We start from the raw sequence: 56,903 nt of genomic DNA on the forward strand, positions 1-56,903 counted from the left end.
AAGAACGATGTCGCGGTATCGATATCGGTCGTGAAGTAGAAGCGGTCCCGGTTGTCATGGCGAAAGAACCGCTTTGACGGGAGGAAGCCCGAGGGGTCCGGTTCTGGCACCTCCGACCATCCAGGTGACAGGCCACGTCCTAACCATTGCAGGTTGACCACCGGCATGTGTTCCCTTCTCAACCGTGACCGAGTTGGGCCTCCGACCACACGGCCGACAAAGTATTTGGCCGCATCGTCGAAGCGGCCGAACCAGAACCGTGGTGAATCTGGAGAGGCTTCTCCGCGGCGGCGACCTGCGGTGTGTACAGCGTATAGCCCATCTCCACGCAGGATCGAATAGTCGGTGTAGCCGTCGGAGTCCTCGGCGTTGCCGGGACCGCGCGGAATCATGACGCGGTCGCCGTCGAAGTAGGGCTGCTCGTACAGCGGGGCTTTGGTCTCGAAACGACCGGCCTGGGCCAGCGTGATCTGGACTTGGGACCAGTAATCCAGTGCTGCAGCGAAATCAGCGAACTCCGTACGCTCGTTCACAGATCTACGTCACCTCCTGATGTGAGTCTGTAGCTCGTTGCGGTGGCACTTCGACTGCCAAGGCGGGTCCGGCATATCCTGGACCCGCACACCGTGTCACACGATCACCACGAGATCGTCGAGGCCATTGCGGCCGGCGACGGTGTGCTCGCGGAGTCGCTCGCCGGGGAGCACGCGGAGCGGAACCGTAGGACGACGTTGGATGCGATGTTCGGGGCGGGTTGAGACGGCACGCTCATTGGTCCGAGAACTTGGGCATTTGTATGTTTTCGGCGCCAGGGATTCCCTCAGAGAACGTCGCGTTGAGCTCTCGCCATGTCAGGCTCACGAGGAGCGACGCTGCGGTGTCAGGTGAATCGGTGAAATAGAATCGGCCAGGATCCTTCGCCATAAAGTACCTCGTAGCCGGCTCAAACCCGCTGGGGTTTGGCTCGGATGACTGCAGCCACCCCGGCGCGAGACCGCGATTCAGCTATTGCAGGTTCACGACAGGGAGTGTCGATGGTTTGTGGAACATGCGTGTTATCTCGGCGACGTGTGCGCCCACGAAATACTTTGCAGCATCGTCGAAATGGCCAAACCACGACTTCGGTCGGTCTGGGCGGATGTCCTTCCGGGTCCTTCCGGAGATCCGCAGGCTGTATCTGTCGCTTTCGTCGAGAATCGAGTAGTCGGTGTACCCTTCGGAATTCTCGGCACTTCCAGGACCGCGAGGAATCATCAGCCGTCTACCGTCGAGGTGAGGGAGCTCGTACAGCGGGGCTTTGGTTGTGAATCGTCCGTCGCTGGCGAGCATGCGCTGTACCGCGTTCCAGTAAGTCATTGCGTCGAGGAAGTCGGTCAGTCCAGCGAACTCGCCCATTGTTGTCCTAAGGGCCGCATTTGCTCGATCACGCTCTGGTCGACGCCGAGATCGATTCAGTCATCGGAAAACGGTGGGATGAGTACACTCTCGGCGCCCGAAATCCCTTCTGTGTACAGTAGATTCAGCTCTCGCCACGACAGGTTGAGCCGGAAGGATGTCTCACTGTCTCCGGCATCAGTGAAGTAATATCGTGAGGGATCGTCGTTCCTGTGGTACTTGGTAGCCGGCTCGAAACCGTCCGGATCCGGTTCGCCTGATCCGCTCCAACCAGGAGCGGGTCCGATGTCCACCCACTGCAGGTTAACTATCGGCAACTTCAGATTCGTGGCCATGCGTGTTCGTTCGCCCACGTAAGACCCGGTGAAGTGCTTACCGATGTCGCTGAGGGAGCTGAACCATGCCTTCGTGACGTTGTTCCAGGTGGTGCCCCTGTCCCGACCCGATTCACGCAATGTAAACGCATTCCCTTCCCAGTTGAACGAGTATGCTCGGTACCCCTCAGAGTCCTCCGCACGGGCTGGTCCATTCGGGATTATGAGTCGATCACCGTCGAGGTACGGCGTACCAAATAGCAGGATCTTGTCGGCCTTTGCGTGGCCGGATTCGGCGCAGAACTGCTGGACATTGCGCCAATACGCCATCGCGCTGAAGAAGTCGGGTAGCGCTGCCCACTCATCCACATCGGCCCCCACGCTCACTAGTTGTCTGACGCTGATACATCACGAATCGCACCCCTCTCCTTCAACTCTTCGATCGATACCTGCTCCCCAGTTTTGGTATCGACCACTATCCACTGGTGGCCACCACCAGGTTGGCCGAATCCAGGTGCAATCGATCCGTTGCGTACTTCCCAATTCGGTCGGAGGGGCACGTCTGTGGCCACGTATTCGTGATAATCCGCCGCTTTTCCTGGCGACAGCGCTCGCGCTCCATAAGAGTCGCCCTCTCGCCCCAGGAACCCGCCACCTTCGCCGCCGATGCGGTCCAGGTGGGTCCCCGCCGGAATGCTGTCGGACACATGGTAGTCCCCGGCGAATCCCTGGTTCGGTGGAAAGGCCCACATGCCCTTTCCGTCGTCCCAGTACCGATCCAGAACCTGCTGTGGTGTGAGGTTCCGGTACGGGTTGTTGGCGACAGCATCGTCGATGATGGCCTTGGGGACACCCCCCTCCTCCAATGACTCGCGCAGAAAGGCCGGGTCCACCGCGCGTTTCAGCTCATCGTGAGCCCAGGAGGGGATCTTGTCGAGGGCCATGGCGAGCTCTTCGGCACGGACCGAACTGCGTGACAGGTCCATCGAGAACATCGCAGCGCGCGAGCCCATCAGGGCGCCGAGGTCGCCGGCCGCGGCGCCGACCGGATCGATCACGTAGATCAATGGCCGCACCACCTGGGCGGCGGTGGTGGCGAGGGTTCGGATGATGGTGGCGATCCGAGCGTCGGTCTGGGTGGCCTTGGCCACTCCGGCAGCCGTGGCAAGCACATCGCTGAGCCCTGCGGTCACCAGGGTCAGTGCGACGCCGAGGATTGCAGCACCGACCAGCTCGCAAGAGAGCTCCTCGACCTCGTCGGCGATCTGCTTCCTGGTATCGCGGACATGCGTGGCGTAGCCGTTGCACAGTTTGGCGACGGCATCGCACGAGTCGGCGATCCCCCCGAGATGTTGCTTGATCAGACCAGCCTGATCCTGCGCCGGCCCGACCTCGGCTGAGCGCTCACCTGCAATATGTGCGATCGCTGATTGCACAGTCGTCTGATGCTTGCGGAGATCGGAGGCAGCGCGGGTCCATGCGTCACCCGCCTCGTCGAGCTTTCCCGGATCGCCGTCAGGGAAGATCTCGCCCTGGATGAACTCCTCGAGCTTCTCCCAGTTGCTGGGTTCTCCAGGTCCGCCGTACGAACTGCCTGCCGATACCGTTGGCAACGACTCGAGGTTTTTGGGGTTTCCCGAGGGATTGGTCGGCGTGCACACGCCGATGGCGTTGTTGACGTTGTTGTGGTTCAGTGCCGATGCGTCGAGTAGCTCGGCCATCTTTCCGCATGCATTGCCCATGAGAGCAATACCGGCCAACAGGCTCTGGCCGCCGTTGACGGTCTTGTCGTAGCTCTGGGCAAACGTGCGGCCTGATCGATCGCTGCCGGCCATGTGGCCCGACGAGCCCAATGTGATGTACAGGCGGTCCAGGGTGTCACGGATATCGGCTCGAACGGTGTCAAACGCGTTGGCGGAGTCCGCAAAAGACGTTGGACGCACTTGGACGACAGGAGCCGTCACGGCCACATCCTTCGGTGCAACTCCTGTACCCCATGAAAGGCAGTATGGGAATGGGCGGTCGCCGTGCGGATGGCGGCGATCGCCTCCCGGATCTCCGATGCGCCCTCTCTCCACTGCTCGTGGGCTTCTCGGTGGGCCTTGGCGCCCTTACCGGTCCACGACACATGGAGGTCATCGATACGTTTGTCGAGCGCCCGTATACGATCCTCTACGTTCTTGACGAACTTGCCGAGATCCTCGGTGAACTTCTCGACCTCGTTCAGATCGATGCGGTACGAGTCCTCGGATGTCATGAGAGGTTCAGCAGGGGAGGGGACGCGGCATCCTCGATCACTCTAGTGTTCGAGGCCTCCTGCTCCGTGTATGTCTGCGCTGCCTCGACGAGCGCGCGGCCCATCGAATCCAGGCTCGTCAACACGTGTTCGAAACCATCGCAGCAGTGTGCCCACGGCTCGGCGTAAGAGTCTGCCGCAATGCCATGCCAACTCGAGCCGAACAGATCCTCTGCCTGTTTCGCGATCCGCGACCACCCGTTGGCGATGTCGCCATGGAGTTGCGCAACAGCATGAGAAGTGGCGCGTAGTCGCTCGAGATCCGCATTCAGGACCATCGCTCCCCCAATCGACGGAGCACGACGCTACCACGGTGCGATCTCGTCGAATTCTTTGTGGCCCACCGGTGTCCGATATGGGTTATGGGTCGCTCTTTATCGAATTGACGGGCGGATGCCTGCCCGCGCTTCACCCACCCTCGCCGAGCCGCGTCGCCAGCGACTGCGCCAGAAGGGTATTCGTCGTCTCGGTGAGAGTGACGCGCGTGGCCGCATCGGCGAGGGCTCGCAGTTGGACCAGCGTGAGCGTCACCTCGGTGAGTCGGTCGTCGTCCGTGCCACCCGCCGTCGGAACCGTGAGTGCCTCCGCGGCACCGATCATCGCCTGGGACAACTCCTCGAACGCGGGTGCGACCCGTTCGATGATGTCGATGACCGCCGATGCCGGCCTGGTGGCGGTGATCAGGGGCAGGATCGTGTCGAGAAGGGCCGGTTCCTCGGCGGTCACGTCATCCGCCGAGTGGATGGTGATGAGCTTGAGGCGCGCCAGACGGTCGGCGTCGGCGGCATCGACACCGGCCTCGGCGAGTTCGGTGAGCGATGTCGAACGTGACGTCGGTGGTTCCTGGATGTCGGTGAGTTCGGTTTCGAGTCCGAGGACGTCGGCGATCTGTCTTCCGTTTTGCCATGCGGTGATCAACTCGTCGATGTGGGCGATGGTGTATCCCCGTGACAGCATCGAACTGATCAGCGCCAGCCGCGACACGTGGCTGTCGGAATACAGCGTCACACGTCCGACGCGATGGGGCGGCGGCAGCAGGCCGCGCTCTCGATAGACCCGAATGTTTCGGGTCGTGACGCCGGAGATCCGGGCCAGGTCGTCGATGCGATACCTCGACACGGCTGGCTGGCCGAACGCCTGCCGCGTGGCGTTCGCCAGCAGCCTGGTGATGGTGGCCTCGAGTTCGCGCGACTGTTTGCCCACGTAGCGAGGGGTGGCCGACATGTGTTCGATCAGTGTCGCCAGATGGGCCATGCGCGCTGACGACGTTCGGGCCATTGCTCGTCACCTCCGCCTTCGTGCTGTGCTCCGGCGCCGCGACCGGCGAACAGCAATCACACTACGCAATGTGCCATTGACAGATGGCGGGATTGGTGATGCGATTCGACTGTGACGGAGACCTCATCTGCTTCACGATGGGCGGCCTGGCTGGCGCGACGAACCTTGCGCCCGTTCGCCGAGGTGCTGCCTACCGGATCCGTGCAAGTCCAGACGTCGCGTGCCATCGTGGCGGGCGCGATGCTGATCGGTTGTCCGCCACCGCACCGAGTTCGGGTCGACAGGCTCGCCACCGGAACCTTCCGGGGTGAGTGGGTGTACCCGCCCGGGACGGAGAAGTCACGACAGGTCGTCCTATACGTCCATGGCAGCGGGTATGCGATCTGCTCGGCGAGGACCCACCGCGGAATGGTCGCCCGGCTCGCCCACCTGACACGTATGCCGTTCTTCTCCGTCGACTACCGATTGGCGCCCGAGCATCCTTTTCCCGCGGCCGCCGACGACGTGGAGGCCGCATATCGCTGGCTTCAGGACATCGGGTACCGGGCAGAGAACATCACTCTTGCCGGCGACTCGGCGGGCGGACACCTGATCGTGGACCTGTTGGCAGAGAACGTACGTCATGGCCGCCCGCAACCTCGGTCGGTGCTGCTCATGTCCCCGCTCATCGATCTGACGCTGCAGCTCGCCCGCAGGCGTGAGCGTGAAGTCGGACCGGATCCGCTGATCTCGGCGCGCGCCGCTCGACGCCTGGTCCGCCATTACACGGATGGGCAGCCCGACGACCTGCCCCGCCTCCGGCTCACCCTCGACCACGCAGACGACCTACCGCCGACTCTCATCCAGGTCGGCGGCGCGGAGATGCTCGTCGCCGACGCGCAGGAGGCGCAGTGGATGCTCACCACGGCCGGAGGCGTCTGCGACCTGCAGATCTGGCCGGGACAATCCCATGTCTTCCAAGCACTTCCGTTGCTCATCCCGGAGGCGACACCTGCGTTGGCGGCCGCGGCGTCATTCATTACCGGACCTCGTGAGCCGAGCGAGGTGCCAGAGAAGACAAGCAGTGAGTCGAAAGGGCGTGTGACAGCATGACAACCAAGAGATCGTATGACGCACATGCCGTGGTCACGGGTGCGGGCAGTGGTATCGGACGTGCCTTCGCGATCGAGCTGGCGCGGCGGGGTGGGCACGTGCTCTGCGCCGACATCGATGGCGGCCGCGCCGAGGAGACCGTCCGACTCATCGAGGCCACCGGTCGCGGCCGGGCAGAGCCGATCGTCTGCGACGTCGCGGATCCCGACGACATGCGCACTCTCGCCGCCCACGCCCTGAGCTGTTTCGACGGTCCCACGACGCTGATGATCAACAATGCCGGTGTCGGGATCGGAGGTCGTCCGGTCGGTGCCATCGGCCTCGCCGACTGGGAGTGGGCACTCGGCATCAATCTGCGCGGCATGGTCTACGGGTCGGAACTCTTTCTGCCTCAACTCCGTGATGCCGGTCATGGCGGACTCATCAATGTCGCATCGGCCGCGGCCTTCTCCGCCGCCCCCGGAATGGCCGCCTACAACGTCGGCAAGGCGGGAGTGCTCGCACTCTCGGAGACGATCGCCGCGGAGCTGTCCGGCAGCGATCTGGCCGTCACCGTCCTGTGCCCCACGTTCGTGAAAACGAATGTCGCAGCGGATGGTCGGATCACAGCCGAGGCCATGAAACTCGCGGAGACGCTGATGCGGCTGTCAGGAAAATCGCCGGAGCAGGTGGCGCGCCAGACCCTCGACGCCAACGATCGGGGTCGTCTGTACGTGGTGCCACAGGTCGAGGCCAAGACGATCTGGCTGATGAAACGTCTGCTACCGCGGACCTACACCATCGGAGCCGGAATCCTGAATCGACTCAGCCCGCTGCTCACGGCGACCGACGCGGAAACCATCGCAGACCACGAGCCCATCCCGGAAGGAGTCTGAGATGCCCATCGTGCTCGAGGACATGTTGCAGACCATCAAGGACCGACAGTGGGCGCTCGGAGACGTCGACTGGGAGGCTCCCGGTGCCGATCTCATCACTGATGAGCAGAAGCCAAAGCTCAAGGCCTTCATGGCCGATCTGGTGTGGATCGAGAACGTCGGGGCCCGCGGATTCGCCGCTCTGGCGAAGAAGGCCCCCGACGACACCCTCGCCGAGATCTATCGCTACTTTCACGCCGAGGAACAAAAGCACGCCAACGCCGAGCTCGCACTGATGCGACGGTGGGGGATGCTCGAGGATGACGAGGTCCCCGAGCCGAACATCAACATCCGACTTGCGATCGAATGGCTCGACACCTTCGCCGATCACATGTCGCTGTCGGTGTTGGGCACCGTGATCCCGATGCTGGAGGTCGCTCTCGACGGAGCGTTGCTGAAGTTCCTCCTCGAGGAGGTCCAGGATCCGGTGTGTCACGAGGCATTCCGGAAGATCAACGCCGACGAGTCTCGGCACCTCGCGGTCGACTTCCATGCCCTCGACATGATCGGCAACTCCCGTCTGCGCAAACTGATCATCGAAGCGGTCGGCACCGTCGCATCACCCGGCGTCATCATCGGCACTCTCATGTACGTGCCGCTGCTGAACAAGATGCGCGACAACATCGTTGCGATGGGACTGCAGGAAGAGCGCCTGTACGAGGCGATGAAGCGGTTCAAGAAGAACGGCGAGCGCGGCAAGGGCACCCGCCTGCTCACCTACCAGGTACTCAAGTACCACGCCGGTTGGGTCATCAACCGCGACAGTCCGTATCACTATTTCGCGGATGCGATGGTCCGGGTGACCGATCACTATCCGCGTTTCCTGTTGCGGCCGCAGCCGACCTGGTCGAAGGAACTGACCTACGAGCCGGTCGCATGAGCGTGGGAGGCGCGACCGACGAGCGGGCCGTCGACACCACCACGCTGATCATCGGCGCCGGGTTCGCCGGCATCGGTACCGCGATCCGACTGCTCCAACAGGGGCACGACGACCTGGTGATCCTCGAACGCGACGTGCGGCCGGGCGGAACCTGGCGGGACAACGATTACCCGGGCGCCGCCTGCGACATCCCGTCGCGCCTCTACTCGTACTCGTTTGCTCCGAACCCAGAATGGACACAGACATATTCGGAGAGCAGCGAGATCCTGGCGTACATCGACGGCATGATCGCCGACCACGGACTCGACCGCCACATCCGGTACTCGCACCTGGCGATCGGGATGGAGTTCGACGAAGCGGTCGGTAGCTGGATCGTCGACATCGCCGATCGTGAACCGATCGTCGCGCGCACTGTGGTGGTGGCCTCGGGGCCGCTCTCGACGCCGGGCTATCCCGACATCACCGGCCTCGACGACTTCGCCGGGCATCGGATGCACTCGGCCGCCTGGGATCACGAGTACGACTTCGAGGGCAAGAAGGTCGGCGTGATCGGCACCGGCGCCAGCGGTGTCCAACTGATCCCGGAACTTGTTCGCGCCGGCGCCGATGTGACGGTCTTCCAGCGTACGCCGGGGTGGGTGCTGCCGCGTCTCGATCGCCGTGTCTCGGGGATGAGCCGACAGTTGTACCGTTCGATGCCGTTGACGCAGACAGTGGCTCGTCGTCTGTGGTTCGCCGGACATGAGTCGGTGGCACTCGGAGCGGTGTGGAACTCACCGTTCACACGCGTGATCGAAGCCGTGGCCAAACTGAATCTACGTGCACAGGTGGGTGATCCGTGGATGAGGCGGCAACTGACGCCGGACTTCCGGGCCGGTTGTAAGCGCCTGCTCATGACAAATGACTACTATCCTGCGCTGCAGGCAGACAACTGCGCACTCGTCACGTGGCCGATCGCGCGAATCTGTGAACACGGGGTGCGGACCGTCGAAGGGATCGAACGAAGATTTGACTGCCTCGTGTTCGCAACGGGTTTCGAGGTGTCGAAACAGGGTACGCCGATCCCGATCCGAGGCCGTGGTGGGCGGGTCCTGGCCGACGAATGGTCGGGCGGCGCGTATGCCTACAAGAGCTTCGCGGTCTCGGGCTTCCCCAACCTGTACTTCACCTTCGGCCCGAACTCCGGACCGGGCCACAACTCGGCGCTGGTCTACATGGAGGCGCAGATCGAGGCCATCGTCACCGCGATCTCGATCATCCGTGACCGCGGCCTGCGACTCCTCGACGTACACGAACCGGCGCAGGACGCCTACAACGCGACAATCCAGAAACGGCTCGAACACACGACCTGGAACTCCGGCTGTCGTAGCTGGTATCTGACCGCCGACGGATTCAATGCGACGATGTACCCCGGATTCGCCACGCAGTACATTGCGCAGATGCGGACGATCGATTTCACCCGGGACTTCCGTGCGGTCGCCGCAGAAGTGCCGTCGACGCGGGCTGGGCGGTCATCTGATCGGCTGAATCCAGGGCTGCGGCGTCGCTGACGCGGGTAGTGGTGAGTGGCGTGGGTACTGTCCGCGCCGGAATCCGGGTAGTCGCTTACCCGTTCCGCGAGCGGGCGCGAGGGTGACCATCGAGATGTGCGCGACCCCCGGCGCACATTCACCCACCAGGAGCAATCATGTCCACCACTTCATCTTCCACGACCCGACGCCGGGCCCGAACGACAGCGGGCATCGCAACCCTCGCTGCCGCTGCGGGCGCCGCGACCCTCGTTCTCGCGGCTCCGGCATCCGCTCAGGCGACCAGTGTCTCGGTGACCCCGGGGCCCGGCGGCCGCATCGGCACCACGTGTACCTACGATGTGACGGCACCCGTCACCGGACCGAACACGGTGCGTTTCAAGGACAATGGTGTACCCATCGGCGGCGGACCCATCGCGGTCTCCGGTGGTGTGGCCACCGTGAAATGGACCCCGACCACACCGGGGCAGCACACCATCACGGCCCAACAGGGCACCGGCAATGGCCCCATCCGATCGACAAGCGTTCAAGTCGGCCAGGGAATGAACTTCGGCAGCATCTGCCTGGTGTTCTGACCGGCAGTGCGAGGGTGGAGTCGGCTCCCGCGGGCCGGCTCCACCCGTCCACGTCCTAATCGTCGGTCTGATCGTCGCCGCCTGCGCAACGACGTGCCAGGCGAACGAGGGAGCGATCGGTGTGGGGGGCTCCGACGAGACAGATGCCGATCGGGAGGCGCGACCGCGACGATGGGAATGTGACCGCCGGCAGCCCTCCGATCGATGCGAGACACGTGAGTTGGAGCGTCGTCTCACGCGCGCAGCGCAGGGCGTCGGCGTCGGCGTCGGTCGGTGCCGGGATGGTCGTGGCGGTGGGCAGCAACAGAACCCGGGATTCGACGGCCGATCGCAGGCGTGCGGCGATCTCGTGGGCACGATGGCGTGCGGCCATGTAGTCGCGTGCGCTGATGGCCCGCCCGATCGCGAAGCGTGCGGCGATGTCGGCGGGCAGTGCGGTGGGATGCTCCGCCACCCAATTCCCGTGGGACTGCCACGCCTCATACGCCTGGACCGTGGTGAAGGTATCCCGGCAATCATCGAGGTCAAGGCCGAGGTCGATGTGATCGGCATCGAAACGGTCTGCGTAGCGCATGATCTCGTCGGCGACCTCATCGTCGGCTGCCGCGATGAGGGCCGGGTCGAGTACGACCGGCGCGGCCGGTGCCGACTCTTCGATGGCCGATCGCGCCACCAGCGCGGCATCGACCACACGTGCAAGGGTTGCACCGTCGCGCGTGATCCATCCGACGGTGTCGAAAGACGGTGCGAGTGGCACCATTCCGACGGTGTCCATGGCGCCGTGGGTGGTGCGCAGGCCCCACAGATTCTGGTAGGCGGCCGGTACCCGAATCGATCCGGCCGTGTCGGTACCGAGACCGATCGTCGCGTGGCCGTGCGCGACCGCAGCACTGGGACCGCTCGATGATCCGCCCGGAATACGCCCGGGTGCAGCCAGATTCATCGGTGTCCCGTAGTTGTTGCTCGTACCGGTGATGCTGTATGCGAAGGCGTCGGTCTGCGCAACGCCCGTGACCGACGCGCCGGCATCGAGCAACGTGTGTACCGCCGCCGCGTGGTCCGGCTCGGGCACTCTCTCGGCGAGAAAGTCCCGGAGCCCGGCGCCGATCGCTACACCGGCCACCCCGAACACGTCCTTGACCGCAACTGTCTCGCCGTGCAGTGGACCGACGGTGGTCGGCATGACCAGCGGTGCACCGACGATTCGCCAGATACGGGTGTCCCACGTTGTTTCGATTTGGACTGTTGGTCCGACCATCTTTGGGAGCCTACGATCGCCGTGCGGCCTGGGCGAGGTGAAACGGAGATGGTTACTGCGTCGTAACGCCGCGGGAACATGACACGGACTCCTGTCCTATCGTGAACGCATGACCTCCATCGACGAGCTCACCAGCCGCCTCGACGACCTCGACCGGGTCGAGGCGATCAAGCAGCTGAAGCATCGGTACTGGCGTGCATGCGATGGCAAGGACCCCAAGGGGTTCCGGGATTGCTTCATCCGCAGCGGCGCCCGCATCGACTACGGTCCGCTCGGCGCCTACGACGACGCCGAACCGATGGCGAAGATCTTCGGACAGGTTGCTCTGCACCGGGTCGATGGCGAGTACGTCATCTTCGACATGCACCACGGCATGCATCCCGACATCACGCTGACCTCCGACTCCACCGCGACCGGCCGCTGGACGCTGAAGTTCCGCCAGGTCAATCTGCTCGACCGCACCGAGACGATCATGACGGGGGAGTACGACGACGAGTACGTCGTCGAGGACGGCGAGTGGAAGATGTCGGCCAGCACGATGACCGAGCGATGGTCGATCCGCAGACCGCTCGGCGACGACGCACAGTTGCGACCGGGAACATTCGCCGGTTAGGCGTCAGAGTGTGTCGAGCCGAGCCAACGCTGCGGTCGGGTCGAGGCTGCTCGGTTCGAGTCCCTGGTTGGCGAGTCGGGTCGTCTCGGCCTGTACGAGCTCGTTGACCGGGGTCGGTACCCCGTGCAAGCGCCCGAGAAGAACGATCTCGCCTGACAGGTAATCGATTTCGATGTCACCGGCACCACGTGCGACGCTCTGCCAGGTGGAACTGACGAGGCTGTCCTCGCCGGTGTCGCGCCGGACGATGTGGTCGCCACGGCGCTCCTGGTCGTCGGCTCCGCTGATCACGTCGATGCCGGCAGCCGCGAGAACCGTCTCGCCCTCGGCGCGGGCGCGCCGCATGAGCTCGCCCAGTGCATCGCTGCCTCGCCGATAGGTGGCGTCCACGCCGTTCCCGAGGTTCAGGATCAGTTTCCGGTATTTCCACGCCATGATGTCGTGTCGCGTGTGGGACTCGAACGACGCCGCGCGCAGCTGGGTGGAGATCGCCTCGGCGACATCGTCGGCGCCGGTCGGGAAGCGGCCCACGTCGAGTATGCCTGGCCTGGCAGAGGACCCCTGCACCACCACACCCGGCTCCAGATGCGTGGCAGGCAACATGACACAGATCGAGTAGGTGTTGGGGAAGCGCCGCAGAATAGCAGCCTCGTTCGTGACGCCGTTCTGGGCGGACACGATCGGCGTGGTCCGTGATGCGTGGGCCTGGAGGTCGTCGAGCGCAGCAGCGGTCTGCTGTGACTTCACGCAGAGCAGTACGACCGAATCGTCGGTCCAGTCGACCTCCGACGCATTCGCCGCCGCGGTGATCCTCTGGCTCTTCCTGCCGTCCGCGGTGTCGAGGACGAGTCCCCGATCCCGGATCGCCTGCAGGTGGGCGCCGCGGGCGACCACCGTCGTCGGAGTCCCTGAGCGAAACAGGTGGGAACCGATCACACCGCCGACCGCGCCGGCACCGTAGATGACGAAATGCATCAGCTACCCCGTCGGCCCGGCGCGTCGGGCGTCACCGGCAAACAGGTGATCGCGAAGCAACCCGGATTGCCCTGCAACGGAAGGCGCAGGGGCTCCGGCCCGCAGGCCATCGCTGTACACCCCTTCGGCGCGTACGGGCCGAAGCCGAGAGCTCCCAACGCGACGTTGGGGTCGGCGAACTGAACCGGATCGAAGTTCAGGTTCATCGTCGGGCGGTACGGGCCGGGGTCGGGCAGCCGCGGAGTGTTGAAGGCCGCGACCAGTTTGCGGAAGAAGTCGTGATAGAGCTCGCTGTTGAGACTTGCGCTGAGAACGGTGCCGGGATCGGGTGAGACATCCCCGAGGAAACCGTTCCAGCTCACCATCAGTCCGAGGCTGGGCACGATGAAGTTGTTCTGCTGCAGAAACCCGACCATCGCGTAGGCATCGGACGGCAGTCCGGCGAGCGGCGCGACGTCGGATGTCTGACGGGACGGGAACGAGGGACCGGTGCACGGTTTGCTGTTCACCCAGAACAGGTATCCGTAGCAGCGGTTCGTCTGTGACGGTGTGCGCAGCTGTTTGATGTAGCCGGAGTCGATGATGCGCTGGCCGTGCCAGATGCCGTCGTTGCTCATCAGCAGCCCGAGTCGCGAGTAGTCGCGGGGCGGCATGTAGAGGAATGCATAGCCGTAGGTGTGGTCACTGCGGTCGCGTGCCCAGTAGTAGTCGTGCTGAGCAATTCCCAAGGGGCCGAACAGGTTCTGCTGCGCAAACTGTTGCAGGTCCTGACCGACGGCACGTTGCACGACGTAGGCGAGCAGGTCCGGGCCGTGCTGGGTGTACTCGAAGAAGGTGCCTGGACGATGCTGAACCGGTAGGGCGAGTGTCTCTTTCGCGATGTCGGGGTCGACGTCCAACCCGGCTGTCGCGGCCTCGCTGATGATGGACTGACGCAGACCGGACGATTGGGTGAGCAGGTCGCGAACGGTGATGGCGGCGTGCGCCTTGTCTACCTCGCCGGCCGGCAGATAGCGCGCAATGGAGGACCGCAGGTCGAGTTTGTTCTGCGTGTATGCGATCCCCGCCAGCATCGACACGACGCTCTTGGTGGAACTGAACAGATTCCACGGGGTGTTGCCGGTGACGGAGTTGAGTGGGCCGCTGCCGATCAGACAATTGTTCCGGAACACCTGCACATGGGTGCGCATCCGGGATGCGGCGAAGGCGATCGCATCGTCGAGCCGCGCCTTGTCCAGGCCTGCGGACGCGGGCGAGGCGGTGTTCGGAGCGGACGCACCTGCGGGCTCAGCGCACCGAACCGGCTGGACGGGCGCCGCGCGAGCTGCCGACACCGGTGCGACGACCAACACGGCCATCAGACATGCGACAACAGTCGCGAACGACGTCGCCGAACGTACGGACAACTGAGAACAACGACGCGGAACGGACATCTGCGACACGTCTACACCCCCTTGTGGTAGCCGACACGTTACCGCGCCGGCGTTCCGACCAGAAGAAGCCTTGACCTCAATCGCACTTGAGGTCCTAGCGTCGGTGCGATGAGACCTCAGATGCAGCCGCCGTTGAGGCAACCCATCGGTTTCTGGGCCATCCGTGCAGGTGAGGCGATCCGAGCGCGCACAAGGTCGCGGCTCGCGGAGGTAGGCGTCACCCAACACGAGTGGTGGGTACTGCAGCAGTTGTCGTCGCATCCCGCAGGTATCGACGAGCGGACGCTGGTCGCGACGATCGGACCGAACGACACCGATGAGGCGATTGTGGAGGCCATCGACGCCGCGGTCGACAAGGGGTGGGCCACGCGGCGTCAAGCGAGTGTGTCGGCAACCTCGGCGGGCAACGAACGATTCGTGGCGGCCGCCGACGCGCAGAACGAACTCGGGGTCGAACGCCGACAGGGCATCTCCGACGAAGAGTACGAGATCGCCATCACGGTTCTCCAGCGCACCATCGCGAACGTCGGGGGCGACGCCTGGCATTGGTGATCCGGGATGGCCCACACGTCAGCAGGTCATCGGTCACACTCGGAACCACGTACCGGCGACCACTGAAGAGGAGACCCCGGGATGTCAGACAGCGATAGGCCCACACCCCCGACACCCGCGGACTTCACCTTCGACACGCTGCGCCCGGTCGCGTTCCTCGAGCGCGCTGCCGCAGTTTTCGCCGACCGCACCGCGATCGTCGACGGAGACCTGGCCTTCACCTATGCCGAGCTCCATCGCCGAGTGGGCCGTTTGACGGCAGTGCTCGACGGCCTGGGCATTCGGCCGGGTGACCGGGTGGCCGCGTTGTGCAGCAACAGTCACGAGATGCTGGAGCTGCACAATGCGGTCCCTGGGATCGGTGCGGTGTTGGTGCCGTTGAACATCCGGCTCTCCGAAGCGGAACTGAGCTACATCGTCGAGCACAGCGGGGCGAGCCTGCTGGTGGCGACGGTCGAGTTCGCGGAGGCGGCGCGTGCGGTCGGCGCCACAGCGGGTATCCGGGTCCTGGTGTCGGGGGATGCCGATGATGAGTACCGAACGCTCCTCGACGGCGCGCCGGAACCGGTGTGGCGCAACGTGGACGAACGTGGGCTGCTGGCGATCAACTACACGTCGGGTACCACCGGGCGTCCCAAGGGCGTGATGTATCACCACCGCGGCGCCTATCTGCAGTCACTCGCGATGGCCTATCACACCGGCATCGGGCCCGCATCCAACTACCTGTGGACACTGCCGATGTTCCATTGTGACGGTTGGTGTTTCCCGTGGGCCGTCACCGCTGCCGGCGCCACCCACGTGTGCCTGCGCGGAATCGACACCGCGCAGATCTGGCGTCATCTCACCGACGACGGCATCACGCATTTCAGTGCCGCGCCGACGGTGTTGACCATGATCGCCGAGGACCCGGCCGCAGCCCCTCTCGATCACATCGTGGAGGCGACGACCGGTGGCGCCCCGCCCTCTCCGGCGCTCCTGGCGCGCATGTCCGACCTCGGTATCGAGGTCACTCATCTCTACGGACTGACCGAGACCTTCGGGCCGATCGCCGTGAACCAGTGGCAACCCGAATGGAACGCCGGTAGCCCTGAGGAGCGCGCAAACCTGAAGGCGCGACAAGGGATCGGCAACATCGCTGCCGGTGTGGTGCGGGTGGTGACACCTGAGGGAGACGACGTCCCGGCGGACGGCAGCACCGAGGGAGAACTCGTGGCGCGGGGCAACAACGTGATGCTCGGCTACTACCGCGATCCCGAGGCCACCGCAGCGGCCACAGTGAACGGCTGGCTGCGTACCGGCGACGTCGCGGTCGTGCACCCCGACGGGTACGCCGAGATCCGTGACCGCAGCAAGGACGTCATCATCTCCGGTGGAGAGAACATCGCGTCAGTCGAGGTCGAGCGGGTTCTCGACAGTCATCCTGACGTCGTCGAGTCGGCCGTGGTGGGGCGCCCCGACGAGCGCTGGGGTGAAGTGCCGATCGCTTACGTGACCATCCGCGACGGTGGTGACGTGGATGTGGACGAGCTCGTCGAGTTCGCTCGGGAACGGCTCGCGCGGTTCAAGGTTCCGAAGGAGATCGTGTTCGCGCAATTGCCCAAGACGTCGACGGGAAAGATCCAGAAAACGGTGTTGCGATCGCGGTATGAGGGCCACATAGGACAGACCGGCGACACATAAGTGGACATCTGTCAATTAATTGACCATTGCAATGGATGTGCCTCCCATCTACTGTCACTTCCATGCCGAGACAGGTCCCGATCGATGCCGGCGTCGATCGCCGTGTTCGTCGATCACGCGCCGCGCTGTTCGCCGCAGCGGTGAGGTTGGTGTCCGAACGTGGCACGACCTCGGTCTCGCTCACCGAGCTCGCCGAAGCCGCCGACCTCAGCCGTCAAGCCGTGTATTCGCATTTCTGCGACCGGGATTCGGTGATCGTGGCAGCCGGCATCGATCTGATCGAGCGCGAACTGTTTCCTGCGCTGGCCGAGTGTGACGACGGAGCGTGGGGCCAGATGACGCTCCTGGCCACGCGGCACTTGGCGCACCACCGCCCCTACTACCGCGCGTTGGGTACCGGCCCTTGCGCGTATCCGGCGAAGCAGGCCGTACTCGCGTCGGTCGCTTCGTTGCACAATCAGGTTGGTGGACAGGCAGTTCGGGGATTCGAGGGCGACGACGCGGTCACGTTCGTCGTCGGTGGATGCTTCGATCTCTTCACTCGATGGCTGGTCGACAGTGAGGATCCTCTCGACCCAGATGCAATGGCCGATCGTCTTCTCACACTGGCCGGGCAGCTGTTCAGCAGGGACCTCGCCGAATCGATCAGGCGCCCATGACGATCACAGGAGGATGACGTTGTCCGGATACACGCGGGTGAGAGCGACATGCGTACTCATCGCGACCGTGGTGGCGATGGTGACCACCTGTTCCACCGTTTCCGCCAGCCCTGCCGGCCGACCGGGCGACACGACGTCTCCGGTGCCGTCGGCCGGGTGTCGGACTGCTGCGGCTCCACCCGGGACGACGTTGCATGCGTTCTCCGCCGCCGGCCGATCCGGCGACTACCTGCAAGAAGTTCCCCGAGTGGCGCCCCGCACCCCGATGCCGGTGGTTTTCGACGTCCACGGCTACCTGCAACCCGGTGCCCTGCAGAGCGCGTGGAGCGGGATGGCGGCGTACGGCGCCCGGCGCGGGTTCGTGGTGATCACACCGGAAACCCATGTGCTGCCTCCAAAATGGGAGTACGGCAAGGGTGGCGTCGACATCCGGTTCCTGTCGAGCCTCCTCACGCACATCGAGAACACACTGTGTGTGGACAAGCGGCGTGTGTACATGACCGGATTGTCGATGGGCGCGTTCACCGCGTCATCGGTGGCGTGCCAGCTCGCCGATCGATTTGCCGCGGTGGCACCGGTCTCGGGCCTTCAGGACTTCGCGTGGTGCCGTCCGTCCAGGCACGTTCCGGTGGTGGCATTCCATGGGACCGGTGACGAGATCGTCTCCTACTCCGGCGGGGTCGGCTCTCGCGGCAAGCTCCTGCCATCGACCGACGGATCGGCGAGAACCATCGGGCAGCAAAGTCGTGACGCGCAACCGCGACTGATGCCCAGCACAGAAAGCATTCCCGCCCAGACCGCTGCCTGGGCCCGGCGGAACGGGTGTGCCGCGCGGCCGGCCGTTCGGAAAGTCGCTCAGGATGTTTCGCGAACGGTCTACCCGTGCGCACCCGACAGCTCTGTCGAGCTGTACACGATTCTCGGCGGCGGCCACAACTGGCCGGGTGGTGACCCTGCGCTTGCCGCCACCCCGATCACCGGCCGGATCACATCATCGATCAGCGCCACAGCGATCATCTGGGACTTCTTCCGAAGGCACCCCATGACCGGGCCGATGCGCACCTGAGCACGGTCACTCGGTCCGTAGTTCTGCGAGCGCGCGCAGGTGCACCGATGCCCATGTCCGAAACGGTCGCCACAGCTCGGATACCTCGTCGAGCGAACGGTCGGGGCCATACAGCCGCTCGACCTCGCCGGCCAGCCGCCGCTCGTGAGTAGGGGCAGCATCGGGTGCATTGGCGCCGCGCAGGACGATCAGCTCGGCAGCGAACGGTCCGATACCGGTGATCGATCGGATCGAATCCATCGCACCCTCCGGCGTCATCGAACGAAGGCGTCCGGTATCGAGCCGGCCATCGAGTGCCGCGTCCGCCACTGCGTGGAGGTACTCGGCCTTGCGGCCGGGTAGGTCGAGGTCGAGACCGGCCAGACGTTCGGGTGCGGGAAAGGCTCCGCCGTCCCCGTGATCGGCGATGACGCGTCGTCGGAGGTGCGCCGCCTGTTCGACGCGAATGCGTTGCGACAGCACCGCCCAGGCCGCGGCTTCGTAGGCCGAGTGGAATCCGCACGGCCGCAGACCGGGCAATGCCTGCTGCGCACGGCCGATCACCTCATCCCGCTCGCCGACGCCGGGCCATTGCCGAGCATCGACGTCGAGCGCGAGGAACCGTGCGGCCTGCTCGGCGGCTGCCTCGAGATCGCCGTCTCCATCGAGGGAAAGCTCTGCGACCTTGTCACGCTGTGTCACGGTGACACGGGCGGTCGACCAATCGGCATCGACACGGAACACGGTGGACAGCGTTCCGTGTCTCTGCTCTGCGGTGAGGGCGGCCGGCGTGAAGCCCTCCCAGAACTCACGGCTGGTATCCAGCGACCACGGTCCGAGAACCTCGCGTCGCACAGTGTGTGTGCCCATGGCGATCCGATCTGTCGAGTGCCGATGCTTCGACGGTACGTCGAATGTCGGTATGTGGGCGGTCAGTACGTCGGCTCCGGTCCGGCATTGTTGCGTCTGCGGTTCCGGGAGCGCTCGGCCCGTCGTCGGGCATGTTTGTTCGCAGCCCGGGTGCCGGTGCGCGCGGGGCGGTGTTCGTGTGGCGGCGATGGCGGTGGGGCCTTGGCCGGAGGGGATTCGTAGCGGATTCGGCGCAGGCCGGGGAACAGGTCTTCATTTGTTTCGGCCTCACCGGGGATGACCAGACCTTCCGGGGTGATGAATTCGGTGACCAGTCGCCCGTGCTGGTCGCGGTACTGATCATCGACCCAGTCTCCGAAGGTCTTGAGCAGATGCCCCGGCCGGCACTTGGCGTTCAGGTTCACCGATGTCGTCTGACCGCCGTCTGCGGGATCGGTGTGGTTGTACTCGGCGACATGGTCGAGATCGCAGTCGAATGCCGATGTGCCGCAGCCGGGCTCGACACAATAACCATCGCGGAGACGCGTGTGGGTGTCCAGCGCGTTCGACGGTCGATACGGATCGGCCGGTTGGTGCGCGGGCAGGGTGAATTCGCCGTCGGCAGTCGGGACCGTGCCGGGCGGAACCAGGAACGAGACCGTCGTGTCGGGGCGGGCCGCGATGTCACGCACATGGTCGTCGGAGATGATGCCGTGGCCGTCCAGAAGGCCTGAGTTGTGGGCAGTGCCGGCAAGTGTGGATTCGTCGCACACCACGTGTAGGACGATCCTCGTGTCGACCGGTGGAAGAGTCCCCGGTTCAGGGATCTGTGCGGTGCAGTCGTCACGCCCGCACTGGCACTCGAAAGTCGCCCCCGAGAGCAATGCGAACATGGCATCGGACATGCGCTGAGGCTTTGTCCGGCCGTCGTGCTCGCACGCCGCATCGGCCAGCGCGGTGACCGCGGCAACCGCGATGCGCACGTTCTCGGCAGCCATGACCCCGGTGATCTCGGCGACACCGTCGCCCCGAGACTCGGTCCACACCCCTCGGGCGTCGAGAGCCTCTTTGCGGCGTTCACGCACGCTGTTGGGGTCGTGGCGGAAGATGATCCGATCGACCATGTCGCGCAACCGCTTCCTCGACCAGGTCCCCGTGCGGTGTCGCAGCAGGTCTGCGACCGAGGCGTCGACGACGGGCGCGAAGGACTGGTCGTCGAGCAGGTCGGTTCGTGAGATGATCAGCTTCGCCTGCCAAGGTGCGATCAGCCCGTCACGCAGACATTCGAACACCTGCGGCAGCCTGTCCCGCAAGGCGACTGCTTCATTCAGCAGGACCTCGGCGTGGTGACGGGTCATGTTGCGGAGCTTAGCGATTCGGGATGCGCAGTCGGCGAAACCATCCACGATGAAGCCGTCGGAGCTCTCGCGTGCCGCGACAAGACGGTCGAACATCACTGCAACCGAGGAATATTCGCAGTAGGCGAGGTAGGAACGACCATGATCGAGATCGATCAACCCGAGCAGCAGGTCGTTGATCGGGTCCTCGTCCGGATATGACGGATCGATGCCACCGACGAACGCTGCAGGCAGATCCTGCCACGACACCGACGATGAGGACACGACGAGCCTTTCAGAGTTGCGGACACGACCACAGGACCCTCGTCGTCATCAACCCTGGTGCCGCGAATCAACCGCTGCGCCGAACTTCACTCATCGTCTTCGATCCTGCTGACACCAATGTACGACGAGGTACCGACAAGTTTCGATCACTCGCGCCATGGGAGACCACAGAAAGGTTGTGACGATGACTGCCGTACTCAACCGACGTAGTCGTTCACCGGCGGCACCGCTCACTTTTTCGTGCGACGGCTCCCGCCATGCCAGTCCTCTTGCACGCCCACCTCGGCATCCGCCACGCCGAACGCCGTGAGCTGAGGCTTCTCGCGCAGGCTGCGTTTCAGTTCGGCGAAACCGGGGAAGCGGGCGAGGCCGATCACATGGTCCCAGAGCACCACGGCATCATCGTCGCTCGGCAATCGGCTGATGACCGGCCCGAAGAACGCGACTCCCTCCGGTGGCTCGAACTGGATGATCGGGGTCCCCACGTCCCGTCCGGTCAGTGCCAGGGCTTCATCGGTCTCGGCCTGGATCTCGGCATCGAACGACGCATCATCGAGGGCCGCGACATGGTGGTCGGGCAGACCGAGTTCCGCGAGCGCAGGGCCGAGGAAGTCCGCCGTGCCGCGCAGATCGCCACCGTCCACGGTGTATGTACCGGTGTGGGTGTCGAAGATGCGGGTGCCGCAGGCCGCATAGAGCCGATCCACCGCCTCGCGACCGTGTTCACGCCGAATGCTTGCGGCGGCTCGCAGCAGGCGGAGCCCGGCCGTGTGACCGGCCTCGTACTCCGGCGGGAAGTGCGCGTCGTAATCGATATGGGCGTTGAGCAGCCGGAGCGAGATGAACCGCCAGTCGACGGTGTAGTCGCGCTGCGCGCGCACCTTGCGGACCCACTTGCTGGTCATCCAGGCGAACGGGCACACCGGATCGAAGTAGAAGTTGATGTCGGCATCGGCCATCGAGGTCATCTCTTTCGGTTGCGGTCGTGCCGTCCACCGTAACGCTCATCACCGCGCAGCCTGGGGCGAGTCCCGGGTGGCGGCATGGTGACGTCGGGCATCAGGTGTTGCGCCCGAAGAGAGCGGCGGAGTTCTCGGCGACCTGCACACGCCACGGACCCCGCTCGTCCGGCCAGCCGTCGTCCAACTGCTTGGCCAGCAGGTCCACCGCGAAGGCCGGGGTGAAGCAGAAGTCGCTGCCGTAGAGCAGGTGGCCGGTACCGAACCGACGGCTGAATGCGCCGAGTTGATCCGGTACCGGGGCGCCGGCGAGATCGAACCACAGTTGTTCCCAACCGAGATCGCCGTCGACGTCGGAGGGCACCAGCCCCGCCAGGCGGAACAGGTCGACGCGACTGAGCACCATCGGCAACACCGCCCCGCAATGCGGGACGATGAATCGGATCTCGGGATGACGTCTCAACACACCGGCGGCCGCGAGATGGACGATCGTGCGCGTGGTGTCGAAGAGATACTCGAGCAACGGTGCGGGATAGCCGGTCAGGGTCGGATCGAAACCGGGCGGTGCGGTCGGGTGGACGAACACGACCGCCCTCTGCGCTGCCAGCTCGTGCCACAACGGTTCGAGGGCCGGATCGCCCAGGTACACACCGTGCGCGTTGGACTCGATACCCACGCCCGATCGGCCGGGGAGGTCTCGGGTCCGCCGGGCCTCGTTGATCGCGCGGCCGACGTCCGGCAGCGGCAGCGCGGCAAAGTACTCGAAACGGCCCGGATGCTCGCGATGAAGGCCACGCATGAAGTCGTTGACCTCGACCGCCAGCGAGCCTGCTGCGGTGTCATCGCCGAAATGCACACCGGGCGAGGAGATCGACAGCACCGATCGGTCGATGCCGACCTGGTCCATCATCGCGAGATGCTCCTGCACAGACCATGTCGGCCACCCAGGCATCGCGTCGGGTGTGGTGTGTCCGGCGGCCTTCGCGGCATCGACATACCAGTCCGGCAGGACGTGGGCGTGGACGTCGACGAGTTCACCGCTCACCGGAAACCCCTGTCCGGTCTGCGTATTTCGCGAAGTAGCGCAGTGCATCCGGGTCGTCGACGGTGTCGACGCCGGTCACCTGGACCAGCGGTCGTCCCTGGATCAGGCGTTTCACCGGTACCTCCAACTTCTTGCCGGTGCGGGTGTGCGGGATGGCAGGCACTTCGATGATGTCATCGGGGACGTGGCGTGGCGATGCCTTCGAACGAATCGCCTCAGCGATGCGCCCGCGGAGATCGTCGTCGAGGACGGCACCGTCGGCCATCACCACGAACAGCGGCATCCAGTAACCCGTGTCGTCGAGTTCGGCACCCACGACGAGAGACTCGCCGATCTCGGGGAAGGCCTCGACGACGTCGTAGATGTCGGCGCTGCCGAGCCGGACGCCCTGCCGATTCAGGGTGGCATCGGACCGGCCGGAGATCACGAGGCTGCCGCGGCCGGTGATCGTCACCCAGTCGCCGTGCCGCCAGATTCCGGGATAGACGTCGAAATACGCGTCCCGATAGCGGCTTCCGTCCGGATCGTTCCAGAACGCGACCGGCATCGACGGCATCGGAGTGGCGATCACCAGCTCGCCGACCTCGTCGACGATCGGCCGACCGTCGGTGTTCCACGCCTGCAGGTCGACACCGAGCAGGGGTGCCGAGATCTCCCCCGGCCAGACCGGTGTGGTGGGTGCGCTGCCGGCGAATCCACTGACCACGTCGGTGCCACCGCTCGTCGATGCCACCTGAACGTGGGCTCCGAGCTCGTCGTGGACCCAGTGGTGGCTCTGCGCAGGCAGCGGTGCGCCGGTGCAGCCGATGACGCGCAAGGCGGACAGATCGACGGCGGTGGCGGGATGGAGTCCTGCCTTGGCACTTCCGGCCAGGTAACCCGGGCTGACGCCGAGGACCGAGACACGGTGATCGGCGGCGATCTCCCACAACCGCTGTGGTCCAGGATGACTCGGACTGCCGTCGTACAGGACGACGGTGGCGCCGACGAGCAGGCCGGATGCCACCATGTTCCACATCATCCAGTTGGTGGTGGTGTACCAGAAGAAGCGCTCACCGTGGCGGAGATCGTTGTGGAGCCCGAGCAGCTTGAGGTGGTCGATCACGACGCCGCCGTGCGAGTGGACGATGCCTTTCGGGACACCCGTCGTGCCGGACGAAAAGAGGACCCACAGTGGATCGTTGAACTCGACGCGGACGAACTCCGGTTCGGTGGGGTTAGAGACGACGTCGTCCCAGTCGGCCACGCCCGGGCCGTCGGAGGCGTCGGGCCATGAGCCGAGGATCGGCACCCGTAGGACCGCCCGAAGTGTCGCCACCGAGGCGCGTAACTGCTCCACCTCGGCCCGCCGATCATGCGCCTTGCCGTTCCAGCGGTAGCCATCCGCCGCGATCAGGACGGTCGGCTCGAGTTGCCCGAGCCGGGCCGCGGCACCCGCAGCGCCGTAGTCCTGCCCGCACCCCGACCAGATCGCACCGATCCCGGCGGTCGCCAACAACGCGACGAGGGGATGAACGGAATTCGGCAGATAGCCGACGACCCGGTCGCCCCGACCGACGCCCTGAGCCCGTAGCCACCGCTGCAGCGATCCGACCATGCCGCGCAACTCATCCCAGGTGACCTCCGACGTGGTGCCGGTCTCGTCCTCGGCGATGATGGCCGTCTCGGGGCCGTCTTCGGTACCATGGGGTCGCAACGCGTGTTCGGCGTAGTTGATCCGCGCACCGGGAAACCATCGGGCCCCTGGCATCGTCGAATCCGGTAGTGCCACATCCGGGACGTCGTCGGCCAGCACGTCGAAGAAGTCCATGACCGCCGACCAGAATTCTCCGACCTGCTGGGTCGAGAAGGTCCACAGGTCGTGGTAGGTCGGGTGGTCGACGCCGGTCTGTGCGGAGACGTATTCGGCGAACCCGGCGATCTGGGTACCGACGGTGTCCGAGGGCTGCCAGATCGGCGTGGGGTCGGAGGTCATGGGGCTCCTCGTTGTGTGCGGGAAGTGGTTTCGATACGCGCCGGGTGTCTCGAGATCAGACGGCGCTGTGCACGCCCGACATCAGCGCACCCAGGTCGTCGGGCGCGAGGAATGACGGTGGCGGTGGCGGGCCCCAGCTGAACAGGCCTTTGGCCCCTTCGAAGACCTCGGGCGTCCACAGTTGGTCGTCGACGATGGAGTCCATGTCGGAGTAGTACTCGCTGAAGTTGCCCGCCGGATCCTTCAGGTACCAGAAGAAGTTCGAGCCGGCGTGATGACGGCCCAGGCCCCAGACGTGACGATCGGGGTCGGCCTCGAGCATGCGCGCCGCGCCGCGACCGATGTCGTCGACGTCGTCGAGCTGCCACGAGGTGTGGTGCAGAAAGCTGACCGGTGCCTGCTGTACCAGCACGTTGTGGTGGTCGGTCGAGCACCGGAGGAAGGCGGCCAGGCCCTTGACCTCGTCGCTGACCTTGAATCCGAGACCGTGAGTGAAGAAGCGTTGTGTGACAGCGTGATCGGTACTTCCGATGACGGCGTGACCGAGCTTGCGGGGCCTGACCGGGTTCTCCCGGAGGATGCCGGGCGCCCGGCACGTCTTGCGTTCGAGGCGGCCTGGTCCGTTGTAGGGCGTCGGTTCCACATGGGTCTGGGTGATCCGGGTCTGGACGTCGACGACGGCCCGCAGGCCGGTGGCCTGTTCGGTCGCCGAGATACTGGTGGCGGTCCGGTCGAACGAGATGCCCAGGCCGTTCAGGTTGTGTGCGATCTGGTCGATGTCGTCGGGACTGTCGGCGCCTACGGTGAGTCCGATCAGCCGGCGCGAGGGCGCATCGAGGATTCGGAGTTGGCGCCCGCCGTCGACGGTCGACAGCCAGCCGTCGGATTCTTCCGTCAGGCCGAAATCAGTGTAATAGGAGCGGGTTTCCGCGACATTCGGAACACCCATGGTGACCGACGCGAGACGATGCAGGCTCATGATGACGCTCCCTGGGAGGTTGCCGAGACGAAGGTCTGGTGGAGTTCACCGATGCCGGAGATCCAGCTGTCGAGACGTTCGCCCGGCGCGAGGAAACGCTTCGGATCGCGTCCGGCGCCGACGCCGGACGGTGTGCCGGTGAAGATCACGTCGCCTGGATAGAGGGTGACGTTGCGCGACAATGTCGCGATCAATTGGGAGACCGAGAAGATCAGCTCACGGGTGCGGCCCTTCTGCATGCCCTCGCCGTCGATGGTGCAGCCGAGTTCGAGATCGTCGCGATCGGGGAGTTCGTCCGGCGTGACCAGCCACGGCCCCTGGGGCGAGAAGCCGGGGAAGGATTTGCCGAGACCGAACTGCGGTGCCGGACCACGGGTCTGGGTGATCCGTTCACTGATGTCCTGACCGACGGTCAACCCGGCGACGTGATCCCACGCAACGGCCTCGGCGATGTCGGTGGCCTCGCGACCGATGATCGCGACGAGTTCCACCTCCCAGTCGACCGCGCCGTTCTCGGGGATGACGACGGTGGTGTCGGGGCCGGAGAAGCTGGACACGTACTTGGTGAACACCGGCGGCAGGTGTGTCGGCGACTCGAAGCCGGATTCGGCGGCATGCTCGTCGTAGTTCAGGCCGACGGCGAACACCTGACGTGGGCGGGGTGACGGCGCGCCGAGGCGGGCGCGGTCGATGGGCGAGCCGGCTGCGGACGAGGCATCGAATGCGGCTGCCCAGTCGGCGACTTCGGACCATCGGTCATAGACGGCGGCAGGATCGTGCTCGAACCGTCCGTCCGAGGCGGTGGCGATGTCGATACCTTGTTCGGCGCCGGAATCCCCGGTCACCAGGACCGCACGACCGTCGTGGTTGGCGATACGCATGAATGAGTTCTCCTTCTGTGGTGTCGGGTCAGACCATCGGGGTGATCGGCTCTTCGACCCCGAGGAGGGCCTTGCCATAGACCTCGTAGCTGACGGCAGGCGAGACGATGGCATGTCGGGCACCGGTGGCCGAGTCACGCCAGATCCGTTGCAGTGGACTGACTTCTGCGAAGGAGCCGGCACCGTGTGCGGAGAGCAGGATATCGATGGCGCGGGTGATGCACTCGGCGACATAACCGGTGTCGGACCGGACCCGCGCCCGCGCCAGGTAGTCGGGGTACTCGCCGGCAGCGGCCGCGGCGTCGATGTCGTCGGCGGCGCGATAGGCGTGCAGGTGGGCGGTGTCGATCAGTCGGGCCGCCTCGGCGATCTGCAGCTGGAAGGCGGTCGAGTCCTTCTGTGCGGTGAAGAAGGTGTAGGAGATGGGCTTTTTCGGCGCCTTCTCGATGACGAAGTCGAGTGCTGCCCGCCCCATTCCGAGCTGCGGTCCGACCAGGACAAGGGCGAGCACCGGTACGAGCGCGGAGCGGTAGAGCACTTCGTCGGTGTGCTCGGTCGGATAATCGCCGACAAGGGCCGGCGGCACACTCATCACGCGATGGTCGGGCACGAAGATGTCGTCGGCGATCAGGCAGTTGCTGCCGGACGAGCGCATCCCGGCGACGAACCAGGTCTCCTCGAACCCCAGGTCTTCGCGGGGGATCAGGGCGGTTCCCTGGTCGACCACGTTCCCGTCGGCGTCGGTGATCGGGATACCCATCGCGGCCCAGGTGGCGTGCCACGATCCCGAGTTGTAGTACCACTTGCCGGTGACCCGATAGCCGCCCTCGACCTTGCGGGTCTCGGCGGTGGGAGCCAGCACCCCCGACACCTTGGCGTCGGGATCGGCGCCGAACACCTCGTCCTGCGCCCTCTCCGGCATGAGACCCACCAGCCAGTTGCAGACGTTGGTGAGGGTGACGACCCATGATGTGCCGCCGTCGGCCTCGGCGACGGCCGCCGACACGTCCATCATGGTGCGCATCGACGTCTCGTATCCGCCGTACCGCTTGGGGACAGAGATCCGGAACAGGCCGGCGTCGGTGAGCGCCTGGATGCTCTCCTCGACGACGCGGCGGTCCTGTTCGCCCTGCGCGGCGTTACGTGCCAGCAGCGGCTTCAACGCGTGTGCGCGAGCGACGAGCTCGGCGGCGGTCGGAGCCTGCGACGTGGCCGGGTTCTCGGTGGGTGCGGGGGCCGTGGTGGTCATACTCGTCTCCTGGTGTGGTGAGCGGAACGGAAGGACATGGATGAATCAGCTTGCGCAGGCGGTGATCTGGTCGATGATGGGTGGTCGGTTACGGGTGGCGAACTGCGAGTGGGTGCCAAAGGTGCGGTGTCCGTAGACAAGTGGTGGCCGGTGCGTGGAAGCCGCGTCGGTGACTGCACCGATGAGCAGCAGGTGATCGCCTGCCTCGACGGTCTGGAACAGCTCACAGGCCGCCCAACCGGCAACGTCGTCGAGGCGGGGCAGTCCACGGGTCTGGGTCCACGGCGCGACGGCGAAGCGATCCGCGGCGCGGGAGGCGAAGGTCATCGCGACGTCGTCCTGGCCCGAGTTGAGGATGTTCACGCCGAACCGTCCGGTGTCGAGGATGCGGGCCAGCAGACTCGACCGATGGTCGAGCGCGATGGACAGGAGCGCTGGGCGCAGGGAGAGCGAGGCCAACGAGCTGACGGTGGCGCCGTGCGGGCCGTCGGTGTCTGCGGTCGTGACGATGGTGACCGGTGCGCACACCCCGGCCATCAGATCGCGGAACTGTTGATCGAGCATCGCCCGCACCTCCAAATAAACATGATTAATTACCTGGATCACAGCGTGCGGGTGACACGGGTCACTTGTCAAGAGAATTCATCAAATTCATCATGCTTAATTTCGGCGAAGCGCCGAACACGCGTATTTCCCCAGTTCAGCCGGGTGTCAGGAGGCCGATGCGACTGATTCGGGGCGCAGGATCATCGTCGGATCGGTGCGACGCAGGGCGGCAACGGCCGCATCGGCGTCTCGCGAGGTGAGCGCGACGACCAGATCCTCGACGGCCCGGGCCAGCCCGTCGAGGTAGACCGGGACCCGTTCGCGGGCGGTGTCCAGGCGCGCCTGGAGGTGCGAGGTACCGACGTCCATGATGCTGAGGTAGAGGCTGTTCAGGAGCTGGCTGCTGCCGATGCCTGCGAAGTATTCGTGCACGTTCCAGGCAGCCCAGACGAATCCCGACAGATCGCCGGAGTCGTGCGTGCGGCGGACGTCGGCCAACCGTTCGTCGAGGGCCTGCAGATCGGTGTCGGTCAGTGCTGCCAGCGCCTCGGCGACGAGCAGGGGTGCCAGCGCGTCTCGGATCTGGATCGACTCGGGTAGCGACGAACTGTTCGCCGCGGCGGCCCGGAACCAGCCGTTCATCCGCGAGAGTGGCGAGGGGTCGGCCGCGAAGATGCCGCCGCCCGGGCCCGGTCGTGAGGTGATGACGCCGCGTTCCTGGGCGAGCTTGATCGCTTCGTTGACCGTGCCGACCGAGACCTCGCAGATGGTGCGGATGTCGTCTTTGCTGCCGATCCGCTCGCCGGTGGGAACCCTGGCGGCCAGTCGGGCGATCTGATCGGCGGCCAGTTCGGCACGCGACAACCCGATCGTGACGGTCCCCGGCAGGCTGATGCGGCGCTGCCACATCTCCGGCGCGTAGGCCGGGATGTCGGGTGGCCCCTGGTCGGGGAGGTCGGCGGGCACGTGTCGATGGTAACGCGAATCCATCATGATCAATCGTCAGCGCATCACAGCTGCGCCAGTCCGTGACGGACCTTCTCCTCGACGTCAGCCGTCAGTTGCCGATGTCGCTCGGCCGCCTCGTGGTCGCCCATCGTCTCTGCCAACTCGGCAAGTACCACGTCGATGATGCCGAAAACCACACTGCCGGAGTCAAGTCCGGCGATCGCGCCCGACCATTCGCTCAGTTCGTCGTACAGCCGGGCGGCCTGCTCTGCCAAACCGAGGCGCGCCAGGGCGCGTGCGTGGAACACCGCGATGGCCGACCAGTAGTAGTCGCGGACCACCGGGATGTCCAGCTCGGCGATCCGGCGGGCCTCGTCCTCGCGCCCGGCGTCGAGCAGGGCCACGACGTAGACCCACGCGATCGACTCCGGAGCCGATTCGTACAGCAGGCGCGCACCATCGACGAGGTGTCCGATCGATCCGCGATGCCAGCCGAGGCAGAGCTGTGAGATCAAGGTGAACTCGTTGGCGGCCGGGAGCCCGGCTGCCGCCAATTGCATGCCGATCGCCTGATAGGTCTGGTCCGCCTGGTCGAGGTCGCCGCGCAGCACGTCGAGCACCGCGCGGAAGGTGGCGAGCACGACCACCAGCTCGCCGACCTTGCTGCTCGTCGCCGACTGCATCGCCAGCTGCATCTCGGCAGCCGCGCCGGGTAGATCGGTCTCGCCCGAGCGTACGAGCGACCGGAAGAAGTGGGCGACCGCCTGATAGTCGAGGCTGCCGGATTCTGCTGCTGCGGTGACGAAGTCGGCCGCGATCCGCGGGTGGTCATCGCGTTGGTCGGGGCCCATCGCGGTGTAGACGCGGGCGTTGAGGGCGGCGCACGTGAGGTCGATGTCGCCGACCTCGTGTGCGAGTTCGACCGCCTCGCGCGCGCATTCGACTGCGAATTGCTGCTCGTTTCCTTCGAATTCGAAGACCGCTGTCACCAGGAGACGCACCCGGTCGGCGCCCGATGTGCCGGGCAGCGCCTCGCGCACCGCGGTACTCATCACGTCGTCGAGGAGCCGGTTGGGGCGGGTCGTCCAGATGGTCGGCGTCCGCCAGCAGGTCAGGGCCGACAGCACGAGATCGTCGTCGCCCACCGAGCGTGCCGACAACAATGCCTGTTCCCGACGACTCCGGGCCTCGCTCACCTCGCCACGGTGTGCCAGCGCGGTCACCAGATCGCAGAGTGCGTGGACGAGGGCGGTCCGGTCCCCGGTGTCCGCGGTCGACCTGTCGTGCCCGGCCATCACGTGCAGATCCACTGCCGACCGCCAGAGCGGTGCGGTGTCGGCCTGCAGCGCAAATCCCTGCCGCGCTGCGCTTTCGACGATGTCGAGGGCCTCGGCTGCCGTTCCCGACGATGCGCCGAGGGCCGCGTGGTGGGCGAGCTCGTCGATCGGCACCTCGCGGCAGTCGCGGAGACACTCGAAGGCACGCCAATGCAACCGGCGTCGTCGTAGCGCGGGAATGCTGTCGTAGACGGCGTCGCGGGTCAGCACGTGATTGAACCGCACCCGGTCGACCGAGGCGACCAGCAGATCGGCCACGACCGCGGTGTCGATTGCATCGAGCACGGCGTCTTCACCGCCCGCGTCGTCGGGGTGCATCGCGACGATGGTGTCGATGTCGGCGTCACGGCCGCAGATCGCGACGAGCCGCAGCACCGCGACGGTGTCGGCGGGCAGCCGTTCGACCCGGCGCAGCAACACCTCCCGCACTCCACTCGGAACGGCTGTCCGTGCGTCTCGCGGGCCGCGTGACGCGACCAGTTTGGCCAGCTCCCGCGCGAACAGCGGGTTGCCGTCGGTGCGCTGATGCAGCATGGTCAGGGTCGTCTCGTCGACCGGGTCCAGGCCCACCGACGCCGCCAATCCACGTATCCCGTCCTCCGACAGTCCGGCGAGCGTCAGGTGATCGGCAGTGACCGAGGTCAATGACGCAGCGGTGGCGAGCAGTTCGGTCGCCGCCTCCGATGGTCGATACGTGGCGACCACCAGCACCGGCTGGTCCGCCATCCATGTCACCACTTGCCGAAGCACCTGCAAGGTCGCGCTGTCGGCGCGATGCACGTCGTCGAGGACCACCACCACGCCTGCGCCCTCGGAGGGCGCCGCCTCGCACGCGGCCCGGACCTGCCGGGCGATCAGGAACGGGTCCTCGATCTCGTTGTCGCCGCCGAGGTCGTCGACCACATCGCGCCACGCCCACGCGGTCGGTGCCCCGTCGACCTCGGGACAATGTCCGATCGCCGATGCCCAGCCCGCGTCGCGAAGCCGGCCGATGAGCAACTGCGTCAGCGTTGACTTGCCGCCACCGGCCTCCGCGGTGATCCAGACGACCCGCAGCCCGGTGCGCAGCGCCGTCTCCGCGTGCGTGGTGAGCTTCTCCAATTCGGCGTCGCGGCCCGCGAAGTCGGGTCGGGGCCGGCTGTCGGGAGCGACGACAGACAGGGGCGTCGTGGTGGCGGGTCGAGTGTCGCCAGGCCGAGACGCGAGCTGCAGTGCCGGATCCTGCTGCAGGATCGCGGCTTCGAGTTCCCGAACGGCGGGAGACGGGTCGACGCCGAGTTCGTCGGCCAGATAGTCGCGCACCGAACGCAGGGTCTGCAGCGCATCGGCCTGGCGCCCGAGGCGGTATTGGGCCAGTGCGAGGAGTCGGAACAGTTCTTCGCGCGTCGAGTGGTGTTCACACAATCCCGGCAGACGCGTGACCACCTCCGCGGGCCGATCCAGGTCCAAGGCCGCCCTTGCGTGCTGTTCCTGGGCGGTGAGATAGAGCTCGTCGAGTCGTGCAACGGCCGGCCGTGCCCAGTCCTCGACGGCGTGTGATCCGAACGGTTCGCCCTGCCAGAGTGCGATCGCGTCGCCGAGCCGGGCGTACCGGGTGGCCGGCTCGGTGTCGTCGGCCTCCAGGAGGTCGGCGAAACGCCAGAGATCCACCGACTCCCGTGGCATCCGCAGTGCGTAGCCGGGTGGCTCGCTCACCAGGATCCGTGCGGCCGATCGCGGCGGACGGTTCGGTTCGAGGATGCGCCGCAGATTGGAGATGTGTACTTGCAGGCCGCCGAGGGCCTTCGGGGGTGGTTCGCCGTTCCAGAGGTCGTCGATCAGGCGATCCGTCGAGACGACGTGGCCGTCCGCGGCGACCAGCCGCGCGAGCACGGCGCGCTCGCGACGGGACTTGATCTCGGCGGGCCGTCCGCCGATCTCGACGCGCGCAGTCCCCGACATCGTCACCGATACAGCCGGTTCTGCAGCCTCGACGCGTGTCGACATCGCGCTCGCGCTCCTCGCCCAAGATGCAATCACTTCGTTGTGGTGAGGGTAGCGCCGCGCTGCGGCTCACGGGCAGTTTGCGTGTCGATCGAACGAACGTCTCAGGGCATCAGGATCGCCTTGAACACACCCGGTATCCGGCCCCAACCCGGATGGCCTGCGTAGTGCGTGAGTGCCTTCGATGCCGAGGTGTTGGCCTTGGAGGTGACGAACCAGGGCATCGGCGGTGCCGTCGATGCCTCCCCGCCCAGCCACGAACGTGGGAACGGGCGGAACGGTCCGTTCACCACCACGCGTTCGGGGTCGGCGATCAGCCGGGTGTTGTGGACGACCCCGATGCCACTGCCCACATCGTCGATCGTGTTGCCCGGATAGGCGCCCCAGGGCATGACCGGGGCGAGGTAACCGGTGGCCGACCAGCAGTTGATCCCGATGGTGCCGTAACGCAGTTCGGCGATGGCTTCGGTGAAGGCACCACCCATCTCCTTCCGATCATGCGGGGCGACGATGAGGCCGGCACCGAGTGTGCCCACGAGCCGGTCATTGGCGAACCGCACCGCATTGCGAAGGAAATCGACTCCGATACCGGGAATGGTTGTGTGTCCCAGCACAGGTGAGAAGTACTCGGTCCGGTAGAGCTCGTCGGACGTCGAGTCGCCCACCTCGATCAGCATCCGGCCGCCGTGACGTTCTGCGTGAGGGTAGGCGTGCTGGGCCCGGGCCATGTTGCGGTCACTGCCCGGATACCAGTTCTCTCGCGGAGGCAGGCTGTCGAAGACCTTCCGGATCGCGTCGAGGAACTGCGCGCGTTGCGGCCAGGACGAACTCATGATCATGGCCTGACCGGCGATGCAGTTGTGACCGCTGTTCTGCAGCTTCTGTGTCGCGACGTTCTCGGCCTGGTAGGCGAGATCGGCGTCGGACCACTTTCCCGGTACGACGATGATGGGCGAGACGCCGCCGAGTTCGCTGGTGATCGGTTTCGACATCAGCGGCGCGTGGGTGGCGCGCCGGCGTTCGCCCTCGGTGCCGCGGCCCCAGACGATGGCGTCGTGGGTGGACGCGCTGCCGGTGATGTGGACGTGCCCGACGTCCGGATGGCCGGTGATGTACTCACCGACATCGCCCTCGCCGTTGATGATTCGCAGCAGGTCTCGTCGGATCAACGGGGCAAACGCCTTTTCGTACACCGGCAGCATCTCGGCAAACGTCGGATTCAGCTTCAGCACGCTGACCCGGTTGTGGGCGACCAGTTCGTACAGGGCATCGAGGGGACCGATGAGGGTGGCATTGCCCGCGCCCAGGACCAGGCCGACGCCGCCGCTCTCGGTGGGTCGCCGTGCGCCCAGCCCCGCCGTCGCGCGCACCTCGTCGATCCCGACACCCGGCGGCATCCAGATGGCACCGGAGAAACCGTTGAGCAGCAACGCTTCCTGCACGCCATGTGGTAGCACCTCGAGAGTGATGCGGCCGCCGGGCGCCTGCCCGACCGGAATCCCGTCGACCGGGTTGCCGCCCCTGGCCAGAGTCGTGAGGGTCTGCGCGGTCGCGGTGAGGGTGGCCATGGTGATGTAGGGCCCGGCGAGCCACTCTTCGCCCCGTACCGATGGTGGGGTCTGTTTGATCCGGATCGCCGTGTCGGCCCACGCGGCCGCGGTGTCGCGCACGGCGTCGCGGGTCCGGAGCAGGAGCGCTGCGCGCTCATGGAGTGAGATCGACGCCCACGCGTTCGCCCCGCGTCTGAGCTCGTCGATCAGGCGGTCGAGCCCGGTGTGATCCACGGGCTGCGAAGTGGCGGTCATACTCGGTAATTGTGACACCGCATGATGTGAACGGGGAGTAGTTTTCGCATCATTCGCGCAAGAGGGTCGGGGTCTCCGGACGTTTTGCCACCAGCCGATCTGTCATGGCGGCGATCGTCGTGGCCACTGCGAATTCGCGTAGTCGACTACGCATGTGCACAGCCGGTTCCGGGCGGAGTCTGGAATGAACCGGCGGCCGCCGGGTATCCAGGAAGGCGTCACCATGTCCACCAAGAAGCAGACATCCGAACTCACCGCTATCGAACTCGCGGCGATCGACCTCTCGATCACGGTTCTACAGAAGGCCGGTCACACCCTGGGCGGACCGACCGAGTCGTCGAGTAACCCGCACGAGATGATGGCCGAGGCAGTCGCCGACGCACACCATCCGTTTGTCGAACTGACCGAACGGGATCGTGAGATCATCGCGCAGATCAAGGATCTCGCCGGCCAACTCAGCTCGCGTACGTCGCTTGCCGATCTGGTGGAGGCCAGGGCGCGAGTGGTCACCGCAGGCCAGTAGGTCATGAGCTACTTCGCCGTCACGGTGTGCGCGATCGTTCTCGGCGCGTGGTGGGTCGTGAGTGCGATCCATCAGATCGATTCGGGACGGTGGACCAGGCGGATTCGGCGTCGTATCCCGCTCGGGCTCCTGCCGGGGTGGACATTCTTCGCGCCCAACCCGGCCCGATCCGACTCGCGGCTGATCTGGCGCGAATACGTCGATGGCGCGCACGGAGGCTGGCTGCCGTGGAAGGAACTCCACTTCGGTTTCGCGCCACCCCATCGCCGGTGGTTGTGGAACCCGGAACTCGTTCTGAACAAAGCCATCAGCGACCTCGCGAACAACCTGCCGTCCGGAGATGAGGAGACCGCCTCGAGAACGACTCTGATAAGCGCGTCCTACGTTGTGCTGCTGAGCGCGGTGGTTCGACAAGTCGAGAACCCCGAGACGGTCGCGATCCAGTTCGCGCTGGTCACCACATCATGGGATGGCGCGGACAGGCACAACGCTGTGTCATTCCTGGGCGAGGAACACGACCTCGGGGCGCAGTCCCGACTGCGAAGCGCTGATCGTGTTCACCCATCCTGAGTTGCTCGTCTCGAGGCTCATCTTTGTCGGCTTGGTGATCGAGTCCTTTCAGATCATCCACCTCAGAAGAGCATTCGGGTCACAGGGGATCTTCTGCAGGACGCACCTCCAGCTGCTCACCGCAGGCGTCGCGTGGCATCAACGGGTCGGTGCGACAGTCGGCGGATCGGCAGCCGTGACAACGGCGGCCATTCTGCAGTTGGGCGCAGCAACTGCGGTGATCGCCATCGGTACCGGAACGGAATCGGGAATCGCCGCGGCGCTGGTCTGCCTCGTCACTGCCGGGTACATCCGTATGCGCCGCCAGATCGGTGGCAGCGGCGCCGAGCAGTTGACGTTCATCGCGCTGGTGACCTTCGCCATCGTGTTGGTGGCCGGTGGCGGGGAGACAGCGCGTGTCATGGGAGATGTGTTCATCGGCGCGCAGATCGTGCTCGCCTATGTTGTCGCGGGTGCGGCCAAGGCCTGCTCCCCGACCTGGCGACGAGGCGGCGCGATGTCCGGGATTCTGTCGACCGAATGCTACGGGCTCCCACATCTGAACAGCATCCTGCGCGCCCATCCCGGTCTGGACAAAGTCCTCGGGTGGACCGTGATCGTCTGGGAACTGGGGTTTCTCGCGATTCTGTTCGCGCCGCCGCCGGTGGCTGTCGGGATTCTGATCAGCGGGGCCGCTTTTCACGTCGGATGCGCCTTCGTGATGGGTCTCAACCGGTTCACCTGGGCATTCTGCGGTTGTTATCCGGCAGTGTTCGTGATGGTGACGACGTTGCACAGCATGTGACCGTCCGATCTCCGCCCCAACTGCGTCGATACCCGATTCGCATCGATGCTGTGGACATTTGACTTGGACATGTATAGATGCACGGTCTTACGGTCGGAGCATGGATGCAATGACCACTGCAGAGCGGACCGAGTCGGCGGCCGTGCAGTCCCTGACCGGACAGATGATCATCGCGGGTGAGCACGTCACCGGCACCGGCGGCGCGGTGTACGCCATCAACCCCGCCAGCGACGAACGACTCCAGCCGGCCTATGCGCATGGCACTGCGGACGACGTCGCCCGGGCGAGCGCGGCCGCCGTCGAGGCGTTCGCGATCTATCGCAACACGTCCTCGCTTGATCGTGCGAACTTCCTGACGGCCATCGCCGACAACCTCGATGCCGACAAGGACGCCCTGGTCGAGCGAGCCACCGCCGAATCCGGGCTGCCGGTTGCCCGGGTCACCGGTGAGGTCGGCCGTACCAGTGGACAGCTCCGGATGTTCGCCGACGTCCTTCGCGAGGGCAGCTGGCAGGGCGCGCGGATCGATCCGGCGCAGCCCGACCGCACACCGATGCCCCGCGCCGACATCCGCCAGCGCAAGATCGCACTCGGTCCCGTCGCCGTGTTCGGCGCCAGCAACTTCCCCCTCGCGTTCTCGGTCGCCGGCGGCGACACCGCATCCGCGCTCGCGGCCGGATGTCCGGTGATCGTCAAGGCCCACGACGCCCATCCCGGGACGTCGGAGCTCGTCGGTCGCGCCATCACCGCGGCGATCGTCACCACCGGCATGCCCGCAGGCACCTTCTCGCTGCTGTACGGCACCGGTCGGGAGCTCGGCATCGCACTGGTCACCGATCCCGATGTCAAGGCGGTCGGCTTCACCGGTTCTCGTTCCGGCGGAACGGCACTCGTGCGCGCGGCCGCCTCGCGGCCCGAGCCGATCCCGGTCTATGCCGAGATGAGCTCGATCAATCCCGTCTACCCGCTTCGCGGAGCGCTCCGCAACCGGGGCGCCGACCTCGGCCGCGCATTCGTCGGTTCGCTGACCATGGGCTCCGGTCAGTTCTGCACCAACCCGGGTCTGGTGATCGCTGTCGACGGTCCCGATCTCGACACGTTCGTCGATGCCGCGGCCGAGGCCGTCGCGGCGTCCACCCCGACGCCGATGCTGACCCCGAACATCGCCACCAGCTACGCCCGGGGCGTCGGTGAATTCGATGGCGTCGCAACGGAGGTGGCGCGCGGAACAGAGACATCGGCGCCCAACACCTGCCGCCCGGCGCTCTTCGGCACCGACGCCGACACCTTCCTCTCCTCGGAGACCCTTCAGCAGGAGATCTTCGGCGCATCGAGCCTCGTCGTGAAATGCCGTGACGAGCAACAGGTCCGCGACGTCACGGCGAAACTCGAGGGTCAGTTGACCGCCACCGTGCACGCCGACGCCATCGACCACGACGACGCAGGCGCTCTCCTGCAGCTGCTCGAACTGAAGGCCGGCCGAATTCTGTTCAACGGGTGGCCAACCGGTGTCGAGGTCGGTCATGCGATGGTGCACGGTGGGCCGTATCCGGCCACATCTGACAGCCGGACCACCTCGGTCGGCTCACTTGCCATCGAGCGATTCCTGCGGCCCGTCGCCTACCAGGACGTCCCGTCGTCGCTTCTCCCGTCGTCGATCGCCGACGGCAACCCTGAACAGCTCTGGCGCCGCATCGACGGTGAACTCACCCGCGACTGACCGGTCGCTCCCGCCCGTACCTTCCTCAAGGAGTCCCAATGCTCAACGGCGTCTTGTTCTTTCCCGTCACCCCCTTCGACAGCAACGGAGAGGTCGACTACCGGCGTCTCGCCGAGCACATCGACCGCGGCGTCGCGGCCGGGCCGGGTGGGGTCTTTGTCGCCTGCGGTACCGGCGAGTTCCACGCGCTCGGGCTCGATGAGTTCGGAAAGATCGTCCAGTGCGCTGTCGACGCCGTCGGCGGTCGGGTGCCCGTCTTCGCCGGGGCGGGTGGCTCCCTCGTCCAGGCCCGCGAGTTCGCCGCCAGCGCCAAAGCGCATGGTGCCGATGGCATTCTGCTGCTCCCGCCCTACCTGGTGACGATGCCCGCCGCGGGTCTGGTGGAGTATGCGCGTACGGTCGCGCAGACCACCGATCTTCCGCTGATCGTCTACAACCGCGGCAATGCGGTGTTCGACGAGGCGTCGGCCGTCGAGGTCGCGAAGCTGCCGACCGTGATCGGATTCAAGGACGGGACAGGCGATCTCGACAATGTTGCCCGCATCGTCATCGCGGTGAAGGATGCGTTGGCCGACTCGGGCAAGGAGTTCCTCTTCTTCAACGGACTCCCGACCGCGGAGATCACTCAGCAGGCCTACCGCGCCATCGGCGTCACCCTCTACTCGTCGGCGACCTTTGCCTTCGCCCCGGAGCTCGCGCTGGCCTTCTACAACTCGCTGGAGAACGACAACACCGAGTTGACCGATGCCCTGCTCCGCGACTTCTTCCACCCGCTCGTGCGGCTGCGGAACAAGGTGCCGGGTTACGCGGTCTCGCTGGTGAAGCACGGCGTCACGATGGAAGGACTCGACGCGGGGCCCGTGCGTGCGCCGCTGGTGCCGCTCACCCCCGAGCATCAGGTGGAGCTCGAACGGATCACCGCTGCCGGACGTGCGGTGCTGGCCGGCTCCCTCGCGGCGAACGCGACGGCCTGATGTCGTCCACCATCACCCGGGTCACCGTCACTCCGGTGGCCTTCGTCGACCCGCCGCTGCTCAACACCGTCGGCGTCCACCAGCCGTATGCGTTGCGCGCGATCATCCAGATCGAGACCGACGACGGTATGCGTGGGTTGGGGGAGACCTACGCCGACTCCGCTCACATCACCCGGATGGAAGCGGCGGCCGAGGCCATCATCGGCCTCGATGTATTCGCGCTCAACCGGATCCGCGCCGTCATCGATGAGCGGGTTTCGCAGCTGTCGGTGACCGGTGGCGATGGTGTCGCGGGCATGATCACGACAGCCAGTACCACCGACCGGGTGTTCTCACCCTTCGAGGTGGCCTGTCTCGATCTCCAGGGCAAGGTGCTCGGCCGGCCAGTGAGCGACCTGCTCGGTGGCGCCGTGCGCGACCGGGTCCCGTTCAGTGCCTACCTGTTCTACAAGTGGGCCGGCCATCCCGGCGCCGCGGAGGACTCGTGGGGTGAGGCCATCGATCCCGTAGGCCTGATCCGTCAGGCGCACCGGATGATCGACGAGTACGGCTTCACCGCGATCAAACTCAAAGGAGGCGTGTTCGCGCCCGACGAGGAGATCGCCGCCATCAAGGCCCTGCATGCCGAGTTTCCGGGCATCCCGCTGCGCCTGGATCCGAATGCTGCCTGGACGGTGGACACGTCGGTGCGCGTGGCCGCGGAACTCGACGGCATCGTCGAGTACCTCGAGGACCCGACCCCCGGGCTCGACGGCATGGCCGAGGTGGCCGCCGAGGCGAAGATGCCGCTGGCCACCAACATGTGCGTCGTCGCCTTCGATCACCTCAAGCCGGCCGTGCGGAAGAACTCCGTCTCGGTGGTGCTGTCGGATCACCACTACTGGGGCGGGCTCCAGCGGTCACGGCAGCTCGCGGCCATCTGCGACACCTTCGGGATGGGGTTGTCGATGCATTCGAACTCGCACCTGGGGATCAGCCTGGCCGCCATGGTGCACCTCGCTGCGGCGACACCCAACCTGACCTACGCCTGCGACACGCATTGGCCGTGGAAGAACGAAGACGTCGTCGAGCCCGGTGCATTGAGCTTTGTCGACGGTGCGGTGCCGGTGCCCACCGGGCCAGGGCTCGGCGTCGAGATCGACGAGGCGGCGCTGGATCGTCTGCACCAGCAGTACATCGACTGCGGCATCCGCGACCGCGACGACACCGGCTACATGCAGTCGATCGATCCGAGTTTCGCGAACACCTGCCCGCGCTGGTGAGTGGCGGCCGACATCGAACCGGGCGCTTTGCCAGAAAGGGTGGCTCTGGGTGCGCTAGCGTGATCCACTGAGCGCGGTAGATCGCCGTGCTGTGATGCCGAAAGTGGATCGATGTTCTCCTTGTCGCGCCTCTCGTGCTTCATCGCCGTCGCCGAGGAACTCCACTTCGGTCGGGCCGCCGAACGCCTCCACATGACCCAGCCGCCCCTGAGTCGCCAGATCCAGCAGCTCGAGCACGAACTCGGCGTGCAACTGATCGAGCGCAGCAGCCGGGCGGTGTCGCTCACCGCGGCCGGGACGGCGTTCCTGCCCGACGCACGGCGGATCGTCGCGCTGGCCGAGGGCGCCGCTCTCACGGTCCGCCGGGTTCCGGCCGGCGACCTGGGCACGGTCAACATCGGGTTCACCGGTGCCTCGGCTCGCGCAGTGCTACCCCGCTTGATGCAGCACGCGCGCGAGAAGTTGCCCGATGTCCGGTTGGTGCTCCGCGAGATGGTCACCGCGGCCCAGGTCGAGGCGCTCGCGGGCGGCGACCTCGATCTCGGGATCGTGCGACCGCCGATCTCGCGACCCGGCATCAACACCCGGCCGCTGCACCATGAACGCCTCGTGGCGGCGCTGCCGGCCGACCATGAACTGGCGGCGGTCGAGCACCTGGCGATCGAGGACTTCGACGGCCAGGCGGTGATCATGTACTCACCGACGGATGCGCGCTATTTCAACGAGCTGCTCATCAGCACCTTCACTGCCGTCGGGGCCTCGCCGCGCTATGTCCAGTACGTGACCCAGGTGCACACGATGCTGGTCCTGGTGCATTCCGGCCTCGGGATCTCACTGGTCCCGGAGTCGGCGATGACGATGCACCCGGACGGCGTGGTCTTCAAAGAGGTGACGGCGATCCGCGATCGCCCGGTGCAGATGAATGTCGCCTGGCGGGCCGACAATCCCAACCCGGCGTTGACGAGACTCATGAAAGACGTTCTGCCCGAACGCGAATGGATCTGACGGGACAGAACTACACAGCGGCGCGGACCGGCGGCTTGACCGCCACGACGGGGCACTGGGCGTCGAGCAACACACGCTGCACCACGCTGCCGGTCAGCAGCTTGCCGACCGGAGAGCGGCGCCTCTGGCCGATCACCAACAGCTCGACTGCGTCGTCGTAGGAGGCGTCGATGAGCTGATCCGCGTGCGACAGACCCGGATCGTTCTTCGCGACACGGTAGGACACGTCCTCGGCCTCGGCCGTCGAGCGTGCGTTCTCGACGTCCACCAGGAACTCCGGTTGGGATGCACTGTCGCCGTCGGCGACCACCAGCACCTCCACTCCCCGCATCCGGGCTTCGGCGAAGCCGAACGGGAGGGCGCCCCGCCCTTCTGGGGTCGGGAGATAACTCAGGATCACGCTCATCGCGATTCCTTTCCGCGGAGGGTCGGATCCGGCGCAACCACGGGGGTGACCAGGTCGCCGGTTCGGAGATAGGTGTCGAGGTTCTGCAGGGTCAGTTCTTCCATCGCCGCGCGCGTCTCGACGGTGCCGCTGGCCAGATGAGGGAGCAGGACGACGTTGTCGAGTTCCAGCAGCGCGGCGGGGACCTCGGGCTCGTGGGCGAACACGTCGAGTCCGGCGCCCGCGAGTCGTCCGTTCTGCAGCAGCTCCACCAGGGCGTCCTCGTCGACGACGCTGCCGCGTGCGACATTGATCAGGAAACCGTTGGCGCCCAGCGCGTCCAGGACCTCCCGGTCGACGAGATGCCGCGTGCCCGCGCCGCCCGCCGCCGCGACGATGAGTACATCGACGGATGCGGCCAACTCCGCAGGTGATGCCACGTACCGGAACGGGGAACCGTCGACGACACGGCGGTTGTGGTAGGCGATGGTGCATCCGAACGCGGTCAACCGGTCCGCGATCGCGGAGCCGATCCGCCCGAGGCCCAGGATGCCGACCCTTGCGCCGGATACCTTGCGCGTCAACGGGACATTGCCTTCGACGGGCCAACGGCCGGCGCGCACGAATCGGTCGGCCGCGGTGAATCCGCGCATGGTGTCGAGTACGAGGCCGACAGCAGTGTCGGCCACACAGTCGGTGAGCACGTCGGGGGTGTTGCTGACGCCGATGCCCAGCTCGGCTGCACGGTCCACGTCGGTGGTGTCGTACCCGACGCCGAAGTGCACGATCGAGCCGAGATTCGGCAGCGCGGCCATCAGGTCGGCGTCGACGCCGGTCCGCCCCGAGGTGACCACGGCGGTCACCTCCTCGCCGTACTCGGCAAGGAAGGACGCACGGGCGTCTCCGTCGGGCAGGCGTTCGGCGCGGAAGTCGCCTGCCAGGGTCTCCTCGAGCGAGGGCTTGAGCGGACCGACTCGCAAGACCCTTCCTGCGGACTCTGGAAGGTCTTGTCCGACAACGACATCGTGTGATTCCGAAGTGTTGGCGAGGCTGCTGCTCATCGGTCCTCCTCGACCGTCGGGGACACAGATGTCCTCTACTGGATGAGTTCACGGTATGTGGGCCGCTGAATACCTGTCCAACACGCAAATAACATGGATCGATACCCAAACTGTATGAACGTCCCGCCGACGATTCGACGGACGCACCGAGGTGTCGGAGAACCGACAGGTCAGGGGCGGTTTCGGGGGCCGGCGACGCAATGGCGTCGACGCCGCGCGAGGGGTGACAACTCGCCAAAATCGCAGTTGACGGCCCTTTTGCGCTGTTGACGCCGCCGATCGAGCGCTCCTAGCGTGTGTCTACCGTCACAACCGCGGACCAGCCCCCCGCGAGTCACTTTGCAGTTCTGTTCATCGGAGGTCCCCATGCAGATCGCAGCCATGCGATCCCCGCGACGTCGCCGCATTGCCGGCGCGTTGGCCGTGTCGGCGGCGGCGATGCTGGCCGTCAGCGGTTGCAGCGTCGCCAACACGACCCAAGGCGAGTCCGCCAGCCCCGACACGCTGCGCATCGTCCTCCCGCAGGAGCCCCCGACGCTGGAACCCTGCGATGCGTCGTTGACGGCTACCGGCGTGGTGGTCCGCTCCAACATCACCGAACCGCTGATCGTGCGTGATCCGGGCAGCGGTGACCTGCAGCCGAAGCTGGCCAGCTCGTGGAAGCAGGTGGAACCGAACGTCTGGCGCTTCACCACGGTGTCCGGAGTCAAGTTCAGCAACGGTGCCACCTTCGACGCGCAGGACGCGGCGTTCTCGATCAAGCGCACCTTCAACGGGGCGATCGGCTGCGACGTGAACGGCTACGTCTTCGACGACAGCAAGACCGAGGTGAACGTCGTCGACCCCAACACCGTCGAGGTCCGCACCGAGAAGCCCGACCCGATCCTTCCGCTGCGGATCTCGTTCATCGAAATGGTCCCGCGTACCACCGACCCCGACGCCAAGGTGCGTCAGCCGATCGGCACCGGGCCCTACATGGTCGATTTCTGGGACTCCGGACAACGGATCGCGCTCAAGGCCAACCCGAACTACCACGGTGTCGCGCCGCAATACAGCCGCGCCATCTATCAGTGGCGTGCCGAGGGCAGTGTGCGGGCGGCCATGGTCACCAACGACGAGGCCGACCTGGCCACCTCGCTCGGCCCCGAGGACGGAGCAGGCGACCTCGGCACCGCATACGTCAACAACGAGACCACCGCACTGCGTATGCAGGCGACGGACGCGCCGCTCGATGACATCCGGGTCCGCGAGGCCATCGACTATTCGATCAACCGTGACGGCGTCGTCAAGGCACTGTTCCAGGGGCTCGGCAAGCCTGCGGCAGAGCTCGTCGGCAAGGGCATCGTCGGTTACAACGACGAGTTGACGCCCACGCCATACGACCTCGCGCACGCCAAGAAGCTCATCGACGAGGCGCGCGCCGACGGGGTGCCGGTCGACCGCACCATCCGCCTCATCGGCCGAACCGGTCAGTTCCCCAAGATCAACGAGACGATCGAGGCGATCCAGTTCTCGCTCAGCAAGATCGGGCTCAACGTCAAGATCGAGATGATGGACACCTCGGGGCAGATGCAGTACCAGACCAGGCCGTTCGTGCCGGGCTCCGGGCCGGTTCTGCTGATGATCATGCACGGCAACCAGGCCGGTGACACCCAGTTCACCCTGGACCAGTACATGCTCAGCGACGGCTACCAGAGCACCTACGGCACAGCGGCATACGACAAGGAGATACTCGCCGCCGAGGCGCTGACCGGTGACGCCCGTCAGGCCGCCCTCGCGAAAGTGCTCGCCGACGAACCCGCCAAGATCCGCCAGTATGCCTACATCGCGCACATGGAAGCCGTACTGGCCAAGTCGAAGAAAGTCGACTACCAGCCCAACTCGGCGACCGGCGATGAGATGCGCCTGGCCGAGATGACCCACGCGACCTCCCAGAACGACTGAAATAGAGGCGATGACCGATGTTCACCTTCCTCCGGCGCCGGATGTACACCAGCCTGATCCCGCTGATCATCGTCCTGTTCGGCGTGTTCTTCATGGCCCGCCTCACCGGCGATCCCACCAACCTGTATCTGCCCGTCTCGGCCACCCCGGACCAGCGAGCCGAGTTCGCGGCGGCTCACGGTCTCGACAAGCCGATCTGGCAGCAGATGTTCGACTACTTCTCCGGCGTCATACACCTCGACTTCGGTGAGTCACTCAAGACCGGTCAAGAGGCTGCGGGCATGGCGCTCAAGGCCTTTCCCGCCACCCTGCAACTGGCCTTCGTGACCCTGCTGCTCTCGATCATCGCATCGGTGATCATCGGCTGCTGGGCCGCCTACCGTCCGAACTCGCTCGCCGACCGGTTCTCCAGCCTGCTGTCGATGACCGCTGCCAGCGTTCCCGACTTCTGGTTCGCGATCACCGGCATCTGGATCTTCGCCGTCGTCCTCGGGTGGCTTCCGACGTCGGGAACCGGCGGTGTGCTCGCGTGGGTCCTACCGATCGCCACGCTGATGATCCGACCACTCGGCGTGCTCACGCAGGTGGTCCGGGGAGCCATGGTGTCGGCTCTGTCGGCGCCCTATGTGAAGGTCGCCCGCAGCAAGGGCGCAGGCGATCTGCGCGTGGTGAGCCATCATGCATTGCGGAACGCTGCCGCGCCGGCCCTCACGGTCGCAGGCGACCTCGCCGTCGGTCTGATCAACGGTGCGGTGGTGGTCGAGGCGATCTTCGGATGGCCGGGCATCGGCAAGTTGATGATCGATTCGATTCTCCAGCGCGACTTCGCAGTCCTGCAGGCGGCCGTGCTGCTGACCGCCGTCAGCATCTTCATCCTGAACATCGTGATCGATGCGGGGCTCGCCCTCCTCGATCCGCGGGTTCGCGACAAGGCCACGGTCTAGAGGCGCAAGGAACTCAAGGAGCCCACATGTCCATCGTCACCGATCCACTCGACACGACCAGTCCCGTCGCCTCGACCGATCCCTTGGGCGACTCCGTCGCCACCAAGAAGGCCCCCGCCGGCCAGATGCCCATGTGGCGACTGCTGCTGCGCGACAAGTTCGCCACCGTCGCCGCGGTCATCCTGGCCTTCGTGCTGCTCGTCGCGATCTTCGGTCCCTGGCTGGTCGGGGATGCCGCCACCGACCAGAATCTCGACGAGTCCAACCTGGCGCCGTTCAACCTCGACACCGGCTGGATGAACATCCTCGGCACCGATCCGCTCGGACGCAGCATGCTCGCCCGACTCATCGTCGCCTGCCAGACGACCTTGATGGTGTCGCTGCCCGCCGTACTCATCTCGTGTGTCATCGGCTCCGCCGTCGGAATGTGGGCCGGCTACCACCGTGGCTGGCGCGAGACCACCGCGATGCGCGTCGCCGACGTCATCATGAGCTTCCCGTCGTTGCTGCTGGCCGTCGTGGTGCTGTTCGTGTTCTCGCCGAGCGCGGCGAACATCGTCGCGGTACTCGCGATCACCCGCATCCCGATCTACCTGCGCACCGCACGAGCCGAATCGGCGGAACTCCAGAGTCGCGTCTTCGTCGACGCCGCTCGCACCTTCGGCGCCGGCAGTGGCCAGATCCTCCGTGGGCACGTGCTGCCGATCCTGCTCCCGACGTTGCTCACCGTCGCGACCCTCGATTTCTGCTACGTGATGCTGGCCGAGTCGTCGCTGAGCTTCCTCGGTATCGGCATCCAGCCGCCGGACATCAGCTGGGGCCTGATGGTCTCGCAGGGACGCACGTACCTGCAGACCGCGTGGTGGCTCTCGTTCTTCCCCGGCCTGGCGATCGTGATCACCACCGTGTCGGCCACGCTGCTCGCCGCCTGGGCCCGGATCGCCACCGACCCCGGGCAGCGCTGGCGCCTCACCACCCCCAAGGCCCGTAAGCGCGTCTTCTCCTCACGAAAGGCAGTGCGATGAGCGCCCCCACACTCGACCGGTCCGGAGCCGGCACCGACGATCGCGTCGCACTCGACGTGGCGGACCTGACCGTCGACCTGCGGACCCCCACGGGGACCGTGCGGGCCGTCGACCACGTGTCCTTCCGTGCCCGCCGCGGCGAGACCCTCGCGTTGCTCGGTGAATCCGGATGCGGCAAGTCGATGACGGCGCAGGCCCTGGTCGGCCTGCTCGATCCGATCGCCGAGGTCGCCGACGGCTCGATCACCATCGACGACGTCGACCTCGTCACCGCCAAGGAGTCGGTGCGGCGCCAGATGGCCGGCACCGAGCTCGCCATCGTCTTCCAGGATGCGCTCACCGCGCTCAATCCGGTGTACCCGGTGGGCACCCAACTCGCCGAGCCCTTCCGCATCCACCGCAAGATGTCGCGGAAGAAGGCCCGGCACGAGGCCATCGAACTGATGCGGCACGTCGGCATCCCCGAACCGGAGTCCCGGATCGACTCCTACCCCCATCAGTTCTCGGGCGGCATGCGGCAGCGACTGCTCATCGCCATGGCCGTCGCGTTGAGTCCCAAGGTCCTGCTCGCCGACGAGCCGACCACCGCTCTCGACGTGACCGTGCAGGCGCAGATCATGGCGCTGCTGCAACGGCTGCGCGAAGAACACGACATGGCCGTCGTCCTCATCACGCACGATCTGGCTCTGGTCGCCGAGCAAGCGGATCGCGTGGCGATCATGTACGCAGGCAACGTCGTCGAGACCGGTCCGGTCGCCGAGGTGTTCGGGAATCCGAAACACCCCTACACCAAGGGACTTCTGGATTCGGTACCGGTCAGCGCCGAACGCGGTGCCGACCTCAAATCCATCGGCGGTACCCCGCCCGACCTGCACTCGATCCCATCCGGCTGCGTCTATCAGGCGCGCTGCCCGATCGCCCGCAGTCTGTGCGTCCAGCAGCGCCCCGCCCTCATCGACGTCGGTGACAACCGGGCCGCGGCCTGCCACTTCTCCGAGGAGACCAGCAATGTCTGAGCGAAAGCCTGCTGACAGCACCGAAACCCAGGTCCTCGAGGTCCGCGACGTCGGCAAGACGTTCTCGGTCTCGGGCAAGTCCGGCCGTAAGGAACTCCGGGCACTCGACGGCATCGACCTCGATCTGCGCCGTGGTGAGACCCTCGGTCTGGTCGGTGAATCAGGCTGTGGCAAATCGACTCTCGCACGCACCCTGATGATGCTCGAGCGTCCGAACACCGGCACCGTGCGCTGGGACGGTACCGATCCGTACCGCCTGAAGGGCAAGGATCTGCTCGCCTTGCGGCGCAAGGTGCAGATGGTCTTCCAGGATCCGTATGCCTCGCTGAACAATCGGATGACCGCCGCCGAGATCATCTCGGAGCCGTGGCGCACCCACAAGGAGCTGTACCCGCGTAAGCGGGACCGGGCTGCCAGGGTCCGCGAGTTGCTGCACCTCGTCGGCCTGCGTCCCAGCGACGAGCACCGCAGCCCGCAGGAGTTCTCGGGAGGTCAGCGCCAGCGCCTCGGTATCGCGCGCGCGCTCGCGCTCAATCCCGAGGTGATCATCTGCGACGAGCCGGTCTCGGCGCTGGACCTGTCCGTGCAGGCGCAGGTGTTGAACCTCCTGAACGAACTCCAGCAGGAGCTCGACATCTCCTACATCTTCATCTCGCACGACCTGTCGGTGGTGCGTCACGTCGCTGATCGTGTCGCGGTGATGTACCTGGGGAGAATCGTCGAAACAGGTGGTACCGAAGCTGTTTTCGACAACCCGGCCCATCCGTACACCGAGGCGTTGATGTCGGCGGCGCCGACGCTCGATCCCGCCACCCGCCGCGAGCGCATCCTGCTCAGTGGCGAGGTGCCGTCGCCGCTGAACCCGCCGTCGGGGTGCAGGTTCCGCACCCGCTGCGCACATGCCACCGACATCTGCGCGACCGATGTCCCGCCGACGGTCACCGACCAGAGCGAGCCGGGGCATGTCGCCGAGTGTTACCACCCGCGAGGACGCGTCGCGCTCGGCATGCCCGCCGTGGCGTGAGTGTCGTGGCGTTTGCCGTCATCGCCGTCGCCGTCTGCATGGCCTCGTGCATGCAGGCGTCGATCGGTTTCGGCATGGGCATGCTGGCCGCGCCGGTCGTTGCGCTGGTGGACCCTGCACTGCTGCCGGGCACCCTCATCATGTCCGCCACGGTGGTCACCCTGATGGTGGTGGTCCGCGAGCGGGAGGGGCTCGACCTGCGTGGAACCGGATGGGCGCTGGTGGGCCGGGTACCCGGCACCATCGCCGGAGCGCTGCTCCTGGTGTGGCTGCCCGAACGAGGGCTGGCGTTGCTGCTCGCGGCGGTGGTGCTGGGCGGCGTGGTGCTGGCCTCGCTCGGATGGCAGCCCGCCCCGATGCGGCGCAACCTCGCCACCGCGGGTGCCGCGTCCGGTCTGCTCGGCACGGCGACCTCGATCGGTGGGCCGCCGATGGCGCTGGTGCTCTCCGGCGCCGAAAATGCCACGGTGCGAAGCAATCTGAGTGCTTTCTTCCTGGTCGGAAGCATCATGTCGATGGGAGCGCTGGCCGCGACCGGCAATCTGCACCGCGACATCGCCGGCGTGTTCGTGGCGCTCATCCCCGCGGTGGTCCTCGGCTATGTGGCCTCCCGCTACGTGAATCGCCACCTCGACAAGAACCGGCTGCGCATCGTCTCGATCGTCGTGTCGACGCTCGGCGCGGTGCTGCTCATCGCGCAGCAACTTCTCTGAAAGGACCAAGAATGACGACAACGACCCCGGTGGTCACCGAGATGCGGGTTGTCCCGGTCGCAGGCCGCGACAGCATGCTGCTGAACCTGTCCGGTGCTCACGCCCCGTATTTCACCCGAAACCTGGTCATCCTCACCGATTCCGAGGGCAACACCGGCGTCGGCGAGGTCCCCGGCGGTGAGCCCATCCGGATCACCCTCGACGACAGCAGGCCGCTCGTCGAGGGCCGCCGGATCGGCGACCACAACGCGGTACTCCAGGACATCCGGCGCACCTTCGCCGATCGCGACAAGGGCGGCCGCGGGGACCAGACCTTCGATCAGCGCGTCACCATCCATGCCGTGACCGCGGTGGAGGCGGCGCTTCTCGACCTGCTCGGGCAGCACCTGCAGGTCTCGGTGGCCGCCCTGCTCGGCGAGGGCAGGCAGCGTGATCGAGTGGCAGCGCTCGGCTATCTCTTCTTCGTCGGCGATCGCACCAAGACCGATCTCGACTACGCGGACGGCGCCGACGAGTCCGACGACTGGTTCCGGCTCCGCCACCAGGAGGCACTCGACGCCGACGGTGTGGTGGCACTGGCTGAGGCGGCTCAGAAGCGATACGGATTCGCCGACTTCAAGCTCAAGGGCGGCGTGCTCGCCCCGGACGAGGAAGCCGACGTGGTGACCGCGCTCGCCGAACGCTTTCCGACGGCGCGGGTCACGCTCGATCCGAACGGCGGATGGCTCCTCGACGAGGCGATCCGCATCGGCCGACGATTGCGCGATGTGGTCGCGTACGCCGAGGATCCCGTCGGTCCCGAGGGCCGATACTCGGGCCGCGAGATCATGGCCGAGTTCAAGCGGGCCACCGGCCTGCCGACCGCCACCAACATGATCGCCACCGACTGGCGCGAACTCGGCCACACGATCCGGACCAACGCCGTCGACATCCCGCTCGCCGATCCGCATTTCTGGACCATGGCCGGCTCGGTGCGTGTTGCGCAGCTCTGCGATGCCTGGGGTCTCACCTGGGGATCGCACTCCAACAACCACTTCGACGTGTCGTTGGCGATGTTCACCCATGTGGCGGCCGCCGCACCCGGTGACATCACCGCGATCGACACGCACTGGATCTGGCAGGACGGACAGCGGCTCACCGACGAGCCCTACGAGATCGTGGACGGGTATCTGACGGTGCCGGACCGCCCGGGTCTCGGCGTCGATCTCGACATGGACCGAGTGGAGGCCGCCCATCAGCTGTACCGCTCCGAGGGACTCGGTGCGCGCGACGACGCGGTCGGCATGCAGTACCTCATCCCGGACTGGTCGTTCGACAGCAAGCGTCCTGCGCTCGTGCGGAGGTGATCGGGTGCCCGGACCACTGAAGGTGGTGGTGGGGGAGCGCAACCTGCTGCCCCACCGCGAGCTACTGGTGTCCCTGCTGCCGTCGAGTGTGGAGTTGTCGTGGCATCCGACCTTCGACGAGGCGGCTCTCGTCGTGGATCTCGCCGATGCCGACGTCTACATCGGCGGTCGGGTCACCCCTGCGATGGCGCGAGCGGGGGTGGGATTGCAGCTGGTGCACACCGGCGGTGCGGGCACCGACAAGGTGTCCTTCGACGACCTTCCGGCCATCACTCAGGTGGCCAACACCTTTCACCACGAGGATTCGATTGCGGAGTACATCCTGGCGGCTGCCGTGATGTTGCGCCGCGGCCTGATCGCACAGGACTCGGCGCTGCGATCGGGTACCTGGGCGACGTCGGTGTATCAGGACGGAGTACCGCAACCCCCGACCATGCGTGGCGCGATGATCGGCTATGTGGGCTTCGGCCACATCGGACGGCGCACCGCGGATCTGATGGGCGCGATGGGTGCCCGCGGATGTGCGGTCACGGGATCGGGCCGGGTCGGTGACACTGCGGGACTCGACTGGCACGCCGACATCTCCGAACTGGGACGGCTGCTGAAGGAATCAGACGTGGTGGTCGTGTCGGCGCCTCTGAACGACCGGACGACGGGGATGATCGGCGCGGCGGAGCTCGCCCAGCTCGGTCCCGACGGTCTGGTGATCAACGTCGGGCGCGGCCCGCTGGTGGTGGAGCGGGATCTGTACGAAGCGCTGGAGGCCGGCACGATCGCGGGCGCCGCAATCGACGTCTGGTATCGATACCCGTCGGTCGGCGATCACGCGGAACCTTCAGGCATGCCCTTTCACCAGCTGCCCAATGTGCTGATGACGCCCCATACGTCCGGCGTCACGCGCGACACCTTTGTCGGGCGCGTCCATGATGTGGCCGACAACATCGGGCGACTCGTCGACGGCCGATCGCTCGAACGAGTGGTCTGGCCCGTTCGCTGAGGTCGTGCCGACACGACGTCGGCGCGGCTCGCGCCACGGGTCGGGGAGCAGCATCCCGGCGGCCGCGACGAGGAGAACCGAGATCACCACGTCGCTGGGGCGATGCCACCCGGCCGCAACGAGCGAGACGCCGATCACGGCAGCCCAGCCGCCGAGCACGATGCCGATCAATGGGCGCAGCACCGGGGGTGTGGCAAGGATCAGCACCACGGCGACGGCGGTGACCGCGGCGGCATGGCCGCTCGGTGCCGAGTTGGACGTCTCGGTGATCCAATCGTGGAGTCGTGGACGGGTCAGGACGTGATCGCGCAGGATGCGGGCGACCACGATGGCCGTCGGCGGAAACGCGAGCAACGCCGCAGTGACGATCAGCGTATGCCGGGCCTCGGCGCGTGAGCGAAACCGTCCGAGCTGGATCAGCACCACCACGGCCGCCGCCACGCCCAGCCACAGCAGCGGGTTGGAGACGACGTCGATCGTGACGATGGCGGGCACATCGGCTTTCGGGATGCGCCCGCCCGCGTCGAGAAGCCACTGGTCGATGCGTTGCCCGGTCGGTGTCCGGACCGCGACCAGGAAGACGCCTGCGGCAGCGAGGACGAGTGCGGCCGCGACCATCACTGCGCGTGAGAGGGAGGGGTTGCGCCCAGTGACAGTCGCGGCCATGTCAGCAACGCTAGAGGGCGAGTCTGGGAGCGACCTGGACGAAACCTGAGGGCCACCGATGTGCGGTGAACACTCCGACCGCGCTGCCCGATCTGTGTACAGTCGTACACCAGGAGGTGGGAGGAGCCCGTATGGACCTTTTGAAGTGGAGCAAGCGCCCGGCGGCCGACGTCGAGGCGAAGAAACCCGAGGTCAACATCGTGCGGGGCCTCATTGCCCGCGCAACGACGCCACTGTTGCCCGATGACTATCTGCACCTCATCAACCCGCTCTGGAGCGCGCGTGAATTGCGCGGCCGGGTCGTCCACGTCGAGCGTGAGACCGAGGATTCCGCGACGGTCACCATCCGCACCGGGTGGGGCTTTCCCGAGTCCTACAAACCCGGCCAGTACGTGGGGATCGGGCTGCAGGTCGGCGGGCGCTGGCATTGGCGGTCCTACTCGCTGACCTCGATCGGAAGTTCGGACGATCGGAAGATCGCGATCACCGTGAAGGCGAATCCCGACGGGTTCCTGTCGACGCACCTCGTCGACGGTGTCACTCCCGGGACGATCATCCGGCTCGCGGCACCCAAGGGCGACTTCCATCTGCCCGAGCCGTTGCCCGACAGCATCCTGTTCCTCACCGCGGGCAGTGGTATCACGCCGGTCATGTCGATGCTCCGGTCCGTGAGCTCACGCGAGCAACAGCCAGACATCGTGCACGTCCACTCGGCGCCCACGCGAGACGACGTCATCTTCCTCGAGGAACTCGAGGAGATGGACTCCGACATGGTGTCCTACAGCCTGCAACTGCAGCTCACCCGCGAGCACGGTAAGTTCGAACTCGATCAGCTCGATGCCGAGGTCCCGGACTGGCGTGACCGTTCATGCTGGGCCTGCGGGCCCGTGGCGATGCTCGACACCGTCGAGGAGCGCTACGCCGACGAAGGACTCCGCGACCAGCTCCACATCGAGCGGTTCGCCATCGCACGGACCGACGTGGGCGGTGAAGGTGGGACGGTCACGTTCACCAAGTCCGGCAAGACCACTGAGATCGACGGTGCCACAACACTCATGGAGGCGGGCGAAGGACTGGGCATCCAGATGCCGTTCGGATGCCGGATGGGCATCTGTCAGACCTGCGTTGTTCCGTTGGCCGGGGGCTACGTGCGCGACCTGCGCAGTGGCGATGAGCATCGTGAAGGAGATCGAATCCAGACATGTATCAGCACCGTGTCCGGAGAATGCACACTCGACCTGTGAAGGGGAGCAATGGCGATCACCGACATTGATCAATACGCACATCTGACCGACGCCGACGTCGAGGCCCTGGGCGCGGAGCTCGACGCCATCAGGCGCGACGTCGAGGAAGAACGCGGCGAGTCGGATGCCCGTTACATCCGGAGCTCGATCACCATCCAGCGCAGTCTCGCTGCGGGGGGCCGTGTGGTGCTGATGTTCAGCAACCGCAAGCCGGCGTGGGTGCTGGGAACCGCCATCCTCGGTCTCGCGAAGATCGTGGAGAACATGGAACTCGGGCACAACGTGATGCACGGGCAGTGGGATTGGATGAACGATCCCGAGGTCCATTCCTCATCCTGGGAGTGGGACACCACGTGCCCGAGTGTGCAGTGGAAGCACTCCCACAACTTCGTCCATCACAAGTACACCAACATCGTCGGGATGGATGACGACGTGGGTTACGGGATCCTGCGAGTGACACGCGATCAGCCGTGGGAGTGGTGGAACGTCGGGAATCCGCTGTACAACCTCACCCTCGGAACCTTCTTCGAATACGGTGTGGCGCTTCACCATCTGGAGACCGAGAAGCTCCGCAAGAAGGAGAAGTCCTACCGGCAGGCCTTCAAGGATCTGCGGATCATCGGCCGCAAGGTCGGCAAGCAGGCGGCCAAGGACTACCTCATCTTCCCGGTCCTCGCCGGTCCCAACTGGAAGTCGAACATCACCGCCAACTTCACCGCGAACATCATCCGCAACTACTGGGCGTACATGGTGATCTTCTGCGGTCACTTCCCGGACGGCGCCGAGAAGTTCACCGTCGAGGAGTACGAGAACGAAGATCAGCCGCGCTGGTATCTCCGACAGATGCTGGGATCGGCGAACTTTCGTGCCGGACCACTGATGCGTTTCATGAGCGGCAATCTGAGTCATCAGATCGAACACCACCTGTTCCCCGATCTGCCGAGCAATCGGTACGAGGAGATCGGGGTGCGGGTGCGTGAACTGTGCGACAAGTACGACCTGCCGTATACGACGGGTTCCATTGGGCACCAGTATTTCCAGTCGTTCCGGACCATCGCCAAGCTGGCTCTGCCCAACGCGTTGCTGAAGGCGACGTCCGACGACGCACCCGAGACGGCCTCGGAGTTGCGGTTCGCCGTGCGCGAAGGTGTGCAGAACCACTTCGGGGTCGATCCGGTGACTGGCCGGCGTCGGGGCCTGCGGACAGCCCTGCGGGAATTGAAGAATGCGCCTGTGCAGGCGGCCGGCTGACTCACACCATGGAGTTGATTCACACCATGGCGTTGTCGACAGACTGATGTGTGGCTTCTATCCGAAACTCGCTGTGGGCGCGCCCATTCCCGGATCGATCTGCACCGGACCCTCTTTCGACGGCGCGATGGGGAAGTCGAAGATGGCCGTCGGGATGTAGACCGTCGCACACGAATTGGGGATGTCGACCACTCCGGAGAGGCGGCCTTCGATGGGTGCCGACCCGAGGAGGAGGTAGGCCTGCTCCGGGCTGTAGCCGAACGTGGTGAGGTAATCGATCGCGTGTAGGCATGCGCGCTGGTAGGCGAGATCCGAATCCAGGTAGCGCTGCTCGCCGTCGAGCGTCACCGACGTGCCGGAGAAGGCGATCCACTCGGAGTACTGCGGGTCGGTGTTGCCGGGCAGGAAGATCGCGTTCTCGGTGACACCGTAGGTCTCCATGCCACCTTTGATGAGATCGACGTGGAGATCCATGAAGCCACCCATCTCGATGGCCCCGCAGAAGGTGATCTCACCGTCGCCCTGCGAGAAGTGCAGGTCGCCGAACGAGAGATTGGCGCCGGGGACGAATACCGGATAGAACACGCGGGTGCCCTTGGTGAGGTTCTTGATGTCCTGATTCCCGCCGTTCTCCCTGGGCGGTGCGGTCCGCGCGGCTTCGCCTGCCACGCGGTCGAATTCGGCGCCCGACAGTGAGCCGAGGACGGCGCCGTCCGGCTCGGGAGGGAGCGCGAGCGGCGGCACCCGGTCGGGATCGGTGGCGATCAGGGTCGCCTCGAGCGCGTTCCAGGTCCCCAGCAGTGCGGGCGAGGGAGCCGTGCCCATCAGACCGGGATGCACCATGCCGGTGTACTTCACATGTGGGACATGCCTCGACGTCGTGCTCTGGCCGCTGAAGTCCCAGATCGCCTTGTAGGCGTCCGGGAATTGTTCGGTGAGGAATCCGCCGCCGTTGCGAGTGGCGAAGATGCCCGTGTAGCCCCAGCCCTGACCGGCCAGCGGGCCCGAATCCTCTTGAGGGATCGGCCCGACGTCGAGGATGTCGACGATCAGCAGATCACCTGGTTCGGCACCTTCGATCGCGAACGGTCCGGACAGGGTGTGCACGTTGTTCAGTGGGGCGTTGAGGATGTCGTCGGCCGAGTCGTCGTTGTGGATGGCGCCGTCGAACCACTCCCGGCAATGCGCGCGGAAGGTGTCGCCCGGTTTGACGGTGACCGCCGGTGGGATGTCGGGATGCCAGCGGTTGTGGCCGACGATCTGCTGATCGGTGAAGCTCTTCGACGAATCCAGTGGGAACAACAACTCCGGCACAGCGACTCCCTCATCTTCTGGCGACGGATCGGCTCGGGGACGAGTCTAGTGATGCAGGGCGATATCGGCAGTGTCTACGACGCATCTCGGCCTCGCCGACCACTTATGGTGAACCGGTGCCCACCTACGTGTACCGATGTTCGGAGACCTGCGATGACTTCACCGAGCAGCACTCGATGTCGTCCATCCCGGATGAGTCGACGTGCCCAGAATGCGGACATGGGGCGCGGCGGGTGATCGGCGCCCCGGCACTGGGCGCGGGCAATTCGGCAGCGGTTCGTCTCCAGGACGCGACCAGATCGACTGCCGACTCACCGCAGGTGGTGTCGAGTGTGCCCGGTCGACGCCGCAGGCCGACCCCGGTGTCGGCCAACCCGTTGCACCGCAGGCTGCCGAGGCCGTGACGGTCGTGCCGACGCCGCCGGGCCCTGGAATGTTCCCGGCCGTCGTTCGTTGAGCCGGATTGGTT

At 65.8% G+C, this 56,903-nt stretch carries 55 protein-coding genes and 1 pseudogene (1 of these 56 cut by a window edge); 29 read left to right on the forward strand and 27 right to left on the reverse strand.

Features of this window, described 5'->3' with window-relative positions; genetic code table 11:
* Positions 1-533, reverse strand: the 5' portion of a protein-coding gene (locus IDF66_RS13720; RefSeq protein WP_190267252.1) for a hypothetical protein. 94 nt of this gene lie to the left of the window's left edge; only the first 533 of its 627 coding nucleotides appear in the window; it begins with the start codon at positions 531-533; its stop codon lies beyond the left edge, outside the window.
* A gap of 93 nt (positions 534-626) precedes the next feature.
* Between IDF66_RS13720 and IDF66_RS23965 the strand changes: the two genes are divergently transcribed.
* The gene (locus IDF66_RS23965; RefSeq protein ID WP_263282326.1) at positions 627-758 is read left to right on the forward strand and encodes a hypothetical protein; all 132 of its coding nucleotides are present in this window, start codon (positions 627-629) and stop codon (positions 756-758) included.
* A gap of 247 nt (positions 759-1,005) precedes the next feature.
* Here IDF66_RS23965 and IDF66_RS23830 read toward each other — a convergent pair whose 3' ends face one another.
* From IDF66_RS23830 to IDF66_RS13750, 6 genes are all read right to left on the reverse strand, one after another.
* Positions 1,006-1,395, reverse strand: a complete 390-nt coding sequence (locus IDF66_RS23830) for a hypothetical protein (RefSeq protein ID WP_223309454.1) — start codon at positions 1,393-1,395, stop codon at positions 1,006-1,008.
* Between the two features lie 56 nt (positions 1,396-1,451).
* Positions 1,452-2,078: an SH2 domain-containing protein gene (locus tag IDF66_RS13730; RefSeq protein ID WP_223309455.1), complete on the reverse strand. Its 627-nt coding sequence runs from the start codon at positions 2,076-2,078 to the stop codon at positions 1,452-1,454.
* 17 nt (positions 2,079-2,095) lie between these two features.
* A complete protein-coding gene (locus IDF66_RS13735; RefSeq protein WP_190267254.1) occupies positions 2,096-3,679 on the reverse strand; it encodes a TNT domain-containing protein in 1,584 nt (527 codons plus the stop codon).
* The gene (locus tag IDF66_RS13740) at positions 3,670-3,966 is read right to left on the reverse strand and encodes a WXG100 family type VII secretion target (protein WP_164310254.1); all 297 of its coding nucleotides are present in this window, start codon (positions 3,964-3,966) and stop codon (positions 3,670-3,672) included. Before IDF66_RS13740 ends, IDF66_RS13735 begins: the two co-directional genes overlap by 10 nt.
* Positions 3,963-4,283, reverse strand: a complete 321-nt coding sequence (locus tag IDF66_RS13745; protein WP_190267255.1) for a WXG100 family type VII secretion target — start codon at positions 4,281-4,283, stop codon at positions 3,963-3,965. The genes IDF66_RS13740 and IDF66_RS13745 overlap by 4 nt, the downstream gene beginning before the upstream one ends.
* 130 nt (positions 4,284-4,413) lie before the next feature.
* Positions 4,414-5,283 carry a MerR family transcriptional regulator gene (locus IDF66_RS13750; RefSeq protein ID WP_223309456.1) on the reverse strand — a complete coding sequence of 290 codons (870 nt, stop codon included), beginning with the start codon at positions 5,281-5,283 and terminating at the stop codon, positions 4,414-4,416.
* A gap of 201 nt (positions 5,284-5,484) precedes the next feature.
* On the opposite strand from IDF66_RS13750, the gene IDF66_RS13755 reads away from it, so the two are divergent.
* From IDF66_RS13755 to IDF66_RS13775, 5 genes are all read left to right on the forward strand, one after another.
* A complete protein-coding gene (locus IDF66_RS13755) occupies positions 5,485-6,375 on the forward strand; it encodes an alpha/beta hydrolase (RefSeq protein WP_317628694.1) in 891 nt (296 codons plus the stop codon).
* Positions 6,372-7,250 carry an SDR family NAD(P)-dependent oxidoreductase gene (locus IDF66_RS13760; RefSeq protein WP_190267256.1) on the forward strand — a complete coding sequence of 293 codons (879 nt, stop codon included), beginning with the start codon at positions 6,372-6,374 and terminating at the stop codon, positions 7,248-7,250. The genes IDF66_RS13755 and IDF66_RS13760 overlap by 4 nt, the downstream gene beginning before the upstream one ends.
* A gap of 1 nt (position 7,251) precedes the next feature.
* On the forward strand, positions 7,252-8,169 hold the full coding sequence (locus tag IDF66_RS13765; RefSeq protein ID WP_190267257.1) for a ferritin family protein: 918 nt from the start codon (positions 7,252-7,254) through the stop codon (positions 8,167-8,169).
* Positions 8,166-9,719 (forward strand): flavin-containing monooxygenase, encoded by a 1,554-nt coding sequence (locus IDF66_RS13770; protein ID WP_190267258.1) that lies wholly within the window; start codon positions 8,166-8,168, stop codon positions 9,717-9,719. Before IDF66_RS13765 ends, IDF66_RS13770 begins: the two co-directional genes overlap by 4 nt.
* Before the next feature lie 137 nt (positions 9,720-9,856).
* Positions 9,857-10,273 carry an Ig-like domain-containing protein gene (locus IDF66_RS13775; RefSeq protein WP_164310259.1) on the forward strand — a complete coding sequence of 139 codons (417 nt, stop codon included), beginning with the start codon at positions 9,857-9,859 and terminating at the stop codon, positions 10,271-10,273.
* A gap of 55 nt (positions 10,274-10,328) precedes the next feature.
* On the opposite strand, the gene IDF66_RS13780 is transcribed toward IDF66_RS13775, so the two are convergent.
* A complete protein-coding gene (locus tag IDF66_RS13780; protein ID WP_190267259.1) occupies positions 10,329-11,456 on the reverse strand; it encodes an amidase family protein in 1,128 nt (375 codons plus the stop codon).
* 184 nt (positions 11,457-11,640) lie between these two features.
* Here IDF66_RS13780 and IDF66_RS13785 point away from each other — a divergent pair, with 184 nt between their 5' ends.
* Positions 11,641-12,144, forward strand: coding sequence for a nuclear transport factor 2 family protein (locus IDF66_RS13785; RefSeq protein ID WP_190267260.1), 504 nt, complete (start codon positions 11,641-11,643; stop codon positions 12,142-12,144).
* 3 nt (positions 12,145-12,147) lie between these two features.
* Here IDF66_RS13785 and IDF66_RS13790 read toward each other — a convergent pair whose 3' ends face one another.
* Together IDF66_RS13790 and IDF66_RS13795 are read right to left on the reverse strand one after the other, a co-directional pair.
* A complete protein-coding gene (locus IDF66_RS13790) occupies positions 12,148-13,119 on the reverse strand; it encodes a ketopantoate reductase family protein (RefSeq protein WP_190267261.1) in 972 nt (323 codons plus the stop codon).
* Positions 13,119-14,477, reverse strand: a complete 1,359-nt coding sequence (locus IDF66_RS13795; RefSeq protein ID WP_223309457.1) for a serine hydrolase domain-containing protein — start codon at positions 14,475-14,477, stop codon at positions 13,119-13,121. Before IDF66_RS13795 ends, IDF66_RS13790 begins: the two co-directional genes overlap by 1 nt.
* Positions 14,478-14,660: 183 nt before the next feature.
* Here IDF66_RS13795 and IDF66_RS13800 point away from each other — a divergent pair, with 183 nt between their 5' ends.
* From IDF66_RS13800 to IDF66_RS13810, 3 genes are all read left to right on the forward strand, one after another.
* Positions 14,661-15,104 (forward strand): hypothetical protein, encoded by a 444-nt coding sequence (locus tag IDF66_RS13800; protein WP_190267262.1) that lies wholly within the window; start codon positions 14,661-14,663, stop codon positions 15,102-15,104.
* A gap of 81 nt (positions 15,105-15,185) precedes the next feature.
* A complete protein-coding gene (locus IDF66_RS13805) occupies positions 15,186-16,784 on the forward strand; it encodes an acyl--CoA ligase family protein (RefSeq protein ID WP_190267263.1) in 1,599 nt (532 codons plus the stop codon).
* 62 nt (positions 16,785-16,846) lie between these two features.
* On the forward strand, positions 16,847-17,443 hold the full coding sequence (locus IDF66_RS13810) for a TetR/AcrR family transcriptional regulator (protein WP_190267264.1): 597 nt from the start codon (positions 16,847-16,849) through the stop codon (positions 17,441-17,443).
* Between the two features lie 3 nt (positions 17,444-17,446).
* On the opposite strand, the gene IDF66_RS23970 is transcribed toward IDF66_RS13810, so the two are convergent.
* A complete protein-coding gene (locus tag IDF66_RS23970) occupies positions 17,447-17,575 on the reverse strand; it encodes a hypothetical protein (protein ID WP_263282338.1) in 129 nt (42 codons plus the stop codon).
* Positions 17,576-17,690: 115 nt separating this feature from the next.
* Between IDF66_RS23970 and IDF66_RS13815 the strand changes: the two genes are divergently transcribed.
* Entirely contained in the window at positions 17,691-18,509 is an 819-nt protein-coding gene (locus IDF66_RS13815) for an alpha/beta hydrolase family esterase (protein ID WP_190267265.1), read from the forward strand.
* A 6-nt stretch (positions 18,510-18,515) separates the two neighbouring features.
* Here the strand turns inward: IDF66_RS13815 and IDF66_RS13820 are convergent, their stop codons facing one another.
* From IDF66_RS13820 to IDF66_RS13875, 12 genes are all read right to left on the reverse strand, one after another.
* The gene (locus IDF66_RS13820) at positions 18,516-19,358 is read right to left on the reverse strand and encodes a DNA-3-methyladenine glycosylase family protein (protein WP_190267266.1); all 843 of its coding nucleotides are present in this window, start codon (positions 19,356-19,358) and stop codon (positions 18,516-18,518) included.
* A gap of 62 nt (positions 19,359-19,420) precedes the next feature.
* A complete protein-coding gene (locus tag IDF66_RS13825) occupies positions 19,421-20,959 on the reverse strand; it encodes an HNH endonuclease signature motif containing protein (RefSeq protein WP_190267267.1) in 1,539 nt (512 codons plus the stop codon).
* Positions 20,960-21,189: 230 nt separating this feature from the next.
* On the reverse strand, positions 21,190-21,918 hold the full coding sequence (locus IDF66_RS13830) for a mycothiol-dependent nitroreductase Rv2466c family protein (RefSeq protein ID WP_190267268.1): 729 nt from the start codon (positions 21,916-21,918) through the stop codon (positions 21,190-21,192).
* Positions 21,919-22,018: 100 nt separating this feature from the next.
* Positions 22,019-22,963 (reverse strand): amidohydrolase family protein, encoded by a 945-nt coding sequence (locus IDF66_RS13835; RefSeq protein ID WP_317628695.1) that lies wholly within the window; start codon positions 22,961-22,963, stop codon positions 22,019-22,021.
* Positions 22,953-24,938: an acetoacetate--CoA ligase gene (locus IDF66_RS13840; RefSeq protein ID WP_190267270.1), complete on the reverse strand. Its 1,986-nt coding sequence runs from the start codon at positions 24,936-24,938 to the stop codon at positions 22,953-22,955. The genes IDF66_RS13835 and IDF66_RS13840 overlap by 11 nt, the downstream gene beginning before the upstream one ends.
* Before the next feature lie 55 nt (positions 24,939-24,993).
* Positions 24,994-25,917, reverse strand: a complete 924-nt coding sequence (locus IDF66_RS13845; RefSeq protein WP_190267271.1) for a VOC family protein — start codon at positions 25,915-25,917, stop codon at positions 24,994-24,996.
* Positions 25,914-26,798, reverse strand: a complete 885-nt coding sequence (locus IDF66_RS13850) for a fumarylacetoacetate hydrolase family protein (protein WP_190267272.1) — start codon at positions 26,796-26,798, stop codon at positions 25,914-25,916. Before IDF66_RS13850 ends, IDF66_RS13845 begins: the two co-directional genes overlap by 4 nt.
* A 28-nt stretch (positions 26,799-26,826) precedes the next feature.
* The gene (locus tag IDF66_RS13855) at positions 26,827-28,047 is read right to left on the reverse strand and encodes an acyl-CoA dehydrogenase family protein (protein ID WP_190267273.1); all 1,221 of its coding nucleotides are present in this window, start codon (positions 28,045-28,047) and stop codon (positions 26,827-26,829) included.
* Between the two features lie 45 nt (positions 28,048-28,092).
* A complete protein-coding gene (locus IDF66_RS13860) occupies positions 28,093-28,611 on the reverse strand; it encodes a flavin reductase family protein (RefSeq protein WP_190267274.1) in 519 nt (172 codons plus the stop codon).
* Between the two features lie 147 nt (positions 28,612-28,758).
* Positions 28,759-29,559 (reverse strand): FadR/GntR family transcriptional regulator, encoded by an 801-nt coding sequence (locus IDF66_RS13865; protein WP_317628696.1) that lies wholly within the window; start codon positions 29,557-29,559, stop codon positions 28,759-28,761.
* Positions 29,560-29,603: 44 nt separating this feature from the next.
* Entirely contained in the window at positions 29,604-32,864 is a 3,261-nt protein-coding gene (locus IDF66_RS13870; RefSeq protein WP_190267275.1) for a BTAD domain-containing putative transcriptional regulator, read from the reverse strand.
* A gap of 101 nt (positions 32,865-32,965) precedes the next feature.
* The gene (locus tag IDF66_RS13875) at positions 32,966-34,666 is read right to left on the reverse strand and encodes an aldehyde dehydrogenase family protein (protein WP_190267276.1); all 1,701 of its coding nucleotides are present in this window, start codon (positions 34,664-34,666) and stop codon (positions 32,966-32,968) included.
* Between the two features lie 184 nt (positions 34,667-34,850).
* Here IDF66_RS13875 and IDF66_RS13880 point away from each other — a divergent pair, with 184 nt between their 5' ends.
* From IDF66_RS13880 to IDF66_RS13910, 7 genes are all read left to right on the forward strand, one after another.
* Complete coding sequence (locus IDF66_RS13880; RefSeq protein ID WP_190267277.1) at positions 34,851-35,189, forward strand: hypothetical protein; 339 nt, start codon at positions 34,851-34,853, stop codon at positions 35,187-35,189.
* Positions 35,190-35,192: 3 nt separating this feature from the next.
* Positions 35,193-35,759, forward strand: coding sequence for a hypothetical protein (locus tag IDF66_RS13885; RefSeq protein ID WP_190267278.1), 567 nt, complete (start codon positions 35,193-35,195; stop codon positions 35,757-35,759).
* The gene (locus tag IDF66_RS13890; protein ID WP_190267279.1) at positions 35,743-36,543 is read left to right on the forward strand and encodes a hypothetical protein; all 801 of its coding nucleotides are present in this window, start codon (positions 35,743-35,745) and stop codon (positions 36,541-36,543) included. Before IDF66_RS13885 ends, IDF66_RS13890 begins: the two co-directional genes overlap by 17 nt.
* Before the next feature lie 109 nt (positions 36,544-36,652).
* Positions 36,653-38,263 (forward strand): aldehyde dehydrogenase (NADP(+)), encoded by a 1,611-nt coding sequence (locus IDF66_RS13895; protein WP_190267280.1) that lies wholly within the window; start codon positions 36,653-36,655, stop codon positions 38,261-38,263.
* Positions 38,264-38,301: 38 nt separating this feature from the next.
* On the forward strand, positions 38,302-39,237 hold the full coding sequence (locus tag IDF66_RS13900) for a 5-dehydro-4-deoxyglucarate dehydratase (protein WP_190267281.1): 936 nt from the start codon (positions 38,302-38,304) through the stop codon (positions 39,235-39,237).
* Positions 39,237-40,499 (forward strand): glucarate dehydratase family protein, encoded by a 1,263-nt coding sequence (locus tag IDF66_RS13905; protein WP_190267282.1) that lies wholly within the window; start codon positions 39,237-39,239, stop codon positions 40,497-40,499. The genes IDF66_RS13900 and IDF66_RS13905 overlap by 1 nt, the downstream gene beginning before the upstream one ends.
* Before the next feature lie 111 nt (positions 40,500-40,610).
* The gene (locus IDF66_RS13910; protein WP_190267283.1) at positions 40,611-41,504 is read left to right on the forward strand and encodes a LysR substrate-binding domain-containing protein; all 894 of its coding nucleotides are present in this window, start codon (positions 40,611-40,613) and stop codon (positions 41,502-41,504) included.
* A 10-nt stretch (positions 41,505-41,514) separates the two neighbouring features.
* Here IDF66_RS13910 and IDF66_RS13915 read toward each other — a convergent pair whose 3' ends face one another.
* Both IDF66_RS13915 and IDF66_RS13920 read right to left on the reverse strand, forming a co-directional pair.
* Entirely contained in the window at positions 41,515-41,910 is a 396-nt protein-coding gene (locus IDF66_RS13915) for a universal stress protein (RefSeq protein ID WP_190267284.1), read from the reverse strand.
* Entirely contained in the window at positions 41,907-42,950 is a 1,044-nt protein-coding gene (locus tag IDF66_RS13920; RefSeq protein ID WP_190267285.1) for a 2-hydroxyacid dehydrogenase, read from the reverse strand. The genes IDF66_RS13915 and IDF66_RS13920 overlap by 4 nt, the downstream gene beginning before the upstream one ends.
* Positions 42,951-43,316: 366 nt before the next feature.
* Here IDF66_RS13920 and IDF66_RS13925 point away from each other — a divergent pair, with 366 nt between their 5' ends.
* From IDF66_RS13925 to IDF66_RS13960, 8 genes are read left to right on the forward strand one after another with little or no spacing between them, the layout of a single operon-like run.
* Entirely contained in the window at positions 43,317-44,894 is a 1,578-nt protein-coding gene (locus tag IDF66_RS13925; protein WP_190267286.1) for an ABC transporter substrate-binding protein, read from the forward strand.
* Positions 44,895-44,911: 17 nt separating this feature from the next.
* On the forward strand, positions 44,912-45,838 hold the full coding sequence (locus tag IDF66_RS13930) for an ABC transporter permease (protein WP_190267287.1): 927 nt from the start codon (positions 44,912-44,914) through the stop codon (positions 45,836-45,838).
* Positions 45,839-45,864: 26 nt separating this feature from the next.
* On the forward strand, positions 45,865-46,863 hold the full coding sequence (locus IDF66_RS13935; RefSeq protein WP_190267288.1) for an ABC transporter permease: 999 nt from the start codon (positions 45,865-45,867) through the stop codon (positions 46,861-46,863).
* Positions 46,860-47,879: an ABC transporter ATP-binding protein gene (locus IDF66_RS13940; protein ID WP_164310290.1), complete on the forward strand. Its 1,020-nt coding sequence runs from the start codon at positions 46,860-46,862 to the stop codon at positions 47,877-47,879. The genes IDF66_RS13935 and IDF66_RS13940 overlap by 4 nt, the downstream gene beginning before the upstream one ends.
* Entirely contained in the window at positions 47,872-48,903 is a 1,032-nt protein-coding gene (locus IDF66_RS13945; RefSeq protein ID WP_190267289.1) for an ABC transporter ATP-binding protein, read from the forward strand. The genes IDF66_RS13940 and IDF66_RS13945 overlap by 8 nt, the downstream gene beginning before the upstream one ends.
* Complete coding sequence (locus IDF66_RS13950; protein ID WP_164310292.1) at positions 48,900-49,616, forward strand: sulfite exporter TauE/SafE family protein; 717 nt, start codon at positions 48,900-48,902, stop codon at positions 49,614-49,616. Before IDF66_RS13945 ends, IDF66_RS13950 begins: the two co-directional genes overlap by 4 nt.
* Positions 49,617-49,627: 11 nt before the next feature.
* Complete coding sequence (locus IDF66_RS13955; RefSeq protein WP_190267290.1) at positions 49,628-50,962, forward strand: enolase C-terminal domain-like protein; 1,335 nt, start codon at positions 49,628-49,630, stop codon at positions 50,960-50,962.
* A 16-nt stretch (positions 50,963-50,978) separates the two neighbouring features.
* On the forward strand, positions 50,979-51,959 hold the full coding sequence (locus tag IDF66_RS13960; RefSeq protein WP_190267506.1) for a 2-hydroxyacid dehydrogenase: 981 nt from the start codon (positions 50,979-50,981) through the stop codon (positions 51,957-51,959).
* A gap of 63 nt (positions 51,960-52,022) precedes the next feature.
* Here IDF66_RS13960 and IDF66_RS23835 read toward each other — a convergent pair.
* A pseudogene (locus IDF66_RS23835) lies at positions 52,023-52,625 on the reverse strand (phosphatase PAP2 family protein); the annotation flags it as partial.
* 131 nt (positions 52,626-52,756) lie between these two features.
* On the opposite strand from IDF66_RS23835, the gene IDF66_RS13965 reads away from it, so the two are divergent.
* Together IDF66_RS13965 and IDF66_RS13970 are read left to right on the forward strand one after the other, a co-directional pair.
* Complete coding sequence (locus IDF66_RS13965) at positions 52,757-53,869, forward strand: ferredoxin reductase (protein ID WP_164310295.1); 1,113 nt, start codon at positions 52,757-52,759, stop codon at positions 53,867-53,869.
* Between the two features lie 9 nt (positions 53,870-53,878).
* Positions 53,879-55,120 carry a fatty acid desaturase family protein gene (locus IDF66_RS13970; RefSeq protein ID WP_190267291.1) on the forward strand — a complete coding sequence of 414 codons (1,242 nt, stop codon included), beginning with the start codon at positions 53,879-53,881 and terminating at the stop codon, positions 55,118-55,120.
* A 57-nt stretch (positions 55,121-55,177) separates the two neighbouring features.
* Here IDF66_RS13970 and fmdA read toward each other — a convergent pair whose 3' ends face one another.
* Positions 55,178-56,434: a formamidase gene (gene fmdA, locus IDF66_RS13975; protein ID WP_190267292.1), complete on the reverse strand. Its 1,257-nt coding sequence runs from the start codon at positions 56,432-56,434 to the stop codon at positions 55,178-55,180.
* 116 nt (positions 56,435-56,550) lie between these two features.
* Here fmdA and IDF66_RS13980 point away from each other — a divergent pair, with 116 nt between their 5' ends.
* Positions 56,551-56,838 (forward strand): FmdB family zinc ribbon protein, encoded by a 288-nt coding sequence (locus IDF66_RS13980; RefSeq protein ID WP_190267293.1) that lies wholly within the window; start codon positions 56,551-56,553, stop codon positions 56,836-56,838.
* Positions 56,839-56,903 lie beyond the last annotated feature (65 nt).

This window comes from Gordonia hankookensis, assembly GCF_014673215.1.
Taxonomy (GTDB): Bacteria; Actinomycetota; Actinomycetes; order Mycobacteriales; family Mycobacteriaceae; genus Gordonia; species Gordonia hankookensis.

Excerpts from the sequence above, each read along its gene's own strand:
- IDF66_RS13750 (WP_223309456.1), bottom strand. The coding sequence starts at position 5,283 with ATGGCCCGAACGTCGTCAGCGCGCATGGCCCATCTGGCGACACTGATC.
- IDF66_RS13920 (WP_190267285.1), bottom strand. The coding sequence starts at position 42,950 with ATGAGCAGCAGCCTCGCCAACACTTCGGAATCACACGATGTCGTTGTC.
- IDF66_RS13855 (WP_190267273.1), bottom strand. The coding sequence starts at position 28,047 with ATGACCACCACGGCCCCCGCACCCACCGAGAACCCGGCCACGTCGCAG.
- IDF66_RS13955 (WP_190267290.1), top strand. The coding sequence starts at position 49,628 with ATGACGACAACGACCCCGGTGGTCACCGAGATGCGGGTTGTCCCGGTC.
- IDF66_RS13785 (WP_190267260.1), top strand. The coding sequence starts at position 11,641 with ATGACCTCCATCGACGAGCTCACCAGCCGCCTCGACGACCTCGACCGG.
- IDF66_RS13925 (WP_190267286.1), top strand. The coding sequence starts at position 43,317 with ATGCAGATCGCAGCCATGCGATCCCCGCGACGTCGCCGCATTGCCGGC.
- IDF66_RS13860 (WP_190267274.1), bottom strand. The coding sequence starts at position 28,611 with ATGCTCGATCAACAGTTCCGCGATCTGATGGCCGGGGTGTGCGCACCG.
- IDF66_RS13940 (WP_164310290.1), top strand. The coding sequence starts at position 46,860 with ATGAGCGCCCCCACACTCGACCGGTCCGGAGCCGGCACCGACGATCGC.
- IDF66_RS13820 (WP_190267266.1), bottom strand. The coding sequence starts at position 19,358 with ATGGGCACACACACTGTGCGACGCGAGGTTCTCGGACCGTGGTCGCTG.
- IDF66_RS13745 (WP_190267255.1), bottom strand. The coding sequence starts at position 4,283 with ATGGTCCTGAATGCGGATCTCGAGCGACTACGCGCCACTTCTCATGCT.
- IDF66_RS13810 (WP_190267264.1), top strand. The coding sequence starts at position 16,847 with ATGCCGAGACAGGTCCCGATCGATGCCGGCGTCGATCGCCGTGTTCGT.
- IDF66_RS13945 (WP_190267289.1), top strand. The coding sequence starts at position 47,872 with ATGTCTGAGCGAAAGCCTGCTGACAGCACCGAAACCCAGGTCCTCGAG.
- IDF66_RS23830 (WP_223309454.1), bottom strand. The coding sequence starts at position 1,395 with ATGGGCGAGTTCGCTGGACTGACCGACTTCCTCGACGCAATGACTTAC.
- IDF66_RS13765 (WP_190267257.1), top strand. The coding sequence starts at position 7,252 with ATGCCCATCGTGCTCGAGGACATGTTGCAGACCATCAAGGACCGACAG.
- IDF66_RS13775 (WP_164310259.1), top strand. The coding sequence starts at position 9,857 with ATGTCCACCACTTCATCTTCCACGACCCGACGCCGGGCCCGAACGACA.
- IDF66_RS13880 (WP_190267277.1), top strand. The coding sequence starts at position 34,851 with ATGAACCGGCGGCCGCCGGGTATCCAGGAAGGCGTCACCATGTCCACC.
- IDF66_RS13910 (WP_190267283.1), top strand. The coding sequence starts at position 40,611 with ATGTTCTCCTTGTCGCGCCTCTCGTGCTTCATCGCCGTCGCCGAGGAA.
- IDF66_RS13965 (WP_164310295.1), top strand. The coding sequence starts at position 52,757 with ATGGACCTTTTGAAGTGGAGCAAGCGCCCGGCGGCCGACGTCGAGGCG.
- IDF66_RS13760 (WP_190267256.1), top strand. The coding sequence starts at position 6,372 with ATGACAACCAAGAGATCGTATGACGCACATGCCGTGGTCACGGGTGCG.
- IDF66_RS13840 (WP_190267270.1), bottom strand. The coding sequence starts at position 24,938 with ATGACCTCCGACCCCACGCCGATCTGGCAGCCCTCGGACACCGTCGGT.
- IDF66_RS13845 (WP_190267271.1), bottom strand. The coding sequence starts at position 25,917 with ATGAGCCTGCATCGTCTCGCGTCGGTCACCATGGGTGTTCCGAATGTC.
- IDF66_RS13930 (WP_190267287.1), top strand. The coding sequence starts at position 44,912 with ATGTTCACCTTCCTCCGGCGCCGGATGTACACCAGCCTGATCCCGCTG.
- IDF66_RS13740 (WP_164310254.1), bottom strand. The coding sequence starts at position 3,966 with ATGACATCCGAGGACTCGTACCGCATCGATCTGAACGAGGTCGAGAAG.
- IDF66_RS13895 (WP_190267280.1), top strand. The coding sequence starts at position 36,653 with ATGACCACTGCAGAGCGGACCGAGTCGGCGGCCGTGCAGTCCCTGACC.
- IDF66_RS13915 (WP_190267284.1), bottom strand. The coding sequence starts at position 41,910 with ATGAGCGTGATCCTGAGTTATCTCCCGACCCCAGAAGGGCGGGGCGCC.
- IDF66_RS13970 (WP_190267291.1), top strand. The coding sequence starts at position 53,879 with ATGGCGATCACCGACATTGATCAATACGCACATCTGACCGACGCCGAC.
- IDF66_RS13830 (WP_190267268.1), bottom strand. The coding sequence starts at position 21,918 with ATGGCCGATGCCGACATCAACTTCTACTTCGATCCGGTGTGCCCGTTC.
- IDF66_RS13780 (WP_190267259.1), bottom strand. The coding sequence starts at position 11,456 with ATGCCGACCACCGTCGGTCCACTGCACGGCGAGACAGTTGCGGTCAAG.
- IDF66_RS13900 (WP_190267281.1), top strand. The coding sequence starts at position 38,302 with ATGCTCAACGGCGTCTTGTTCTTTCCCGTCACCCCCTTCGACAGCAAC.
- IDF66_RS13935 (WP_190267288.1), top strand. The coding sequence starts at position 45,865 with ATGTCCATCGTCACCGATCCACTCGACACGACCAGTCCCGTCGCCTCG.
- IDF66_RS13850 (WP_190267272.1), bottom strand. The coding sequence starts at position 26,798 with ATGCGTATCGCCAACCACGACGGTCGTGCGGTCCTGGTGACCGGGGAT.
- IDF66_RS13870 (WP_190267275.1), bottom strand. The coding sequence starts at position 32,864 with ATGTCGACACGCGTCGAGGCTGCAGAACCGGCTGTATCGGTGACGATG.
- IDF66_RS13770 (WP_190267258.1), top strand. The coding sequence starts at position 8,166 with ATGAGCGTGGGAGGCGCGACCGACGAGCGGGCCGTCGACACCACCACG.
- IDF66_RS13875 (WP_190267276.1), bottom strand. The coding sequence starts at position 34,666 with ATGACCGCCACTTCGCAGCCCGTGGATCACACCGGGCTCGACCGCCTG.
- IDF66_RS13905 (WP_190267282.1), top strand. The coding sequence starts at position 39,237 with ATGTCGTCCACCATCACCCGGGTCACCGTCACTCCGGTGGCCTTCGTC.
- IDF66_RS13800 (WP_190267262.1), top strand. The coding sequence starts at position 14,661 with ATGAGACCTCAGATGCAGCCGCCGTTGAGGCAACCCATCGGTTTCTGG.
- IDF66_RS13790 (WP_190267261.1), bottom strand. The coding sequence starts at position 13,119 with ATGCATTTCGTCATCTACGGTGCCGGCGCGGTCGGCGGTGTGATCGGT.
- IDF66_RS13795 (WP_223309457.1), bottom strand. The coding sequence starts at position 14,477 with ATGGCCGTGTTGGTCGTCGCACCGGTGTCGGCAGCTCGCGCGGCGCCC.
- IDF66_RS13805 (WP_190267263.1), top strand. The coding sequence starts at position 15,186 with ATGTCAGACAGCGATAGGCCCACACCCCCGACACCCGCGGACTTCACC.
- IDF66_RS13885 (WP_190267278.1), top strand. The coding sequence starts at position 35,193 with ATGAGCTACTTCGCCGTCACGGTGTGCGCGATCGTTCTCGGCGCGTGG.